At 40.7% G+C, this 57,671-nt stretch carries 50 protein-coding genes, 1 tRNA gene and 5 pseudogenes (1 of these 56 running past the window's edge); 34 read left to right on the top strand and 22 right to left on the bottom strand.

From position 1 onward, the window contains the following. Positions 1-1,015 carry the 3' portion of a D-alanyl-D-alanine carboxypeptidase gene (locus UYK_RS0113940; RefSeq protein ID WP_016871606.1) on the top strand. Its footprint begins 308 nt before the window's first position, so the window shows 1,015 of its 1,323 coding nt (coding positions 309-1,323); the start codon falls outside the window, past its left edge; its stop codon occupies positions 1,013-1,015. A 250-nt stretch (positions 1,016-1,265) separates the two neighbouring features. Here UYK_RS0113940 and lptC read toward each other — a convergent pair whose 3' ends face one another. The 3 genes from lptC to metG all read right to left on the bottom strand — a co-directional run bounded on the left by lptC (position 1,266) and on the right by metG (position 4,893). Next, on the bottom strand, positions 1,266-2,519 hold the full coding sequence (lptC, locus tag UYK_RS0113935; RefSeq protein WP_009457184.1) for an LPS export ABC transporter periplasmic protein LptC: 1,254 nt from the start codon (positions 2,517-2,519) through the stop codon (positions 1,266-1,268). Then, positions 2,516-3,145: a LabA-like NYN domain-containing protein gene (locus UYK_RS0113930; RefSeq protein WP_009457185.1), complete on the bottom strand. Its 630-nt coding sequence runs from the start codon at positions 3,143-3,145 to the stop codon at positions 2,516-2,518. Before UYK_RS0113930 ends, lptC begins: the two co-directional genes overlap by 4 nt. Positions 3,146-3,297: 152 nt before the next feature. After that, entirely contained in the window at positions 3,298-4,893 is a 1,596-nt protein-coding gene (gene metG / locus UYK_RS0113925; protein WP_009457186.1) for a methionine--tRNA ligase, read from the bottom strand. A gap of 635 nt (positions 4,894-5,528) precedes the next feature. On the opposite strand from metG, the gene UYK_RS0113920 reads away from it, so the two are divergent. The 3 genes from UYK_RS0113920 (at position 5,529) to UYK_RS0113910 (ending at position 7,837) form a co-directional block, all read left to right on the top strand. Next, complete coding sequence (locus UYK_RS0113920; RefSeq protein WP_009457187.1) at positions 5,529-6,251, top strand: lysophospholipid acyltransferase family protein; 723 nt, start codon at positions 5,529-5,531, stop codon at positions 6,249-6,251. A gap of 120 nt (positions 6,252-6,371) precedes the next feature. Then, positions 6,372-7,196: an alpha/beta fold hydrolase gene (locus UYK_RS0113915; protein WP_009457188.1), complete on the top strand. Its 825-nt coding sequence runs from the start codon at positions 6,372-6,374 to the stop codon at positions 7,194-7,196. Positions 7,197-7,390: 194 nt separating this feature from the next. Further along, positions 7,391-7,837 (top strand): GNAT family N-acetyltransferase, encoded by a 447-nt coding sequence (locus tag UYK_RS0113910; RefSeq protein WP_016871604.1) that lies wholly within the window; start codon positions 7,391-7,393, stop codon positions 7,835-7,837. A gap of 154 nt (positions 7,838-7,991) precedes the next feature. On the opposite strand, the pseudogene UYK_RS0113905 reads toward UYK_RS0113910, so the two are convergent. The 7 genes and pseudogenes from UYK_RS0113905 to xth form a co-directional block, all read right to left on the bottom strand. Then, positions 7,992-8,300, bottom strand: a pseudogene (locus UYK_RS0113905) (glutathione S-transferase C-terminal domain-containing protein); the annotation flags it as partial. Between the two features lie 100 nt (positions 8,301-8,400). Further along, the gene (locus UYK_RS0113900) at positions 8,401-8,646 is read right to left on the bottom strand and encodes a hypothetical protein (protein WP_009457191.1); all 246 of its coding nucleotides are present in this window, start codon (positions 8,644-8,646) and stop codon (positions 8,401-8,403) included. A 320-nt stretch (positions 8,647-8,966) separates the two neighbouring features. Beyond that, positions 8,967-11,876, bottom strand: a complete 2,910-nt coding sequence (locus tag UYK_RS0113895; protein ID WP_009457192.1) for a cation-translocating P-type ATPase — start codon at positions 11,874-11,876, stop codon at positions 8,967-8,969. Between the two features lie 744 nt (positions 11,877-12,620). Further along, positions 12,621-12,908 (bottom strand): DUF5132 domain-containing protein, encoded by a 288-nt coding sequence (locus tag UYK_RS0113890; RefSeq protein ID WP_016871603.1) that lies wholly within the window; start codon positions 12,906-12,908, stop codon positions 12,621-12,623. A gap of 335 nt (positions 12,909-13,243) precedes the next feature. Beyond that, entirely contained in the window at positions 13,244-14,740 is a 1,497-nt protein-coding gene (locus UYK_RS0113885; protein ID WP_009457195.1) for a beta-barrel domain-containing protein, read from the bottom strand. Between the two features lie 88 nt (positions 14,741-14,828). Next, a complete protein-coding gene (locus UYK_RS0113880) occupies positions 14,829-15,704 on the bottom strand; it encodes an SDR family oxidoreductase (RefSeq protein ID WP_009457196.1) in 876 nt (291 codons plus the stop codon). A 227-nt stretch (positions 15,705-15,931) separates the two neighbouring features. Further along, positions 15,932-16,714, bottom strand: a complete 783-nt coding sequence (gene xth / locus UYK_RS0113875; RefSeq protein WP_009457197.1) for an exodeoxyribonuclease III — start codon at positions 16,712-16,714, stop codon at positions 15,932-15,934. Between the two features lie 567 nt (positions 16,715-17,281). On the opposite strand from xth, the gene UYK_RS0113870 reads away from it, so the two are divergent. The 4 genes from UYK_RS0113870 to UYK_RS0113860 all read left to right on the top strand — a co-directional run bounded on the left by UYK_RS0113870 (position 17,282) and on the right by UYK_RS0113860 (position 19,390). Next, complete coding sequence (locus UYK_RS0113870; protein WP_016871601.1) at positions 17,282-18,349, top strand: glycosyltransferase family 4 protein; 1,068 nt, start codon at positions 17,282-17,284, stop codon at positions 18,347-18,349. Between the two features lie 55 nt (positions 18,350-18,404). Next, positions 18,405-18,578, top strand: coding sequence for a hypothetical protein (locus UYK_RS26785; RefSeq protein WP_009457199.1), 174 nt, complete (start codon positions 18,405-18,407; stop codon positions 18,576-18,578). Between the two features lie 143 nt (positions 18,579-18,721). Further along, positions 18,722-18,943, top strand: coding sequence for a GNAT family N-acetyltransferase (locus UYK_RS0113865; RefSeq protein ID WP_009457200.1), 222 nt, complete (start codon positions 18,722-18,724; stop codon positions 18,941-18,943). A 57-nt stretch (positions 18,944-19,000) separates the two neighbouring features. Next, entirely contained in the window at positions 19,001-19,390 is a 390-nt protein-coding gene (locus UYK_RS0113860) for a GNAT family N-acetyltransferase (protein ID WP_009457201.1), read from the top strand. 319 nt (positions 19,391-19,709) lie between these two features. Here UYK_RS0113860 and UYK_RS0113855 read toward each other — a convergent pair whose 3' ends face one another. From UYK_RS0113855 to UYK_RS0113845, 3 genes are all read right to left on the bottom strand, one after another. Next, on the bottom strand, positions 19,710-20,537 hold the full coding sequence (locus tag UYK_RS0113855; RefSeq protein ID WP_009457202.1) for an Rpn family recombination-promoting nuclease/putative transposase: 828 nt from the start codon (positions 20,535-20,537) through the stop codon (positions 19,710-19,712). Between the two features lie 432 nt (positions 20,538-20,969). Next, positions 20,970-22,457, bottom strand: coding sequence for a glycerol kinase GlpK (gene glpK, locus UYK_RS0113850; protein WP_016871600.1), 1,488 nt, complete (start codon positions 22,455-22,457; stop codon positions 20,970-20,972). Positions 22,458-22,474: 17 nt separating this feature from the next. Next, positions 22,475-23,383: a tetratricopeptide repeat protein gene (locus UYK_RS0113845; protein WP_009457204.1), complete on the bottom strand. Its 909-nt coding sequence runs from the start codon at positions 23,381-23,383 to the stop codon at positions 22,475-22,477. A 279-nt stretch (positions 23,384-23,662) separates the two neighbouring features. Between UYK_RS0113845 and UYK_RS0113840 the strand changes: the two genes are divergently transcribed. Beyond that, positions 23,663-25,708 carry an elongation factor G gene (locus UYK_RS0113840; RefSeq protein WP_009457205.1) on the top strand — a complete coding sequence of 682 codons (2,046 nt, stop codon included), beginning with the start codon at positions 23,663-23,665 and terminating at the stop codon, positions 25,706-25,708. 476 nt (positions 25,709-26,184) lie between these two features. Here the strand turns inward: UYK_RS0113840 and UYK_RS0113835 are convergent, their stop codons facing one another. Further along, positions 26,185-26,472: a hypothetical protein gene (locus tag UYK_RS0113835; protein WP_009457207.1), complete on the bottom strand. Its 288-nt coding sequence runs from the start codon at positions 26,470-26,472 to the stop codon at positions 26,185-26,187. A 71-nt stretch (positions 26,473-26,543) separates the two neighbouring features. After that, entirely contained in the window at positions 26,544-28,352 is a 1,809-nt protein-coding gene (locus UYK_RS0113830) for a S8 family peptidase (RefSeq protein ID WP_016871599.1), read from the bottom strand. Between the two features lie 308 nt (positions 28,353-28,660). On the opposite strand from UYK_RS0113830, the gene UYK_RS27780 reads away from it, so the two are divergent. From UYK_RS27780 to guaA, 5 genes are all read left to right on the top strand, one after another. Continuing rightward, on the top strand, positions 28,661-28,792 hold the full coding sequence (locus UYK_RS27780) for a transposase (RefSeq protein ID WP_373278502.1): 132 nt from the start codon (positions 28,661-28,663) through the stop codon (positions 28,790-28,792). A gap of 242 nt (positions 28,793-29,034) precedes the next feature. After that, on the top strand, positions 29,035-29,250 hold the full coding sequence (locus UYK_RS0113825) for a hypothetical protein (RefSeq protein ID WP_009457209.1): 216 nt from the start codon (positions 29,035-29,037) through the stop codon (positions 29,248-29,250). 51 nt (positions 29,251-29,301) lie between these two features. Further along, the gene (gene ychF, locus UYK_RS0113820) at positions 29,302-30,393 is read left to right on the top strand and encodes a redox-regulated ATPase YchF (RefSeq protein ID WP_009457210.1); all 1,092 of its coding nucleotides are present in this window, start codon (positions 29,302-29,304) and stop codon (positions 30,391-30,393) included. Between the two features lie 316 nt (positions 30,394-30,709). Beyond that, positions 30,710-31,009 (top strand): DUF7734 family protein, encoded by a 300-nt coding sequence (locus tag UYK_RS0113815; protein ID WP_009457211.1) that lies wholly within the window; start codon positions 30,710-30,712, stop codon positions 31,007-31,009. 376 nt (positions 31,010-31,385) lie between these two features. Further along, entirely contained in the window at positions 31,386-33,008 is a 1,623-nt protein-coding gene (gene guaA / locus UYK_RS0113810; protein WP_009457212.1) for a glutamine-hydrolyzing GMP synthase, read from the top strand. Positions 33,009-33,106: 98 nt separating this feature from the next. Here the strand turns inward: guaA and UYK_RS0113805 are convergent, their stop codons facing one another. From UYK_RS0113805 to UYK_RS0113795, 3 genes and pseudogenes are all read right to left on the bottom strand, one after another. Then, complete coding sequence (locus UYK_RS0113805) at positions 33,107-35,116, bottom strand: hybrid sensor histidine kinase/response regulator (RefSeq protein WP_009457213.1); 2,010 nt, start codon at positions 35,114-35,116, stop codon at positions 33,107-33,109. Between the two features lie 2 nt (positions 35,117-35,118). Continuing rightward, positions 35,119-35,382 (bottom strand): annotated as a pseudogene (locus UYK_RS0113800) (response regulator); the annotation flags it as partial. A 257-nt stretch (positions 35,383-35,639) separates the two neighbouring features. Continuing rightward, a complete protein-coding gene (locus UYK_RS0113795) occupies positions 35,640-36,821 on the bottom strand; it encodes an RtcB family protein (protein ID WP_009457215.1) in 1,182 nt (393 codons plus the stop codon). Positions 36,822-37,075: 254 nt separating this feature from the next. On the opposite strand from UYK_RS0113795, the gene UYK_RS0113790 reads away from it, so the two are divergent. From UYK_RS0113790 to UYK_RS0113760, 6 genes are all read left to right on the top strand, one after another. After that, the gene (locus tag UYK_RS0113790) at positions 37,076-37,993 is read left to right on the top strand and encodes a class I SAM-dependent methyltransferase (RefSeq protein WP_009457216.1); all 918 of its coding nucleotides are present in this window, start codon (positions 37,076-37,078) and stop codon (positions 37,991-37,993) included. After that, positions 37,990-38,718 carry an HAD family hydrolase gene (locus UYK_RS0113785; RefSeq protein WP_009457217.1) on the top strand — a complete coding sequence of 243 codons (729 nt, stop codon included), beginning with the start codon at positions 37,990-37,992 and terminating at the stop codon, positions 38,716-38,718. The genes UYK_RS0113790 and UYK_RS0113785 overlap by 4 nt, the downstream gene beginning before the upstream one ends. Before the next feature lie 95 nt (positions 38,719-38,813). Continuing rightward, positions 38,814-38,886: transfer RNA gene (locus tag UYK_RS0113780), tRNA-Ala, on the top strand. Between the two features lie 251 nt (positions 38,887-39,137). Beyond that, a complete protein-coding gene (locus UYK_RS0113770; protein WP_016871597.1) occupies positions 39,138-39,716 on the top strand; it encodes a DUF3991 domain-containing protein in 579 nt (192 codons plus the stop codon). Positions 39,717-40,017: 301 nt separating this feature from the next. Further along, the gene (locus tag UYK_RS25600) at positions 40,018-40,518 is read left to right on the top strand and encodes a DUF1016 N-terminal domain-containing protein (protein WP_016871596.1); all 501 of its coding nucleotides are present in this window, start codon (positions 40,018-40,020) and stop codon (positions 40,516-40,518) included. Continuing rightward, complete coding sequence (locus UYK_RS0113760) at positions 40,485-41,567, top strand: DNA double-strand break repair nuclease NurA (RefSeq protein WP_085948459.1); 1,083 nt, start codon at positions 40,485-40,487, stop codon at positions 41,565-41,567. The genes UYK_RS25600 and UYK_RS0113760 overlap by 34 nt, the downstream gene beginning before the upstream one ends. Positions 41,568-42,047: 480 nt before the next feature. Here the strand turns inward: UYK_RS0113760 and UYK_RS0113755 are convergent, their stop codons facing one another. Next, entirely contained in the window at positions 42,048-42,596 is a 549-nt protein-coding gene (locus UYK_RS0113755; RefSeq protein ID WP_026086467.1) for a PepSY domain-containing protein, read from the bottom strand. A 283-nt stretch (positions 42,597-42,879) separates the two neighbouring features. On the opposite strand from UYK_RS0113755, the gene UYK_RS27300 reads away from it, so the two are divergent. The 4 genes and pseudogenes from UYK_RS27300 to UYK_RS24245 all read left to right on the top strand — a co-directional run bounded on the left by UYK_RS27300 (position 42,880) and on the right by UYK_RS24245 (position 45,032). Beyond that, a complete protein-coding gene (locus UYK_RS27300; protein WP_016871593.1) occupies positions 42,880-43,650 on the top strand; it encodes a DUF4363 family protein in 771 nt (256 codons plus the stop codon). 38 nt (positions 43,651-43,688) lie between these two features. Continuing rightward, a pseudogene (locus tag UYK_RS24255) lies at positions 43,689-43,970 on the top strand (peptidase). A 56-nt stretch (positions 43,971-44,026) separates the two neighbouring features. Continuing rightward, positions 44,027-44,653 carry a COG4705 family protein gene (locus UYK_RS24250; protein WP_016871591.1) on the top strand — a complete coding sequence of 209 codons (627 nt, stop codon included), beginning with the start codon at positions 44,027-44,029 and terminating at the stop codon, positions 44,651-44,653. 67 nt (positions 44,654-44,720) lie between these two features. Further along, positions 44,721-45,032, top strand: a complete 312-nt coding sequence (locus tag UYK_RS24245) for a VIT1/CCC1 transporter family protein (RefSeq protein ID WP_016871590.1) — start codon at positions 44,721-44,723, stop codon at positions 45,030-45,032. A 45-nt stretch (positions 45,033-45,077) separates the two neighbouring features. On the opposite strand, the gene UYK_RS0113725 is transcribed toward UYK_RS24245, so the two are convergent. Together UYK_RS0113725 and UYK_RS0113720 are read right to left on the bottom strand one after the other, a co-directional pair. Further along, positions 45,078-45,806: a PrsW family intramembrane metalloprotease gene (locus tag UYK_RS0113725; RefSeq protein WP_235182332.1), complete on the bottom strand. Its 729-nt coding sequence runs from the start codon at positions 45,804-45,806 to the stop codon at positions 45,078-45,080. Between the two features lie 148 nt (positions 45,807-45,954). After that, complete coding sequence (locus UYK_RS0113720; RefSeq protein ID WP_016871588.1) at positions 45,955-46,722, bottom strand: sulfite exporter TauE/SafE family protein; 768 nt, start codon at positions 46,720-46,722, stop codon at positions 45,955-45,957. A gap of 393 nt (positions 46,723-47,115) precedes the next feature. Between UYK_RS0113720 and lepB the strand changes: the two are divergent. From lepB to UYK_RS0113670, 10 genes and pseudogenes are all read left to right on the top strand, one after another. After that, positions 47,116-47,677: pseudogene (gene lepB, locus UYK_RS24240) on the top strand (signal peptidase I). Between the two features lie 153 nt (positions 47,678-47,830). Further along, the gene (locus UYK_RS0113710; protein WP_016871586.1) at positions 47,831-48,829 is read left to right on the top strand and encodes an RNA polymerase sigma factor, RpoD/SigA family; all 999 of its coding nucleotides are present in this window, start codon (positions 47,831-47,833) and stop codon (positions 48,827-48,829) included. A gap of 95 nt (positions 48,830-48,924) precedes the next feature. After that, the gene (locus UYK_RS0113705; protein WP_016871585.1) at positions 48,925-49,302 is read left to right on the top strand and encodes a sulfite exporter TauE/SafE family protein; all 378 of its coding nucleotides are present in this window, start codon (positions 48,925-48,927) and stop codon (positions 49,300-49,302) included. 121 nt (positions 49,303-49,423) lie between these two features. After that, complete coding sequence (locus tag UYK_RS0113700) at positions 49,424-50,260, top strand: sulfite exporter TauE/SafE family protein (protein WP_026086466.1); 837 nt, start codon at positions 49,424-49,426, stop codon at positions 50,258-50,260. 1 nt (position 50,261) lies between these two features. Beyond that, positions 50,262-50,645, top strand: a complete 384-nt coding sequence (locus UYK_RS0113695; protein WP_016871583.1) for a DUF1634 domain-containing protein — start codon at positions 50,262-50,264, stop codon at positions 50,643-50,645. An 89-nt stretch (positions 50,646-50,734) separates the two neighbouring features. Beyond that, entirely contained in the window at positions 50,735-51,652 is a 918-nt protein-coding gene (locus UYK_RS0113690) for an alpha/beta hydrolase (RefSeq protein ID WP_016871582.1), read from the top strand. A gap of 52 nt (positions 51,653-51,704) precedes the next feature. Next, entirely contained in the window at positions 51,705-53,540 is a 1,836-nt protein-coding gene (locus UYK_RS0113685) for an APC family permease (protein ID WP_026086465.1), read from the top strand. Positions 53,541-53,749: 209 nt separating this feature from the next. After that, a complete protein-coding gene (locus UYK_RS0113680; RefSeq protein ID WP_016871580.1) occupies positions 53,750-54,691 on the top strand; it encodes a lysylphosphatidylglycerol synthase domain-containing protein in 942 nt (313 codons plus the stop codon). An 81-nt stretch (positions 54,692-54,772) separates the two neighbouring features. Next, positions 54,773-56,440, top strand: a complete 1,668-nt coding sequence (locus tag UYK_RS0113675) for a bifunctional lysylphosphatidylglycerol flippase/synthetase MprF (protein ID WP_016871579.1) — start codon at positions 54,773-54,775, stop codon at positions 56,438-56,440. Positions 56,441-56,549: 109 nt separating this feature from the next. After that, positions 56,550-57,248 carry a phosphatase PAP2 family protein gene (locus tag UYK_RS0113670; RefSeq protein WP_016871578.1) on the top strand — a complete coding sequence of 233 codons (699 nt, stop codon included), beginning with the start codon at positions 56,550-56,552 and terminating at the stop codon, positions 57,246-57,248. A 46-nt stretch (positions 57,249-57,294) separates the two neighbouring features. On the opposite strand, the pseudogene UYK_RS24235 reads toward UYK_RS0113670, so the two are convergent. Continuing rightward, a pseudogene (locus UYK_RS24235) lies at positions 57,295-57,671 on the bottom strand (heavy metal translocating P-type ATPase); the annotation flags it as partial.

The raw sequence follows: 57,671 nt of genomic DNA, 5'->3' as shown, positions 1-57,671 counted from the left end.
CTCTCTAGTTGCTTTCAAAACTTGGGGGCCAAACCATCAATTTGAGACTTTAGTCAGCGCCACTGGGCCAATACAAAACGGCGTGTTAAAAGGTGACTTAGTCATTATTGGTAGTGGTGATCCTTTATTTGTTTGGGAAGAAGCGATCGCTGTTGGTAATACCCTCAACAAGATGGGGATCAAGCGAGTCCAAGGTAATTTAGTAATTACTGGTTATTTCGCTATGAATTTTCAACGAGATCCACTGTTAGCAGGTCAGTTACTCAAGCAAGCCTTTGACCACACTACCTGGACTCGAGGAATTGCTTTTCAACACGCACGAATGCCCAAAGGCACACCTAAACCTCAAGTTGCGATCGCTGGTACTGTGAAGGTGGAAGCACAACTAAATCCACAACAAACTCTGCTGGTGCGTCATCGTTCCTTACCTTTGCACCAAATCATTAAGGAGATGAACGTTTTCAGCAACAATGATATGGCTCAGATGCTAGCAGATTTGGTGGGAGGTCATCTTGTTGTGCAGTCAACAGCTGCCCAACTAGCAAGGGTTCCTGCATCCGAAATTCAGCTCATCAATGGCTCTGGACTGGGAGTTGAAAATCGGATTTCTCCTCGAGCTGCTTGTGCAATGTTAATGGCTCTGCAACAGGAAGCACTGGCACACGGCTTAAATTTAGCAGACTTGTTCCCCACCTCTGGCTTTGATAACCGGGGGACATTGCACGCTCGACACATCCCTGCTGGTACTGTGATTAAAACTGGTACTCTCAATGAAGTGAGTGCTTTAGCAGGAGTTATGCCTACACACGATCGCGGTTTGGTTTGGTTCGCGATCATTAACCGTGGCCCCTATGTACCTACATTCCGTGCTGAACAGGATAAATTTCTGCAACGTCTGCTCAAGCAGCTGCAAATCGCTCAAGGCGTTCCTAGTGTCCTCACTCCTCACTCTGGTATTAATTATGTACCGCAACTAGGCGCAGCCAATCGTAATGAGGTTTTATTGAGAAGTTAGTTAATTATTTAGATTGTCGGTAGTTTCTTCAGTTGCGGGTTTATGCTGTATCAACAGCTCGTCTATGCATCTTACCAACAGCCTCTAAATACTAGCTGGTTTTTCCTGATTCAACTTGGTGTCTTAGTGTCTTGGTGGTTAAATAAAATTTCTTTTTTCACCACAAAGACACCAAGGCACGAAGAAAACTTATTTTTTAGGATTACATCACCAAAGAACTACCGCACTAAACTTTTTGTTTAACTATTAACTATTGACTCTTGATTTTTTCCTGCGGAACAATCTCTGTCACTACCCGACCCTGAGAATTACCGCCACTAACAACTATGTTTTCTGTTTGAATATTACCGACGGCTTTTTCACCACTAAATGTCATCGGTGGGTCAATTTGTTTATAAACCACATTACCTTGGGCTTCTATTAATTTATTGTCAAGATACCAAGTTGCTGTATTAGATTTGAGGGACTGGCGTTTTTGTCCTACACCGTTGACGTTACCTGTTAAATAAACTGTTTTTTGAGGAATTTTAAATTCACCTTGATTAGCAGTAACTGTGACATTTTCAGCCCGATGAAATATCTTTACAGGAGCATTTGTCGTAACAATTTCTGTATTCAAGTTCCAGGTCATGGAGTTGCTGGCGATTTGCATTGGTGGTTCCAGCAACTCTATTTGAGCATTCTTTGTGACAGTCGCAATTTTAGTTTTGAGGTTAACTTCGGCTGCATCTCCTTTACCACGATCAGTAATTTGCTTATTTTTATAACGGTCGATTTGTACTGGATGATCAGCGATGAGTTTTTCATCTTTGATTTGCCAAATTAAGTGTTCTGTCCGCATTTGCAATGGTGGATCTTGAGAGTTGGCAACTACTCCCCCAGAAAAATCTATGCGTTGAGTTCGGGTTTTGACTCGTGCTTCTTTTGCTACTGCTTGTAGTTGTTTATGAGTGCCATTAATTTGGTTGCGGACTATTAATAAGTCTTCTTGAGGACGCCATTCCAATTCATTACCGTGTAACACGATTCCATTGCTAGGATCGGTGGCTACTATTTTTCCTTTTAAAAATAATTGCTTACCATTCTGTTCAATATCTGCTTTTTCTGCTTGTACTTGGTAGACAATTTTGCCATCTTGGTATAGCTCACCATATGGATTTTCAACCTGACCAATTTCTTTTTCTTTAGTATATTTGGCTTGTTTAGCAATAACTTTCCAAATTGGTCGTCCAACTTCGTCTGCTTGTTCTAGAGTGACGTCAAAGAAAGTTAATTTGCTATCTGCATCTTGAGGAGATTTGTTCTCAGCAGGTGATTGATTCGATGTGCGATGTTGACCGCCACAAGCAGCTAGTCCAATGACAAGCGAGAAAGTTAAAAATAAGATGCTAGGATGGACGCGCAGAAGAGAAGACAAGGGAGAGGGAAAAGACAAGGAGGAAGGATTGCTCTCATGTCCCCCGTGTCCCCTATGTCCCCTTTGTCCTTTATGTTGCTGCTTCATTCTTGAATTTCCAATTGTCCCTCAGTCTCTCTGGGTTGGTCTAAAAAATCCATACCAGTCAAGGGTCGATAGGGATAACTTTGACGTGGAGTTTTTTGGATATCTTCTTTGATGGCTTCTAGATCAATGTAGCGATCGCTCACGTTGATTAAACTATCGCTGGTCATTGAACGCAAACTGACTACTTCTACCCGTACACCACGGTAACTAACGGAATTGACTGCGTATGCTAGATCCCCATCTCCACTGACTAAAACTGCTGTATCATAGGAATCTACTAAAGCCATCATATCTACCGCAATTTCTACATCTAGATTAGCTTTTTTAGAACCATCTGGTAGCTGCACTAAATCCTTGGCTATGACCCGATAACCATTACGCCGCATCCATAGTAAAAAGCCTTGTTGCTTCTCGTTGGTTCTATCTACTCCAGTATAAAAAAAAGCACGCAGAAGTCGAGAACCACCAGTGAGTCTACATAATAACTTGGTGTAATCAATTTCAATACCCAATTGTAGTGCTGCATAAAATAAATTTGAGCCATCAATAAATATGGCAACACGACCTCGATTTTCCAAAACTTGCTCTGGCGTGAAGATCGAGTCGTTTTCCAGATTATTCAACATTGTTGTCATACCTCATTTTTTATCAAAAAATAATTGATACTTGATTTTTGAGATTTACAAAGAGTTTGAAGAACTTATGATAAGCTTTCAGGGCCAATCGAATTAGCCCCGAGCAAGTAAACAAAATCAGAAATTGAAAGAACTAACTAATGTTATTTAGGTGGTTCTATGCGTTTAAACACTGGAGATGGTTCGCCCAATGTTTGTTTGTCGCTTAATACCCCCCATGTGCCGTGAATGGCAAAAGGAGCAGTGATGGCAGTTTGTGCTTGATTATTAAAATCGATTTCAAAGCCTAGTTGCTGGTAAATACTGTGACTGATGTTTGGGATCACTGGAGATAGGAGGTAAGCAGCCAATCTCACTGATTCCAAGACGGAATACAATACTTTTTCTGTAGCCTGTTGCTGTCCTTGTTTGTATAAAGACCAAGGAGCTTGTTCATCAATATATTTGTTGCTGGCTCGTACCAGTTTCAAGATTGCGTCACAAGCTTGATTGAACGCTAACGCTTCGTAAGCATTTTTTACCTGTTCCCCTAGACGTAAACCTATTGATTTCAATGGACTATCATTAGGTATATCTTCACTTGTAATTGGTGGCACATTGCCAGCACAATATTTTTTCACCATCCCTAAAGTGCGATTGAGCAAATTTCCTAAGTCATTTGCCAAATCTGCATTTAGAACATCAATGAATCTACTTTCATTAAAATCGCCATCTCTACCAAATTCAATTTCCTTAAGGAAGTAATAACGAACAGCATCTGCACTATAGCTTGTAGTTAAAGCTACGGGATCAAGAGTATTACCAAGAGATTTGCCCATTTTCAGACCATCTTTGGTTAAAAAGCCGTGTCCGAAAACCTGTTTTGGTAGAGGTAAATTGGCTGACATGAGCATGGCTGGCCAGTAAACTGCATGAAAGCGTAGGATATCTTTACCAATTAAATGCAAATTTATCGGCCACCATTTTGCTAAAGCGTTCTCTAGTGTTGGTTCTGCATCTGGTTCCAACAATGCTGTTACATAACCTAGTAGTGCATCAAACCAAACATACAGAGTATGCTTCGGATCGGTTGGAACTCTAAAACCTAAGTCTACATTTACCCGTGAAATTGAAAAGTCCTGTAACCCCTGCTTGACGAAGTTGAGAATTTCATTGCGGCGGCTTTCTGGCTGAATAAAATCTGGTCGAGATTGGTAAAGTTCTTCAAGTTGGGTTTGGTATTTAGATAGGCGAAAAAAATAGTTTTGTTCGTCTCGCCACTCTGTTTCTTTGTTCGTATGAATTGGACAACGGTGTCCCTCTAGCAATTCTCGTTCTTCTTTGAACTCTTCGCAAGAGACACAATACCAACCTTTTTGCTGTCCCTGGTAGATATCACCCTTGTTCCATACTCGCTGGAAGAATTCTTTCACTATTGCTTCGTGGCGAGGATCGCTAGTCCGGATAAAGCGATCATATTTAATATTTAGCACTTGCCACAAAGAAACAAACCCACCAGACATTTGATCGCAGAACTTTTGGGGGGATATACCTTTGCTTTCGGCTGTTCGCTGAATTTTCAACCCATGCTCATCTGTTCCAGTTATCAGTAGTACCGGACGCCCTAAAAGTCTCTGGAAACGTGCGACGACATCAGCTGCGATGGTTGTATATGCGCTACCAATGTGAGGCAAGTCGTTGACGTAATATAGCGGTGTTGTCAGTGCAAATGTTTTTTCTGTTTGATCCACTAGATTCATGCACAATAAAAATATAAGTTGTTAAAACTATTTTCTATCTTACTTATAGAGATAAAACCACGCCATTATATAACATAAACCTCATCTTTTCAACTTCTACTAGAATATTAACAAATTTCTTCAGTTTGGAATTAGTTTTTTATAAGTATAAATTCAGTTAATTTTTACCAAAAACAAAGAAATTCGCAGCTATTGATTTGCTGAAACTTCTTGGTTTAATTGCTTTTGTCGATAGAAACACATATATCGCCTTGAAAAGAGCCGCCAGATTCCAGAGACTAGGGACTAGGGGTTGGAGAAAAATATTTTCGTATAATATTCATGAGAATTTTCTCATAGATGACTTCTATAGAAAAGAAACTTTCAGAAAAAGTAAGGCACAGAAATATTTTATCCTTTGTGATCAACAAAGTTCGTCACGGCTATGTTAAATCTGAGGTATAAAACTGCAATAAAAAGAGTTTTCACAATTTTTTGTTGGCGAGATTATAATTAGCGACTTCTGTGTAAACCATTTTCCTAATTTTATTAACTCAAACATTTCTACCTTAAGGCAGTCCCAGGCATAGTGAAGAAATGTAACGATTAAGTGCAGATAAACACCTATGTTTGTGAGATTTTTATATTAAAGAGTTATGAGTGTAAACAGCCCCCTGAATATTTCTCACTGGTTGTTAGCGGCACTCTCAACCAAGATGTTTCGCTACTATGAGGATCGCATTCCCCAAGATGCCAGTGTGTTGGTAGTGAGCAATCACCGTAGCTTTATGGATGCACCAATCTTGATGGCAGCACTTTCGAGTCCAATCAGATTTGCTTGTCATCATTACATGGGACAAGTACCCATTATGCGAGAAATAGTAGCAGGGTTGGGATGCTTTCCCTTAGAGGCAAATCAACAACGTCAACAAAGCTTTTTTAAGCAAGCACAACTTTTGCTGAAGTCAAAGCAATTGGTTGGAGTTTTTCCCGAAGGAACAGAACCGATGGTGAAATTCACTCAGCCGAACAGTGTGGGTGAGTTTCAACGAGGATTTGCTCATCTGGCATTACGAACCAATGTCAAAGATTTGGCAATTTTGCCAGTTGCGATCGCCTCTATTGAAGAAATTAACACATCAGCTGTTCCCCTGAAACTATTGAACTTGTTTGACCCTTCCGAACCACTATTCGATCAACCAGGCTGGCATCCTTTGGTAATATACAATCGTGTTGCGGTGTTAATAGGCCGTCCTTATTGGATTACCTCCCAACACCAACAACTATACCGAGGTAAACAAGCTAAAACTGTTGTCACTGAACTAACAGAACATTGTCAGGGCGAAATTGCTAATCTATTGTGTGAAGGATCTTATTAGAGTTAGTGGTTGGTTGTTGTTTGTTGTTTGTTGGTTACTTCCAATGACCAATGACTAATGATCAATAACCAACGACTAATGACCAATAACCAATGACCAATGACGATTGACCATTAATCAATGACCCCAAAAGTATCACTAAAGCCGTGTTTTTTGACTACCAAACGTCTTCAGCCAGAATATCCCTTGTTTGTATATTTACCTGGGATGGATGGAACTGGTCAACTATTACGAACGCAAACAGCAGGCTTAGAAGTTGGTTTCGATGTTCGTTGTTTGGCAATCCCACGGGAAGATTTGACTAGCTGGGAAGTATTAACTAATAATGTTTTGGACTTGATCCATGCAGAATTAGAAAAAAGTTCCCAGCGACCAGTTTATCTTTGTGGTGAATCTTTTGGGGGTTGTTTAGCTCAAAAAGTAGCTGTAGCAGCACCGCATCTATTTGCAAGAATTATTCTGATTAATCCTGCTTCTAGTTTTCATCTTCGCCCATTATACGAGTGGGCATCTCAGTTTTCTTATTTGGTGCCATCATCCTGTTTTGACATTGGCGCTTTAGCTTTATTACCGTTTCTAGCAACATTATCACGTATTTCCAGAAGCGATCGCCAAGAATTGCTGAAAACAATGCGTTCTATACCTTCACAAACTGTTCTGTGGCGATTATCTCTAATTCGAGAATTCAGTGTTGACGAACAACAGTTACGTCAACTGAATCAACCAGTTTTACTAGTTGCTAGCACTCAGGATAGACTGTTACCTTCTCTTGCAGAAGCACAAAGATTAGCTAATATTTTACCCAACTCCAAAGTTGTAGTATTACCTGAAAGTGGACATGCTTGTTTATTAGAAACAGATATCAACCTTTACGAAATTATGAAGGCAAATGATTTTTTGGAAAGTGGTGCTAAAGCAGCTGAGGCTATGCAAGTTGGAGGATAAATTTAAAACAATATTTAAGCATGGTAATTCAATCTGATTGACAAAAATGAAGTTTGAGTGAAAACCACACCAGACGCAGAGAACACAGAAGAAGAGAGGAAGAGAGGAAAAATTATAGATTTTTTACCCTTTCCCTACTAGGGAAGGGATTGGGGTTAGGTTCCGTCGAACTCACGTTCAATAATGATTCTTTTATGAATTATCAAGTTGTAGAACAACTAAGTGAAACTCAAATTTCAGATTTATTAGATTTATACAAAAATGAATTCTGGAGTCAACGACGTACCCGTGAAGAAATCGAGAAGATGCTAGCAGCATCGGATATTATCATTGGATTGGTTGATGAGTGCGATCGCTTAATTGCTTTTACTCGGGTTCTCACCGATTTTATATATAGAGCCACTGTTTATGATGTCATCGTCAAACCTAGTCATAGAAATATGAGACTTGGCTCTAAACTGATGGAATTAGTGATCAATCATCCTAAATTATACTCTGTTGAAGTGGTGGCTCTTTATTGTTTACTAGAGATGATGTCTTTTTATGAGCATCTGGGTTTTACCGCAGATGTAGGTGAGTTACAGCTGATGTTCCGTGTTAATAAAAATCATGCCGAAAATATCAACACCAGCAATTATTAAATCCTGAATAAATACCATTTAGAAAAACTCTGCGTCCCTCTGCTTTTCAAATTTACCAAAGAATCGGTGGTAAAATTATCGAAATCCTGAGATTGTGTAGATTAGATAGTCAAGCGATCGCTAACAACCATACATCATTCAAATAAACTATTTCCTAAAATTCAAAAGTAGGAATAATTTCTTGCTCTGCTTTACCTGCTTTGATCCATTCTTGCAGTGCTGGTATTGCTAAAATTGCTTCTACATAATTTTGAGCAACATTATCCAACTGCACATCATAGGTCACAAACCGTAAGACTACTGGAGCAAACATAGCATCAGCAATAGTGAATTGACCAAATAACATATCACCATTAACACCAAAATTTTCTCGGCAATCTTTCCAGATAGTAGTGATGCGGTCAATATCTTTTTGTACTCCTAATGCCATCCCTTTACCAGGAAGTTTAGCGCGGCAGTTCATATTGCCAATTACAAGAGTTAAATCTGTCATATAACAACCCTTCCTTCTCTCTCTGTGTCCTCTGTGTCCTCTGCGGTTTATTTACTCCTAAAAACTTGAACTATCTATAAATTTGTTCAATCCACGCACGCATATCAGATTCAGAACCTGACATAAAAGACTTTCCAGTCACAGGGTCATATGCTTGCCAATAAACATTACCGTGACGATCCATTTTTTGCCAAACTTTTAATTCTTGATTACTTGCCAAATAATTAACTATTGTTTGCCAAAATTTACGCAAGCTTTTTTTAAAAAATGAGTGGATCTTATAGCCAAATCCTAATTCTAAGTTTAGCTGACTCAACTTGAGCTTTGGCGTTACAGAGAAAGCAGGAGGTTTTTTTATGAAAACTTAAAAATCTAATCCTTGGCGTTCTTGGCGTCTATGGCGGTTCATTATTCATTCATCCCCATTTTATGCAACGTATGTGTTTGTGTTAAGAAACTATCGGTTGCGATTATTTAATATTATTAATAAACTTTTCAAAAAGAAAGTATTTGGTTTATGCGATCGCTAAAAAGTTTAATTTTATTCAGTTAAAGATTTTAGTAGCGATCGCACAAACTAAAATTACAGAAGAAGCTTACGCTTTGAATTCACCCAAATCAAGTTTTACAGCGATATTACTTGCGTCTGTACCCACTTGCCTTTAAACGCAAATGTAGACGTAAAGAAGAAGTGCGATAACTGGGTTTTGAGGAATTACATAAACGTAAACGTGGAGAGGTAGGAACGCGGTTGCATACTTGCATATCTTTTTCCTCACTAGTTTCTGCTACTAAATGCAGTTTGCTGTCAGAATTGCTACGACGAAGCAGCCATTTTTCCAACTCTACACACCAGAAGACCAAACTACTCACAGCCAAACAAATCACCAAATCCAGTGCTGACAGAGGTAAAGTATTAAATAGTTTCTGGAAGAACGGCACATACAGTACTGCAATTTGCAAACCTAGTGTTAAAGCTACTGAAGCTAAAAGTGCTTTATTAGACAACAAACCAATTGTAAACAGAGAGTCGCGGTTGGAACGCACTGCTAAGGCGTTACCCATTTGGGAGAGAGTCAAGGTAGTAAATATTACAGTTTGCCAAGCAGGACTGCCTATTTTCCAATACAAAAATCCTGTACCCAGAGATATACAACCCATGAGGATGCCAATCCAGATAATATCCCTTCCCATGCCTCGAGCAAAAATATTTTCGTTGGGAGGGTAGGGAGGACGATTCATTGTGTCTCGCTCTGCTGGTTCCACGCCCAGAGCCAGGGCTGGCAAACCATCGGTAGTCAGGTTAATCCAGAGAATTTGCAGTGGTAACAAAGGTAATGGCATTCCCAAAAAAGGAGCCAGCAACATTACCAAAAGTTCACCAACATTACTGCTGAGCAGATATTTAATAAACTTGCGGATATTGTCGTAAATGACTCTTCCTTCTTTGACTGCTGCTACTAGGGTAGCAAAGTTATCATCTAGCAGTACCATATCTGCTGCCTCTTTTGCTACATCTGTACCCCGGATACCCATTGCCACACCAATGTCGGAGCCTTTAAGAGCAGGTGCGTCATTGATACCATCACCAGTCATAGCGACGATGTGTCCCTGTTGTTGCAGAGTCTGGACAATCTCAAATTTATGTTGGGGAGAAACCCGCGCATACACAGATCTATCATTTAGGGTGCATCGTAATTCCTCAACAGATAATTGCGATAACTCTTCACTGGTAATGATTTGATTATCTGTAGCAATGCCTACTTCACGGGCGATAAATCTAGCTGTCAGGGGATGATCCCCTGTAATCATCACTGGGCGAATACCAGCGCGCTTGCAGGTGAGTACAGCGTCTCGCACTTCTGGTCTTGCTGGGTCGTTCATACCGACCATACCAATAAAAATCAAGTCTTGCTCTACGTCCTCCCACTCATTGACAGACTGCAAAGGTCGAAAAGCTGCCCCCATTACCCGTAAACCATTTTCAGCTAGTTGACTGTGGGTGACACAGATATGTCTGTGCCAAATTTCAGTTAATGGTTTGGCCTGTCCGTTAATCCAGATGTGACTGCAAACATCTAATAAGCTATTAACCGTACCTTTGGTGAAGACAATGTAAGATATTCCCCCAATTTTTTCGCTCCAATGCCAAACTGTTTCCAAAGCGCAAGGAATTCTAGATGGAATGCTAGGGAATTTGTGGATGGTGGTCATGCGTTGGCGCCGACAGTCGTAGGGAACTTCTGCGACACGAGGAATAAGATGCTCTAAGTCAGCCTTCCATAATCCTTGTTGAGCAGCTGCCATGACTAAAGCGCCTTCGGTCGGATCGCCTACAGCCCGCAAATAACGCGGCTCATCTCTGTCTGGTTCTAGCAAAGCATTGTTGCAGAGAGTACTACTAGCTAAAAGCAAAGATATAGCTGGTGGTTGACACAGCAGAAATGGTCTGTCTTGGCTTTTTTCTCCAACACAAGCGCGCATCCGGGTAGTTAAATCTATGCGTTGACCTGCAACATCAAGGACAGTAACTGTCATTCGGTTTTCGGTCAGAGTGCCTGTTTTGCCAGAGCAAATTACAGTCACCGATCCCAAGGTTTCTACAGTAGGCAAATTGCGAATCAGCGCCTGCCGTTTCAGCATTTGGCGCGCACCCAAAGCCAAAGCAATGGTGACTACTGCTGGTAATCCTTCTGGTAAAGCTGCGACTACGAGAGTGATGGCAGTCAAGAGCATGATTTTCCAGTCTTCTCCACGCAGCATACCCAAAACGAGAATAACCGCCACTATTCCTAGAGAAGCTATTGCTAATCCCCGTCCCAGTTCATCTAAGCGCTTCTGAAGTGGGGTTGGTTCTGCTTCCACTGCTTGCACCATAGAAGCAACTCGTCCGATCTCGGTTTTCATTCCAGTTTCTGTGACTACTGCTTGACCCTGCCCGTAGGTAACAACTGTACCCATGTAAACCATATTGTGGCGATCGCTCAATGGCAAGCCTGCTTGAGAAAGTGTTTGTGGCTGTTTGTCTGTAGGTTCTGATACTCCTGTCAGGGTTGTTTCTTGGACTCGCAAACCAACGCTTTCTAAAACACGGCAATCAGCTGGTACGATATCTTCTGCATCCAACTGGATAATATCTCCCGGCACTAATTCACGGGCAGAAATTTCTTTCCACCGACCATTACGCAGTACCTTGACGTTAGGTAAAGATAATTTTTTGAGAGTGGCGATCGCTTTTTGTGCTTGGTACTCCTGACTAAATCCCAGAACAGCAATCAGTGCCACAATGGCTATGATCCCTAATGCATCTTTGTAGTCACCCAACACACCGGAGGCGATCGCTGCCACAATCAAAATAATCACTAAAGTTGCATTTACCTGTTCCCAGAGTATTTGCCAAGGACTTCGTAATTCTTGCTCAATTAACTCGTTGTAACCATGCTGTTGTTGGCGGCGACTGACTTCGGCTGTACTCAATCCCAAAGATAAATCGCTACCCAGTTGTTGCAGAACTTCTTGTGCATCTATTTGGTACCAATTGCTCATGTCTCGCCTCCTCTAATGTGACGGGATGTGAGGTGTAATACGATTTTGGATTTTAGATTGTGAAATTTACTGGATAAGCTTTTTAGCTATCTATCTGTCACAATCTTTTTTCCAATTAGTGTGAGAAAAAATAAGACACATACGGGGAGAATTTTTCTTTGTGTCCCCGTGTCTTTTTCTGCATTATCCATATGCTGATAAGCAGCACAAAACAAGACATACTTATCCAGCAGTAGTTGTTTACAAAAAAACTTTTAGTCAGAGCAACTGCCTTGAGAAAAGTATAGTCCGGTCAAACTCGAAATTAGGAATTTTAATTTGGTAATTGGTAATTGGTAATTGGTAATTGATTTTTCCCATTACTCATTACCCATTACCCACAGATACCGAATTATTTCAATATCAAGTTGCATTCAGTTGTTAAGACTAATATCGCGACGCAAACAAACGAAGATACGGTAAATTTTTTTGAGCATTCTCCACATTACCGCATCTTTTTTTGCTTGCATCAAAACTTCTCCTGTAACCGCAACTTGTATAGGTATATTTGATCTGATCAGGAGATCAGTTATTTTGTAATAAACTTTTGATCCTGATGATTTGGATCTGATAACCTTAGCAGAATTGATGATTTTCGGAACAATAACATCATGTTTGATTTATGCAAAGATTTGATTGTTTTGCTTCTTCTATTGCAGCGCGCTCTTTGCTAAACAAATATGACTTTCCTGAAAATCTATTGTCCTACCTAATTCGTCGTAAGTGTCTACTATTCTCGGCAGCAGGAAGTTCTGCTCTTGCTTGTGCGACTATATCTGTGAAGTTCTCACTCACTGCTGCGATCGCTCTTCTACTGTTTTCATAAAGAACAATTCCGCCTTTAATTGCTGTTTTAGTTAAGGATTTACCAGCAACTGCTACCACTGGTATGGCAATAGGCAGAACAATCACTGCTACAATACCAGGAATGCCAAAGTCCTCAACGACACTCCCAAAGACATTTTTTAAGTTGGGTAAAACTTTGGGTAGCATGGTATTTTCACCCCCTTTTATTTTTACAATCATATTATCTTATCATTATTAATCAAATTATAGATAAACAAAAAAGCAATTTATATGTTAATAAATATTGCTTGTTCTTATTAAGATAAGTTAATATTGTTACTGTAATTACTGCGATCGCTTCTGGTGAATTGTCTTTGTCAACACCGACTCAGAGGATGTCTGAAAAGTATTGAAGATGGGGTGTAGACGCTCTGCGCGGCTTCCCGTAGGGTAGGGGTGATGGGGAAAGGAGAGGTGTCAGGGGTGGTAAATAATCAACCACTAACAACCACCAATCAACAAACAACAACCAACAACCAACCTTACCTGACAGAAAATGCTTCGCTGAATCTGCGAGTTACAGGTTCTAAAATGAAAGTCAATACTGACTTTTTACGGGTGACAATTTCACCATTAGCAGCCATACCAGGAGTAAAACCAACTTCTTGACCCCGCACCATCAAAGAGTGTTTTGCTAGCTTAATTCTAGTGGGGAAAACTAAACCTAATTCTTTATCAACAATGGCATTGGGACTGACTTGAAGAACTTCTCCATCAACAACGCCAAATTCCTGAAACGGGAAGGTGGCCATTTTCACTTTTGCTTTCATCCCTTGGCGAATAAAACCGATATCACGGTTGAGGACTTTGACTTCCAGGAGCAATTCTTCCCCATCTGGCAGAATGGAAAGTAATTCTTCACCTGATTGTACAGGCCCTTTAGTAGCTTTGACTCTATAGACTGTTCCTGACACTGGAGCTTCTATGGTTTCTAACTGTCGCTGCTTTTGCGCTTGATCTAACTGACCTTGAACGTTGGTGAGTTCTTCTTTACGTTTGTTAATTTGGGTCAAAATTTCACTTAAACGTTCTGAAGCTAAACGCTGTGCTTGAGTGCTAGCGGCTTGATAAGCTGCTTGGGCTTGGAGAATTTCTTGCTTTTGAGCATCAATATCTTTTTTTAAAGATACGACTTTATCTTGCGCCTCTGTGATTTTATTTTGAGCGTTGGTGACTTCATCATTGGCTCTGGTAATTTCTGCTTTGGCGCGATTGAGTCTATCTTGTGCTTCTAGGTAATCTATTCTAGGTATGGCACCAGAATTATCGAGGGTGCGTAATCCTTGTTCTCTTTGTTGAGCGATCGCCAAATTACTAACAACTTTCTCTCGCAGACTTTTGGCATTGATGAGGTTGGTTTTGGCATTAGCAAGGCTAGTTTGGGCGTTAGCTAAGTTATCTTGCAACCGACTAAGGCGGACTTTGGCTTGTTCAATCAAGGCTTTTTGACGATTTGCTTCTGCTTCTGCTGCTGCTTGACGTGCTTTGTAATCTTGTAGGCGCGAAGTCAGAAGTTGATCTTGCAGTTGTGTACCTGTGGTTGTTGCTCCTGTACGTTCTGCATCCAAACGTCGTAAGTCTGCTTTGATTAAATCAGCAGATTTACTGAGGCGTACAACATCAGATTGTTGTATCTCTGGGTCACGTTCAATTAGAACCTGGCCTTTGTTGACGCGATCGCCTTCTTTAACTTTCACTGCTAAAATCGAGCCATTTCCCAGGGATGTAATCGGTCGTACTTGGCTAGAAGCAATTAACTCTCCGCTTGCTGTCGCCACTTCATCTACTTCGGAAAAATGTGCCCATGCGATCGCTCCAAACACGATTGCACTAATTGTTCCCGCTAATAATCTTGTATACAAAGGCGGTAATTCTTGCACCGCCTTACCCAATTCATAAGACAGTTGTTCGTCTGGTTTAGCAAATCTTTGTTTTGTTTGACGTGCTTGAGCAGCATTTGCGGCTAGGGAGTATCTCATAGAATTTTGTTGGTGGTTAGTGGTTAGTGGTTGTTTGTTGGTTGTTGGTTGTTTCCCAACAACTACTAACAATCAACAACCAACTAAATTAGACTGCTAAATAACGCCGTAAAAAATGTTCTAGTGTTTCCAACTCAAAACCGAAAATCGCTTCTAAGTTGGTAATTTCTTCAGTTGTACAGAAAAATTCGTTTGCCAGCAATGTGCGAAAGGTTCCCAAATTTTTTTGTGCTTGGGGATTAATAAAACCCAACACACCACGCAAACCGTCAATCATAAATAGTGGCGGATTAATTATGATTGGCTCTTTGTTAAAGATGCGACCGAAAATTCTGGGAATATCTTCACGTAATAAAATCTCTGGTCCTCCAACAGGTAAAATTTGATTGCGAGCGCCCGCAACTGTCACAGAATCTACTACCATCCTTGCTAAATCGTCTGTACTCACAATCGAAGTCCGGTTTTTGGGGTCGCCAATTAGCAAGTATACCCCTGTTTCCCGAAATCGCTCTGCCAATGGCAGCAAGTTAGATGCTAATCCAGCTGGACGTAAAATAGTGTAATTTAAGCCACTGCTTTCTAAATATCTTTCTACTGCTCGTTTGGCCTTGAACACCGGAGCATCTTCATATCCTCGGTCAGCTCCTAATACGGAAATTAATACAAAATGTTGCACTCCATTGACTTTTGCTTGGTCAATTAGCTCTATATTGGCGCGGTAGTCTAAAGCTAAGGGATTGCCATCAGAACTGTGAGTGCTGATAATGTACTGGACATCTTGACAAGCTTTGTGAATATCTTTTTGTTGTTCTAAATCACCAATAAAAATTTCAGCACCTCGATGTTCTAACTCTCCATAACGCGAGGTGAGACGAACAAATGCTCGAACTGACATTTCGCGATCGCGCAGAATTCGCACGACACGACGACCTATTCCTCCGGAAGCTCCTGTGACTAGAAACATAGTGATTTTGGGTTGGGTGTAGGGGGCGGGGGAGAGGGTGACGCAAAGACAAGGGAGAGTATTTGATTAACATTCTCCCTTGTCCTCCAACTCGTCCCCCCTATCCTCGATCCCTTGTATTTTAAACTTCCAAAATTAGGAGGTAGTAGCGTTAACCCTCTAGCTAATGCACCATCACAGATGTGAATTTGACGGAATTAGAAAAGTTTGGCGATCGCGTTTCATGTCTACAATTCCAGAATTACAGGAGCATGATCACTAGGTTGAGTTAACTTTCTTGGAAGTATATCTATAGTGCAGCTTTTTGCGAGCTCGTACAAATTGGGTGTGAGATAGTGATGGTCAATTCGCCAACCCAAGTTGCGGCGAAATGATGCGGCGCGGTAATCCCACCAGCTATAGTACCCACCTTCTGATGTGAATTTGCGAAAAGCGTCAGCAAATCCCAGTGTCAAGATATCCCGCAGAGCTTGGCGCTCTGGTTCGGATGCCATAATATGATTTTCTGGATTCACTTTTTCGTGGATATCTTTATCTTCCAAGGCAATATTAAAGTCACCACACATACAAATGTTGGGTGTGGATGCTAGCAGAGTTTGCAAATACTCTCGCAACATTGCCAACCATCGCAATTTATATTCGTACTTTTCGCTGCCTACTGCCGAACCATTGGGTACGTAAAGATTCACTATTCTCATACCATTGATTACACCGGTAATTACTCGCTTTTGCTCGTCAAATTCTGGTGATATTTCTGGCAAGATTGATGTAAAACTGGTGCTGATATTTTGTAGAGGTTGTAGGCTGACAATGGCAACCCCATTGTAAGATTTTTGACCAGATAGATAGATATGGTAGCCTAATTCTTCAAATGGCGATCGCGGAAAATTATCATCAATTACTTTAGTTTCTTGCATACACAATACATCAATTGGATTTTGAATTAACCAATCAACAACGTGCTGCAAGCGGGTGCGAATAGAGTTAACATTCCAAGTAGCTATTTTCATTTGTCATTTGTTATTGGTTATTGGTATTTAGTACTATTTCTCCTCATAGTCCTTTTACTTTTGCCTTTGTCTATTGCTTACCTCACCCCGGCTATGGCATCCCTCTGGTGAACCCACGGAGAGGGGACAGGGGTGAGGTTGTGTATTTGATTTAGTTTGTGTTCCTTAAATTGATCTGTTTGTAGAATTTAGTATTTTTCACTACAAAACTCTTGATTGTCTATGATCCCCAAGATAGATGCAAGCAAAGTATTACTACTTTTAAATTGATCAGTATAGTTACCTGATTGCTTGTGCTGATGCTCTACAATGGCTAGTACATTGTGGCAAAGCAAAGATAATCAAAATATTAAGAATATATTAAAAGCTGATTTTCTAAGCTTTTTATGTTCTGTTATCTATCTTTTGCCCTAGCAGGCGATCGCAAAGTTCGGTTAATTGATCTTGCACTACCAAGAGTGACTCAGGTTAATGTTAAAGTCAGATAGTTAGGTAAAAATGCTCTACCTAATTGCATGTAAGTCCTACTAACTAAGGACGATATCACCTGCTGAACCAAAACAACTTATGAAAATCGCTCAAGTTGCCCCCTTGTGGGAACGAGTTCCACCTCCAACGTATGGAGGAATTGAACTAGTAGTGAGTCGCTTGACCGATGAACTAGTTCGTCGCGGTCATGAGGTCACTCTGTTCGCTTCTGGAGATTCACAGACTTTGGCTAAGCTAGAAGCAGTTTATCCCCGTGCGCTGCGCTTAGACCCCAACGTCAAAGAGTACACAGCATATGAAATGCTTGAACTCAGCCAAGTTTACCAGAAAGCAGCGGAATTCGACTTAATTCATTCCCATGTAGGGATTTCGGCTTTAGCTTTAGCGAGTTTAGTACAAACGCCTACAGTGCATACTCTGCACGGTAGCTTCACCGAAGACAATCGCAAAGTTTACAGACATCACCAAAAGCAATCATACATCAGTATTAGCAATGCCCAGAGACAAATAGACCTGAATTACATTAGTACAGTTTACAATGGAATTGATACAAACGATTACCCTTTTGTAGACAAACCAGATGATCCACCATATCTAGCATTTTTAGGTCGTTTTTCGCCAGAAAAAGGCCCACAGCACGCGATCGCTATTGCCAAAAAAACAGGTTGGCGGTTGAAAATGGCTGGAAAAGTAGATGCAGTGGATTTAGATTTTTTTGAAAAAGAAATTGCTCCCCAAATTGATGGTCAGCAAATTCAGTTTCTTGGAGAAATAAATCACGCCGAGAAAGCAGAACTTTTTGGTAATGCTGCAATCACTCTGTTCCCCATAACTTGGCAAGAACCTTTTGGTTTGGTAATGATTGAATCAATGGCAACTGGTACACCAGTCATTGCAATGAATTGGGGTTCTGTACCAGAAGTTATTGCTCACGGTGTGACAGGTTTTGTTTGTCAAAGTTTTGAAGAAATGGCGACAATGATTCCTAAAGCACTGGAATTAAATCGTCGTACTTGCCGAGAATATGTAGAAAACAAATTTAGCGTCACCCAAATGGTAAATGGGTACGAAGCGGTTTATGAACAAATTATCGCTAGCCGCGCTAATTTAAATGGACGAATTCATTCTGCAAAAATCCTGTTTTAAACAAGTTTTTCTAACCACATTTTGAAATCAACAATTTTTTAAGGAGGACATTAATATGAACATGAGAAGCAACACATGTCCATGTTGCGGAGATTCTCTGTTGCGTCATGTCCGTCATGGTGAACTCTACTGGTTTTGTCAAACATGTCGACAAGAAGTGCCACTGTTAAGTGCTAATATCAATCGTCTCTCAAGTGTGGTGGAAAAGAGAGTGGTTGCTAAAGATTAAGGGATGAGGAATCGGGGGTGATTAGAAGGTGTGAGGAATGTGAGGAGTGTATAGACGCACCTTCTTAGGCTTCCCCTAAGGGTGGAGGAGTAACCATCAAGTAAGGATAATTTGAGGTGTAGTTGATATGTATAATTACCCTGATGATTATCCTTACACAAACTGATCGCCTGATTATTCGTACTTGGGTTCCAGAACAAGACGCTGAGCAAGCATTTCAAATTTACGGTGATCATGAAGTCACACGCTTTTTGATCACCAAAGTTGATAGTGTTGAGAGTTCCAGAAATCTACTGCAACGGTGGGTGACAAACTTTGCCGGCGTTGCATATTTGCGGGATGATTTTATTTTCTCTTTTAATTGAAAAACTCAATTCTTGGCATTCTTGGCATCTTGGCGGTTCATTATTCATCCCCATTTTATGCAACGCCACTTTGCCCAACTCAATAATGGTACTGGCTTATGGGCGATCGCTCTTAAAGATAGTAGAGAAATTGTTGGAACTATTATTTTGATCCAACTGCGAGATGAGAAAGAAAACTTAACCCAAGATTACGAGATTGGCTGGCATTTGAAGAAATCGGCTTGGGGTAAAGGATATGCGACTGAAGCAGCAAAAGCAATTTTGGATTATGGATTTAACACTTTAAAACTACCTGTAATTTATGCGATCGCGCGTTCAGAGAATGTCAGATCACTGCGCGTTATTCAAAGATTAGGCATGATTCCCATTGGACGCACAAATCGTTACTATAAAATGGAACTGGAAATGTTCAAGTTAGAAGCGCCTAAAGAGCAGACACATGAATAGGCGCTTCTTCTTGTTTTCAGCTTCAATGATGAAGTTTTAAACTCGGCTATTTTCATTACAAGTGAAAAGTTTCTCGTTTTAACCTAGAAGTTTCTCATCTGAAGTGAGAAATTTCTCGTTTCAAGTAAGAAACTTTTCATTTCAAGTAAGAATTTTCTCGTTTCAAGTGAGAAATTTCATGTTCCAAACTCGAATGCTGAACCTCAAAGCTTGAAAAGTAAACTTCTGAGGTTGGATGATGGTGTAGCAGAGGCGATCACACCTACTTTATCTATGCTTATTTTCAATTTTCAAAATAGACCCCTTTCCCTTTTCGCCTTTAACCTATAGACTGTTGCTGTGCTATTTGCCTAACTGCTTCAATCTCAACTTCTAACTGTTGAGCTATTTCTTCTACACTCACTCCTGCTTTTAGCAACAGGGGAACAGCAGCTAACTTACCTTCTTTGACTCCTTCTTGTCGTCCTTCTTGTCGTCCTTCTTGTCGTCCTTCTTCCAATGCTTCTTGGTAAACTCTAGTTTGTTTTAGTTCGCTCAATTTCAGCATCTCTTCCACCTCTTGGCGGCTTAATTGTGGAAATTTGTAGACTATGATTGTTTCGATTAAATCTATTATCGCTCTTGCAGATAAACGATCTCCTCCCTCTTGCCTTGCTTGTGCAATGAGTTGTTTCGCATAGTTAGCAGCATTTTCTTCTGGTTCTACTACTAACTTAACAACACCAATACCCAAAGACCTGTTTGCTGAGGTTTCTAGTTCATCAAGATAAACACGCTGCACTTTTGAACTTTCTAGTAAAACCTGATGCAGCCTGTTTTTATCTGGTTCCAGGCTCCGTTTAGGGTAAATAACAACAGTGTACCAGTCGTAGGTAGATGGATTTTGGTCTAAATACAGAAATAGTTCTGCAAATACCCGGTGATAGAGAAATTGATCTTTTTGAAACTGGACTTCACAGAAATATACTGTTTTGTCTGGACTGTCTTCTGGTGGTAGAAATACGCCATCAATACGAAAAGCGGTTTGTTTAATTTCTACCGAGCGAAACTGATAATCTTGACTATTACTGGGGGAGCGTCCAATCAACTCAAAGAAAATACTGGGAAATTCTGCAAATAATTGGTAAAAAATACTGTCTGTTTTCACTTTTGCCGTTGCTGCAAAAATTACATTTTTGCATAGCCTGCTCTCAATCTACAATGCGATCGCACTACTCAAACTCAACACGTAATGCGATCGCATCTCCCTATTTACTTGCTTGTTTTCTTGAGAGCCAACAACATTTCCATATGAGTGGTAGATTTGTCAGGACTGGTAGTAGTCAGACCAACACCATTATTAGGATTTTTGTTCTAGACATGGTTATTGTTCATTTTTCTTAAATTGTCATCAATTTTGATACAAGCGTCATTGTGGGGTTTTCGTAAATTACATCATATTGACCAAATCTTCCTAGTACTCTGTCACACAAACTTTGCCGAGTAAACCAATTTCTAGTTTTATCCTCTCCTCTTCTTCCTCTGCGTCCTCTGCGCCTGGTGCGGTTTTTTATTTAACTCCAGACTACTAACAGCTTGTCTATTCTGCCCAATACTTAGCCCGTTCTACTGCCTTTTGCCAAGTAATAAAATTGACCATTGCATACTCACTTCTATCACTAGGCGAGAAGTAACGATCAATTTGCCTTTGCTGTACTAGTTCCGCATAACTCTTCCAAAATCCCCCTGCTAAACCAGCCGCAAAAGCAATACCTTGAACTGTGGTATCCCGGTTCACTGGACGTTCCACCGCAATACCTAACAAATCTGCCTGAAATTGCATGAGAAAATTGTTCTCACACGCACCACCATCTACTGTTAATTTTTGTAGTGGTGTGTTGCAAGTTACACTGATTGCTGCCACTACTTCTTTAACTTGGTAGGCGATCGCTTCCAACACAGCCCTAACTAAATGCTGCGGTTGGACGGCGGCGGTAATACCAAAAAAAGCTCCCCTGGCACTCATATCCCAGTGGGGTGCGCCCAGTCCGCTAAAGGCAGGTACAAAATATACACCACCGTTATCTGTAACTTGATTGGCGATCGCTTCTGTCTCCGCAGCAGTTTTGATTAATTGGATGCCATCCCGCAGCCATTGGATACATGCTCCACTGGTAAACATGCTACCTTCGAGGGCGTAGCCCACATCTAAGCTACCGTTGCGAATTTGCGTCCATGCGACTGTGGAAATCAGTTGATTTTGAGAACGGACGATGTCGCAGCCAGTGTGAGCAACTAAAAAGCTACCAGTACCGTAAGTACATTTCATTAAACCAGGGTGATCGCATCCATGACCAAATAAAGCTGCCTGTTGATCGCCCAAAACGGCAGTGATGGGAATTTCTGCACCTAGTAAACTGGAATCAGTAACACCAAATTTCCCTAAACTAGGTAGTATTTCCGGCAAAATATGAGCGGGAATTTGAAATAATTCCAGTAAAGTTTCATCCCATTCACAACTTGTCAAGTTCATCAGCATTGTGCGGCTAGCGTTGCTGTGATCAGTCGCGTGAACTTTGCCGCCTGTGAGTTTCCACAGAATCCAAGTATCAATTGTTCCAGCTAAAACATTTTTGAGATCAACATCTGTAACATGATCTAGCAACCACCTCAGCTTTGTAGCCGAAAAATAAGCATCAATCACTAAACCAGTGCGATCGTAAATCTCTTGGGCGTAACCTTGTACCTGTAATTGATTACACAAAGGAGCAGTGCGGCGATCTTGCCAAACTATCGCGCGATGCAGGGGTTTTCCAGTAGTTTTATCCCAAATTAGACAGGTTTCCCGCTGTACCGTTAACCCCATTGCCACAATTTCACTGGGAATAATTTTGGCATTAGCGATCGCAGTTTGCACTACCCTGTAAGTATCTTGCCAGATTTCCTCAGCATCGTGTTCTAACCATCCCGGCTGAGGATAATACTGTGTTAATTCCTGATATGCTTGTCCGACAATTTTACCAACAACATCAAACACAAAAGCGCGGTTACCAGTCGTACCTAAATCTAATGCCAGAATGTAGCTCATGTTGAGGTTCCCGATACCTAATTCATTCTTTGTGCTTGTTGCAACAGTTGCTCGGCTTTGTTTGCCCATTCGGGATTATTCTGAGCTTTGTACAAATCTCTGGCAAATTGTAATACTTGTACTGCATCTGCATATTGCTGCAATTGGATAAAAGCTAATCCCGCACCGTAATAAGCATTGGGATAATTAGAGTTAGCTTCAGCAGATTTTCTAAAGGCTTCTAGGGCATCTTTTGCTTTGCCTTGACCATATAAAACTGAACCAAGACTATAATAAGCTTCTGGATATTTGGGATTTATTTGTATTGCTTTGCGGAAGGCATCTTTGGCTTTATCGAGTTTGTTTTGTTGCAGATAACATATGCCTAGATGATAAGCTGGTTCTGGTGCATTTTTGCTGTATTCCATTGCTTTTTTAAAGGATGCGATCGCTTTATCCCAATTTTGCTGCTGTTCTCTTACTAATCCTAAATTGTAATGAGCCACACCCAATTTGGGATCAAGTTCTATTGCTCTTTGTAAATAATCATTTGCCTGCTGTAAATTATTGCCTTCTAATAACGCACCGCCCAAATTCGCATAAGCTAAAGCAAACTTGGGATCAACTTGGGTGGCTCGATAAAATGCATCCGCAGCAGATTGTAATTGTCCAGCTTGCCGCAGTGCTAAACCCAAATTGTAATGTGCTGGCGCGAGGCTGGGATCTAATTGGGCAGCTTGGCGAAAATAGGCGATCGCATCTTGTATTCTCCCTGTCTGCACAGCTTGTAATCCTTGATTTAAATAGTCTGTGGCGTTGCTAGGAGTATTCTGTGCCAACAAAGATGGAGGAAGAGGGAGACTAGGGGAAGGTAAGAGAATGATTCCACTTATAAATATGAAACTTGCCCATGTCTGGCGGCGATATTGATAGAGTTTAACTGGCATATACTTTAACTATCTCGTAACTGCATTTAGTTACGTTTTATTAACAAACATTTGGTTGATTTTGCAATCTTTTTACTAAACTTTAATTTTATATAGATAAATTCGTAGATTTTAATTTTTAGTGACCGAAATCTTACAACAAAATACGATTGTTTGCCGGTTGGTTAAAGGCGAGTTAATGTCAATTTAAAGGCGGGATAATTTCCTAAATAACGGTTTTGAACTCTTCATAACTCAACTATAAGGCGGTTATGGACATAAGACCGCAAAGGAGTTTTTATGAACGAAAAAGTGAAATCGGGTTCGCGAAATGTAGCAATTGTCGGCCCTTATTTGAGTGGGAAAACAACCTTGCTAGAAAGCTTGTTATTTGTAACAGGTGCTATTTCTCGCAAAGGCAGCGTTAAGGATGGTAACACAGTCGGCGATAGCTCTCAAGAAGCACGCGATCGCCAAATGAGTGTAGAAGTCAGCACAGCCAGTACTGAATACAATGACATTCGCTTCACCTTTATTGACTGCCCCGGCAGTGTAGAATTTGCTCAAGAAACTTACAACGCCTTAATTGGAGTTGATGCGGCAATTGTAGTTTGCGAACCCATCAATGATCGCGTCCTCACCCTTGCTCCTCTATTTAAATTCCTGGATGATTGGGAAATTCCCCATCTAGTCTTTGTCAACAAAATGGATCGGGCGAATATCCACGTTTTGGAAACACTGCACGCCCTCAAAGCTGTTTCTAGTCGTCCCCTCGTCGCGCACCAATACCCAATTATGGGAGGGGAACAGCTAATTGGTTTTATTGACTTGGTTACTGAACAAGCGTACCATTACCATTCCGGCGCACCTGCTGATCCAGTCCCATTTCCCGAAGAACTAAAAGAAGAAGAACACATTGCACGAGCAGAAATGCTCGAAGCTTTAGCAAATTTTGACGACCACTTACTAGAAGAACTTTTAGAAGACATTGAACCGCCCCAAGAAGAAATTCTCAAAGATTTAAAAATGGAATTAGGGGCGGATTTAGTAGTACCAGTATTCTTTGGTGTTGCTGAACAAGATTACGGAGTTAGACCCCTACTAGAAGCCTTAGTAAGAGAAGCACCTGAACCAGAAACCACAGCTGAACGCCGCTTAAGTAACCAAAAAGACGGCACCACGATCGCCCAGGTGTTAAAGACCTATTACACTCCTCAAGGTGGAAAACTTTCCTTGGTGCGGGTTTGGCAAGGTAAATTAACTGATGGTATAGTCCTCAACGGTGTCCGGGCTGGTGGTATTTATCGTCTTATGGGACAACAGCTACAACAAGTTAATCAAGCTGGGGCTGGAGAAATTGTCGCTTTAAGCCGGATGGAGGGTATCAAGACAGGAGATACACTTTCTAACAATACTGCTAAGGAATTGCCCAAAACTGGACAACTAGAACCAGTTTATGCCCTGGCGATTATTCCCGAAAAACGCAACGATGAAGTGAAGCTAAGTGGTGCGATCGCCAAGTTGTTAGAAGAAGACCCTTCTCTTGCTTGGGAACAACACGGTGACACCCATGAAGTTATCCTCTGGGGTCAAGGCGAAATTCATTTGCAAGTGGCACTAGATCGCCTGCGCCGCAAGTATAATTTGCCGATGACAACCCACTTGCCACAAATACCTTACAAAGAAACTATCCGCAAACCAGCTTCATCAGTTCACGGGCGCTACAAGCACCAAAGTGGTGGTCACGGTCAGTTTGGTGATGTTTATCTCGACATCCAACCCTTAGGACGAGGTGAAGGTTTTAGCTTCAAGGAAACCATTGTTGGTGGTGTGGTTCCCAAGCAGTATATTCCTGGTGTGGAAATGGGTGTGCGGGAATTTTTAGCACATGGGCCATTGGGTTTCCCGGTTGTAGATGTGGCGGTAACCTTAACCAACGGTTCTTATCACACTGTCGATAGTTCCGAACAAGCATTTAAGCAAGCTGCCCGTGTAGCAATGCAAACCGGAATGACTCAGTGTCAACCCACCCTCCTAGAACCAATTCTGCGAGTACAAGTCACAACCCCCAGCGAGTTCACCTCGAAAGTTATGCAGTTGGTGACTGGTAGACGGGGGCAGATTTTAGGTTACGAAGCCATTCACGATTGGCAAGGTTGGGATAGCATTACAGCTTATTTGCCCCAAGCTGAAATGCACAATTTTATCGTAGAGTTGCGATCGCAAACTCTCGGCGTTGGTTCTTTCCACTGGGAATTCGACCATCTGCAAGAAGTACCTGATAAGCTAGCTGAAAGAATTCTGACTACTAACAGTGGTAATGGAGGTAATGGGAACAGTAAATAGTTTGGGTTTTTTAGACTGATTGATTTTGGGACACCTATTATGGGTGTCCTTGATTTTGTTTTTCATTCCAGCGATCGCATCCTTGCAAATCAAATCTATACTATGTATCGGGACTCAAAGGTAGCCCCCCAAACCATTTTGCAAAAGTTAGTTTTTTTAAAACGAACACCGATGCACACGGATGAACACAGATAACTTCTTTTTTTTGACTAATACGAAAAGCGCTATATCAGGAAAACTCTGCGTTTAGCCATCAGCAGTGATCGCGAATCACATTAAGATTCTAAAATTTTTGTTAAATTAATTGTCCCAAGCCCCAAAGTTAAAAGGATGAGCTTATGACCCACCCTTTTGTAAAGAAGAAATATAAAAATTTATGTTGCAGCAGATAAGGAACCATGAATTTACAATAAACGTCATAACAACGAGTGCTTTCAGTTTTAATGCTCTTCTACACAAAGCTAGCCGAACTGAAACTAGGTTGTTGCATGTAAACGTCTGGGCGTACCTAAAGAAATAACACGTGGGTCTGCTTCTAATCTATGTAAATCTGTTTCTGTGACTGTTGCCGTAAACAGCTTAGGTGATATTTGAGCGCGGAGGTTGACAAAATTTGGTATATAACCATCCTCAGCCACCTTTACCGTGACTGCAATTGGCTCGTCGGGACTTTCATTTTGTCGCGCCCAGTCCACTATGTTCGGTTCTATTTTTTTTAGTTTGTCGCCTGAACATTTAATCAAGCGTAGGTGCTTATTACTCATTTGCTTACAACCAAATTATCCATTATAACATTACAGGAAAATTTAGTTCAGATATGCCTGGAATCATAATATCATAACCGATTAAACTTGTCTTGTACAGCTAACACAACTGCATTGAGGTCGATCGCTCCATAACCGTAGCGCTCCGGCTGGCTGTGTGTGGGAAAATTCTTTTGGGTACTAGCCGCTAAAAGCTCACGAATCTCCTCAATGGTGAGTGACTGGTTATGGGCAAGGGCTTCAGCAAATATTAAGGCGATCGCCCCAGTCACAACAGGAGCAGCCATACTAGTACCAGACATACGTACAACTTGAGTTCCTGTCCGTGAGGCAGCAGCCCAGATGTGATGACCAGGAGCAATCAAATCAGGTTTTTGCCGTCCATCGCGTGTGGGGCCGGAACTAGAAAAGAATGATAGGGGCTTATTGGTTTTAGTATTATCGTAGGAACCAACCACGATGCTTTTATATCCACAGGCGATGGTGTTGAGGGTATGGGTATTATCGTGGGGAGGAACAAAACAAGTTTGGCTGTGATCTTCACGCTCAATCCAAGCATGAAATTTCCCATTGATGACATGAATACCGTGGAGGCGTAGCGTCCAAATCCCACCTGGTAAATCAGGTTCCATAAACACGCAAATAACGTTATCTCCGTTATTGGGGTCAGAGTGGCGGTTAGTGAAAAATATGATGGTGTTGTCTTCAGTGTCTACCACTTCTCCGTTTTCTCCCAAATCTACCCGACCTAGACTACTACCATCGGGAGCAATAATTTCTAATTGGAAGCGATCGCCCCCGTCGTACCATATTTCTATTTCTTTTTGTCTGGGATTTCTGTGGGGGATTTGCCACTGGAGATCAAAATGCTGATTGGGCAACACAATTCCAGATGCATGGATACCTGTATCGTAGCTATTACCAGCAGCAATTACTATAGCTCGGTTTGGTTTTTCGGAAACTAAAGCGTCAATACCCTGTTCAACTAAAGTTGTACCGTCATGAGGCCCACCATACAACCCCAAACTAATGTTAATTACACAAGGGCGATCGCCAGCAATATCAAAGATATATCTCATTGCTTCCAACAGCGCCACCGTATCGCCAAAACAACTTTCTACGGCTTGTTCACCATTTTCAATCAGGGGAGTATATTCATTTTGAGATAGTTGAACAAACACGATATCTGCGCCAGGGGCGACACCCGACAAACCACTCCCTTGTCCGTTACCAACGGCAATATCCATGACATGAGTCCCGTGGGACCTTTCTTCTAGTTCGTATCCCAAAGCAGCATAAGGATCACTTGCGCTAAGGGCTTGATTGATTTCATCCCGCTTGTACTCTTGACCATATCCATAGGGACTTTTAGGATTAGAATGACCATCCTGGTTCCAAAAAGCTAACAATCTTGTAGAACCATCAGGATTACGAAAATTTTTGTGAGCAAAGTCGCAACCGACATCAATAATACCAACTACAACACCACTTCCCTGTTCTTCTAGAGAATTTTGAGAACAAAGGTCTTGTATAGCAACAGTCGCTGGAGAATTAATATTTATAGCTGGTTTTAGTGCTTGTGCTGGTTTCAAGCTGACCACGCAGTCGGACTGCTTTATATGCTCAATTCGGGAAACCGGAATTCTACCTGTGACAATTCGCTCACCATTGGGCGTACTACCCAAGTCAGCACCCGGATAGACTTCGTTCATAGATAGCCATTCCTTCAGGTTGTTTACCTTAGCAATAACTGCAACTTCTTCTTTTTCAGTGGATGTAGTAGCAGCTATAGTTATTCCTCGGCTTTTGCGTTCAAGTAGTCTTTGTAGCCGAGGGTCGATGTCAGCAAATATATCTGTTGATTCAAATTGCAATTGCATGGAAGAAGATTTTTAGCTGAAAACAATATTTTGGGTCTGTAATTACATTTACAGGCTCTGTCCAATGTTTTTCAGAAAAAATCAAATCAAATTAAATATTATCGGCTTGCATTAAAGAGGATAATATCTTCTTCTTGGCAGAGTTTATGGCTGGTATTTTAGAGGGTGTTTGAAAAGTCGGGTAGTTTGTAAAAAAGCTCTCTGAGTATAGGCTGTAAATAGTTTAGTAAACAGCACCGAGAGAGCAGCATGAGTAAAGCTTATCCCAGCAACCTGACACAAACACAATACGAGAATTAATAAAAGACTTGATTCCACCGCCCAAACTAGGGGGACGTAATCGTGAAGTCGATATGTGGCAAGTCTTAAACGCTATTTTCTATATCTTGGTTGAAGGGGTAAGATGGCGATCGCTACGCTCGACTAGTGGAAATAACTAGAAAAATGGCAAGCGCTACCGACACCAGCATACTTCCGGCGATGATTTGTGTTCTTAGTGTGTCCGCAGTTATACAGTATGAATTAAAATAGACAGTATTTGAAGATTTAATTCACTTCGTCAATTAGCTCTATAATTCCCAAATTTTACGCACTTTCAACAGGCGTATAGATATTTAGGAAGATGTCAGTAGGGTTGATTTTTATTTAGGTTGGAAAAGTTGAATCTTGCGAAAAGAATTAGATGATTTATCTTATTTCTGAACCTCAACCCAATGAAACACCAATTCCTAACCCAGAACCAAATCCTGTACCCCCAACTGAACCTACACCAGGGCCAACAGTTCCCCAACCCATACCAGATCCAGTTCCTGAAACCGTACCAGCACCCATACCACAAACCGTACCTGGTCCCATTCCTCAAACAGTTCCAGGAACAATACCGCAAACAATCCCCTAACCTGTTTAAAATTAATTTCGTCTAGTTTTAATTTCAAATCCAAAATCTAACATGCTGAGAGCCGGGATTGTCGGACTTCCCAACGTTGGAAAATCTACGTTATTTAACGCTTTAGTTGCTAATGCCAAGGCAGAAGCTGCTAACTTCCCATTTTGTACAATAGAACCGAATGTCGGCGTTGTGGCAGTGCCAGACGAACGGTTAAATGTTTTAGGTAAGATTTCCAAGTCGGTACAAATTATCCCGGCCCGTGTTGAGTTCGTGGATATTGCCGGTTTAGTCAAAGGTGCAAGTCAGGGTGAGGGACTCGGGAATCAATTTTTGTCTCATATCCGCGAAGTAGATGCCATTGTCCATGTAGTGCGTTGTTTTGAAAATGATGACATTATTCACGTTGCTGGTTCCGTAGACCCCGCGCGGGATATTGAGACAATTAATTTGGAACTAGGTTTAGCTGACTTAGCCCAAATCGAACGCCGCATTGAACGTACTAAAAAACAAGCCCGTACCAGCAAAGAAGCACAATTTGAACTAACAGTATTGGAAAAATTAGCTGCGGCATTAAATGAAGGCAAATCAGTACGGCAAGTTAGTTTAACAGAAGAAGAAGCAGCAGTTATTAAACTATTAGGTTTACTGACATCAAAACCAATAATTTATGCTGCCAACGTATCTGAAGATGAATTGGCAACAGGAAATGAGTTTGTCGAAAAAGTCAGACAAATTGCCGCAACAGAAAATGCTCAAGTTGTCGTCGTTTCCGCCCAAGTAGAAGCAGAATTAATCGAATTATCAGAGGAAGAAAGAGCAGATTTTCTTGCTTCTTTGGGTGTAGAAGAAGGTGGTTTGAAATCATTAATTCGTGCCACTTACACACTCTTAGGATTGCGTACTTATTTCACCTCTGGGGAAAAAGAAACCCGTGCTTGGACAATTAAAGCTGGAATGTTAGCACCCCAAGCAGCAGGTGTAATTCACAGCGATTTTGAACGTGGATTTATTCGTGCGGAAACTGTTGCTTACGATGATTTAGTAGCAGCTGGTTCTATGGCTGCTGCCAAAGAAAAAGGCTTAGTTCGCAGTGAAGGAAAAGATTACGTTGTCAAGGAAGGTGACGTGATGCTGTTCAGATTTAATGTGTAATTAAGTAGAACGGCGTAAAAAATCATTCAAAGTTCGTGGTGAAGACTTTTGTCCTCAAAAAAAGGTTAGAGTCGCTTACTACGAACTTATTTCAATAATTTTTTCTGGCTTTCAAGGATAGGTTTTTCATGCAAGAGGTCTATTAGCACGAAGCCATAAGCATTTTTCCTTGTCTGGCTTGTCCTGCCTGGTCGCCAAATCTATCACATTTATACTGAATACAGTATGGGGGGTGCTGAAAAGAAACCTCGCAGCTTTCCAAGAGAGTGGTCTATATATATTGTTTTTGTCGCAGCTTTCACTCACATTCGACATAATGGAAAATTATACAGGTAAAAGACTGGAACAATACACTATTAAACGTCCCCAAGAAGTCCTATTAGTAACAGTAGAAATTGCCGGAGAGGAAGACCAAATTGCTATATTTAAAGGCTTTTCAAGTTCTCTAATGCGTCCTACCGCCTTTGATCCCGATGTGCCTGTTTTGCCAGAAGAAGCAAATATTCTCAGAATTGACATAGTTGCGAGTCCTTATAACCCAGAAGCACCCCGCTATATTCAACAAGGACTGACCTGGAAAGATATGGAATCTCTGTTGTCCCAACTTCGGATATGAGTATTGGTTGGTTGATTGTTGGTAGTTAGTAGTTAGTAGTTAGTGTCTTAATACTTCTCACACCACCCCATCACCCCATCTCCCCATCTCCATACTCATAAAAAGCGAAACAGTTTGTTCACGAATCGCAAAATTATGTTAATTTATTATGAATAATCATAACAATCCCCAATAAATATATTTTTCACTAACCACTCTAGGGTAACTTTTTCTTCTTAATACCATTAACAAATACGTGGGCAAGACAAACGCGGTTTAGTAGCGTTTGTATGGGATTAGTTTAACCCTAAAAGCTTGGGAAAGCTGACGAATACATAGTGTTAGCAAAACCGTAGAGCGACAATTTTTCTATTTACATTACACACCTCTCCTGATCATGACTACAGCGGTGACCCTACCAACAGAACAAGCGTCTCAAATAGTAGAAGATTTGGGACAAATCAATCGCCAAATGATTGTTATTCTCGATTTTGGTTCTCAGTATTCTGAACTGATAGCCCGTCGAATTCGAGAAACTCAAGTTTATTCTGAAGTTCTTTCTTATCGCACCACTATTGAACAACTGCGAAAGCTGAATCCTAAGGGAATTATCCTCTCTGGTGGTCCTAGTTCAGTTTATGACCAAGGCGCTCCTAAATGCGACCCAGAGATTTGGCATTTAGGAATTCCCATCCTGGGTGTTTGCTACGGTATGCAATTGATGGTGCAGCAGTTGGGTGGGGAAGTAGCCAGAGCTGACCGAGCTGAGTATGGTAAAGCATCATTATATATAGATGATCCCACAGACTTACTGACCAACGTCGAAGATGGCACAACTATGTGGATGAGTCATGGTGACTCAGTTACATCAATGCCATCGGGATTTGAATTATTAGCACATACAGAAAATACTCCTTGTGCTGCGATCGCTGATCACAATCGCAAACTCTATGGTGTCCAGTTCCACCCAGAGGTAGTACATTCTATTGGTGGCTTGGCATTAATTCGTAATTTTGTTTACCATATTTGCGAGTGTGAACCGACTTGGACCACCGCCGCTTTTGTCGAAGAATCAATTCGCGAAATTCGCGCTAAAGTCGGCAATAAGCGAGTGCTGTTAGCCCTGTCTGGTGGTGTTGATTCCTCTACCCTCGCCTTTTTGTTGCATAAAGCGATCGGTGAGCAATTAACTTGTGTTTTTATTGACCAAGGATTCATGCGGAAGTATGAACCAGAGCGGTTGTTGAAGCTATTTCAAGAGCAGTTCCATATCCCTGTAGAGTACGTTAATGCTCGCGATCGCTTCTTAAAAGCCCTCAGTGGCGTTACTGATCCAGAAGAAAAACGTCGTATTATTGGACACGAATTTATTAAAGTCTTTGAAGAGGAATCAAGACGCCTTGGGCCCTTTGATTATTTGGCGCAAGGTACGCTATATCCAGACGTAATTGAATCTGCTGACACCAATGTTGATCCACAAACAGGCGAACGAGTCGCAGTGAAAATCAAGAGCCATCACAATGTGGGTGGTTTACCCAAAGATCTACGATTTAAACTAGTAGAACCACTGCGGAAACTATTCAAAGATGAAGTCCGTAAAGTCGGTCGTTCTATTGGGTTACCAGAAGAAATCGTCCAGCGTCACCCCTTCCCTGGTCCAGGTTTAGCGATTCGGATTTTGGGCGAAATCACTGCCGAACGCTTAAAGATTTTGCGGGATGCCGATTTGATTGTACGACAAGAGATTAATCAAAGAGGCTTGTACCATGACTACTGGCAAGCTTTTGCCGTGTTGTTGCCAATCAAGAGCGTGGGCGTAATGGGTGATCAACGTACCTACGCCTATCCCATTGTCTTACGCATCGTCACCAGTGAAGATGGTATGACAGCAGATTGGGCACGTGTGCCATACGAAGTACTAGAGGTGATTTCCAACCGGATTGTCAACGAAGTTAAAGGAGTTAACCGGGTAGTTTACGATATTACCTCCAAACCACCTGGAACTATTGAGTGGGAGTAAAGTTAGTGATTAGTGGTTAGTGGAAAATAGTTAGTGATAAAAAATTTAGCAACTAACTACCAACTACTAACTACTAACTACTAACTACCAACTACCAACTAACCCCTAAATGGCAACAAGATGGTGAAAGTCGCACCTTTACCTTCGCCTTCGCTTTTTGCTTCGATAGTTCCGCCATGCAATTCTACTAAATGGCGAGCGATCGCTAAACCCAATCCTAAACCACCTTCTTTGTAGGATTCTACCTGACGGTAACGTTCAAAAATATGAGGTAAAAAATTGGGATTGATACCGATACCTGTGTCAGTAACCGTGATTTGAACATAGAAGTTAGATGTAGAGAATCTATTGCTCATACTCTTATTATCCACATTTCCCCGTGTCTCCCCTATTCCCTGATCCCCATCTCTTATATTTGTATCGTTTGCTACTCGCTCTAACCGTACTTCCACTCGTCCCCCTTCCGGAGTGAACTTAATCGCATTAGAAAGCACATTTCCTAAAATTTGCTGCAAGCGATGCGGATCACCAACAATTGGTGGAACTGCATCGTCAAGCTTAGACTCTAGACAAATACTTTTGTCATCAGCGCTGGGGTAGACAGTTTCTAATGCTGTCTGGATAATAGTGACGAGATTGACTTGGCATAGCTGCAAATCTAGCTGACCCCGGAGTATGCGGGACATATTCAACAAGTCATCTATGAGTTTTGCTTGAGACAAAGCATTGCGTTCGATAGTTTGCAAAGCACGGATGATAGTTGCTTCATCCTGTTTACGACTTTGTAGCAGCTTCGCCCAACCCAGAATAGCATTGAGAGGAGAACGCAGATCATGAGATATCATAGCTACAAACTCATCTTTAGCACGATTTGCTGCTTCTGCTTCCGCACGAGCAGCTTGCTCAAGTTGATAAAGACGGGTACGTTCTGCTTCTAATTGTTTACGATCATTTATATCTGTACTTGTCCCAAACCACTTTACAATCCGTCCTTGCCCATCTTTTTTGGGCAAAGCTCTAGCTAAAAACCAATGATAGGTTTGGTCATGACAACGGTAGCGCAATTCTACTTCGTACAGTTTTCCTGTATTTAAAGACTGTGTAAATGCTTGCATAACTCGTTGCGTATCCTCGGGATGCACAACTTCCAACCAACCAGAGCCAATCCCTTGCTCAACAGCTTGTCCGGTAAATTCATACCATCGTTGATTAAGATATTCACATTCGCCATTCGCATCACAAATCCATACTATTTGTGGTATTGCTTCAGATAAAAACCGATAACGCTCTTCGCTTTCTCGCAATGCTTGTTCTATCTGCTTTTTTTTGGTGACATCCCGCCAAGATGCTACAAAGCCATCTCCCAACTTAGCCACACGGATATCAAAGGCTCTGGTGAATTGTTGTTTACCGAATATATCTGTGTATATCAGTGATTCTTTCACAAACGGTTTGCCTGTATTTACCACCTGACAATACTCTTCAAATAAGCCATATTTTCTCTGTCCAGGAAAAAGTTCGCACAAACTTTTACCTAGTTGTTCTTCCTTGATCATCAGGTTAGATTCACAAGCTGCCGCGTTCAAATAGTCTATTCTAAAGTCTAGGATTTCTCCTGCTTGATTCCGAATCGCTGAGTAAACACCAAAACAGTCCAGCATATTTTCAACGGAGGTACGGAAACGTTCTTCACTACGTTGCAACTGCTGGCGTAGCTGGACATTTTCAATCGCAGACTGGATAGTAAAGCGTAAACTCTCTGCTGTGATATCTCCTTTCACCAAGTAGTCTTGCACACCACTTTTCATTGCCTGCACAGCAACATTTTCATTGCCATGTCCTGTTAACATAATTACAGCTGGCATACTGCCGTTACTCTGCTGTTTTAATTCTGTGAGAAATTCCAGCCCATCCATATCTGGCAATAAAAAATCCAATAGTATACTGTCAGGTTGGAGTTGTTGACACAGTTTTAGAGCGCTTTCCCCTGTTTCCTCTTCCAGAATTACATAGTGGTGTTGTGAATCTTGCAAAAGATAACGGCGATAGACTGCACGGTCTTCCGAACAATCATCAATAATTAAAATGATCAACTGTTGTTGCACCATGACTACCTGCCGATATTATCGGGAAGAACCACAATATCCAAACAATAAGCAAGAAAGTTTTGTAGCGTTTGTTTTAATTTATTAATGTCAATTGGTTTGAGAATATAACTAGCTACATTATTGCGATAATATATTTCGATATCTCTGGGATTGGCAGAGGTAGTAAATACTATAACAGGAATATCTTTGAGGTTTTGATCCTGCTTAATTTGTTCTAATAATTCTCGCCCATCTGTTCCTGGTAAGTTCAGGTCAAGTAAAAGAAGTACTTGGTGATTAGCGATCGTCTGATAGCGTTCGTCTGTTTCCTTACTCAAGCTTGCAAACCCACATTTTGTTTATTCTGTCAATACTTAAATTCTACCTACTAGTCTGTGTCGTCTGTACCTGTGTGGTTAAATAAATTACTTTTAAACCCAGAGGAAGCAGAGATCTGATGAGTCACCTGGAAATTATAATTATAAATAAAAAAACCTGGTTTCTGGAATAAACCAGGTTTCTAAATAGACGCACACTAATCGATTTAACCTTTTACGCAAATAACTTGTTTGAGTGTAGCTACAACTTCCACTAAATCAGATTGATTTGCCATTACTTGATCTATAGGTTTATAAGCGCCGGGAATTTCATCCAAAACTCCTGTGTCTTTGCGACATTCTACCCCTTTTGTTTGTTCAATTAAATCATCAAGAGTATAGACATTTTTTGCCTTATTTCTTGATAGTAAACGACCAGCACCATGACTACAAGAACAAAAGCTACTAGCACAACCTTTACCTTTGACAATGAAGGATTTTGCCCCCATCGAACCAGGTATAATCCCATAATCTTCTGTTTGAGCACGCACCGCACCTTTACGAGTTACGTACACTTCCTCACCAAAATGTACTTCTTTTTCAGCGTAATTATGATGGCAATTTACTTGTAGTAAAGGTTTCGTCGCTTTCCCACCTGCTAAATGCTTTTCGATAATTTGTTTAAAACGTGCCATCATTACATCGCGGTTGAAACGTGCATATGCTTGCGCCCACTGTAAATCATGCCAATATGCCTGGAATTCTGGCGTACCAGCGATAAAATAGGCTAAATCCGGATCGGCTAATTTATTACCTGCCATCTTTGCCAATTCCTTAGCTGTGCTAATGTGGCACTGAGCAAGCATATTACCGATGTTGCGAGAACCAGAATGCAACATCAGCCAAACTCGGTTTTCTGTATCGAGACAAACTTCAATAAAATGATTACCTCCGCCTAGAGAACCCATTTGTCGCATCGCTTTTTCTTGCAAGTTTTGCACCCCTGGATGCAAGTCTTTAAAATCTCGCCATCTTTGCCAGTTAGTTACAGATTTTTCTACTTCTTTATTTTCGTTAAAACCTGTAGGAATTGCAGATTCTATATCTAAGCGAATTTTCTTGAGTTTACTTTCTAATTGCTCACTTTTAAATGGTGTTTTGATCGCAGCCATTCCACAACCAATATCTACACCCACAGCCGCAGGGATAATTGCTTCCTTAGTGGCAATGACAGAACCAACTAAAGCACCTTTTCCTAAGTGAACATCTGGCATTAATGCCACGTGTTTAAACACAAATGGCAGGGATGCTACATTTTTTGCCATCTTAATTTCTTCTGAGCCTAAAGGGTGATTTGCCCAAGATAAAACTGGAGATGGTGTAGAAATTTCTAACTGTTCGTAAGGCATATTTTAGATTTTAGCGATCGACTACTAATAAAAACACAATTAAAAATTTAAATTGCTTCCTTATTTTTGAGTAGATGAATAGCTACTTTTGAGAAGCTGTAATTCATGTATGACATATGTAATATATTTATAATACAAAAATAACAAATGTCAATCCTATCCCTAAAGGAGGAAAGTATCTTTTGCACAGATATATTAAAATCTGTAAAGAGAATGACTGGAGTTGAAACAGTCACCAATTCTGAAAAAATCCTATGGCAGTTCGTCAAGATACAATTTGGGAGCGTTTTTTGTCTCCTGTAGTACGTTATTTCATCGATGAAGAAGGGTTGCGGCGCTACGCCGAGAGCGTGGATTGGGAGAAACAAAGCGATCGCTTCCGACGTGCCGACGTTACAATTCCTGCCTACTACAGCACTCAAAACTTTCACGGCATTCAGGGCGGATATCTAAAGTCTGGTGCGGCGGTTACCTATGACGCTGTTACTCAGTATGTGCTACCACCAAATGAAGCTTGGGTACGCCAAGCTTTAATTGATGCTGTCAAAGTACAGCCACGGCGGATTTTGGATTTGGGGTGCGGTACTGGCTCGACAACATTAATGCTCAAGCAAACTTTCCCAGAAGCAGAAGTTATTGGTTTAGATTTGTCGCCCTATATGCTAGTAAGAGCTAGCCATAAAGCCGAAAGTGCAGCTTTGAATATTCACTGGCGACATGGTAATGCCGAAAAGACAGGTTTTGCTAGCGATTCTTTTGACTTAGTGACGGCTGCTTTGTTATTTCATGAAACACCGTCAAGAGTATCACAGGCAATTCTGCAAGAAAGCTTCCGATTGCTGAGGGTAGGTGGACAAGTACTGATTCTCGATGGTAATCAAAAGGCCCTGAGTCAGTTAGAATGGCTCAATAATGTGTTTGAGGAGCCATATATCCGTGAGTATGCAGCTGGCAATATGGATGCATGGATGGGTGCAGCAGGATTTGAAACAGTGCGAACCCAGGATGTATGGTGGATACATCAAGTGTCTAGCGGCATAAAACCGATACCAACAGCAGAAGAAATTGCTGAAGTGAATATGCAGCACTACACTGCTACACCAACCAACAAAACATTAGACAACAACGATTTGCAGGGCTTTCCCTCTCCAGCTTTCAATACAACGGCATGACTTTAAAGGCAGTTCTGTTTGATTTTAATGGCATCATCATTAATGATGAATCGATCCACGAACAACTGATTAAGCAAATTCTCATCGAAGAAAATCTTGCTCTTAAGCCAGGTGAGTACAAAGAAATTTGCCTCGGACGCAGCGATCGCACCTGTGTGCGGGATATACTCAAAAATCGCGGTCGGGTGGTGAGTGAAGACTATTTAACTCGGTTGTTGCAAAAGAAGGCACAACTGTACGTACAGGAATTAGAAAAACTGGAAAAACTGCCTTTATATCCTGGTTTAGAGGATTTGATATTTCAAGTGCGATCGCGCAACTTAAAGTTAGCTTTAGTGAGTGGCGCCATCCGTAAAGAAATAGAAGTTGTGCTGGAACGCGCTAAATTAGCTCAACACTTTTGTGTAATTGTGGCTGGAGATGATATTATTGCTACCAAACCAGAGCCAGAGGGTTATTTATTAGCTGTGGAACAGCTTAATCAAGCATATCCCGAACTAAATCTTCAACCAAATGAATGTTTGGTAATAGAAGATACTCCCGCTGGCATCAAAGCAGCAAAACAGGCTGGGATGCAAGTAGTGGGTGTAGCCAATACTTACCCTTTTCATATGCTTCAGCGTCAGGCAAACTGGACTGTAGATTATTTAACTGACTTGGAACTAGAACGGGTACAAGAAGTTTACTCACAGCGTCAGTGCCAACCTACAGCAGGTGAATGCTAACATAGGAAAGGAAGTTGTTGGTAGTTGATAGTTGGTTGTTGGGTATTTTTTCATTATTTCCAAACAACAATCAACAAACAACAAACAAGCAATCTGGGGAATTAGCTCAGCTGGTAGAGCGCTGCGATCGCACCGCAGAGGTCAGGGGTTCGAGTCTCCTATTCTCCATCTCATATCTTGCACCTGAAAATCTGAATGTCAAAACCACAACTAAGTGCAAGATGAGCAAGGCGTTCAATATCAAGTAAAAGAAGATACACAACTATATGTGGAAAAATAGATTCAAGAGCAGTTTGTGCAACTTCCAATCAGGTGGTGATGTTGGCTGAATATGCAGATGAGTCCAATGAGCAAATAGTTTTGCGCTGTTTATTGGTTTTTTACGAGTATCTACGTCTGGTGCAAGATCTGAGCATTTCTTGACTCAAAAGCGCGGTATCTCCAATTTCCTTGTACACCCATTACAGGAGCAGGGGTTGGGTTACATAGACCACCAGCGAAATGTTGTGTTTATCAAGCGGGATTTAAACGGTAAAAAATCAGGCGCACTGCTTTGGGATACCACACGCCAAGACAATCGCTGTTCACGGTACCCCGACAACACTCAATCAGATAAAGGTTGGTTTCACATTAACTTGGGTGGAGAACCAGACGATAAAGTTGAGAGAGTATTTTTATGTGACTCCCCCATTGATGCACTGTCAATAGCAGATATGGATAGGGATGCACACAAGGGGATGCCACCAGTGAGAACAATGTACATGGTGGTGGATGACCCGCATAACTTACCGCTAGAAGTCCTCAAAAATATCAGCAGAATTGGGCTGGCATTTGGTAAGGATAAGCAAGGTAAAGAAACAGCTAGTGCTGTACTAGAATTGCTGCCCCAAACTAAGAGACTTCCGCCTGATAATCAGACTTGGAATCAGGATTTGCTAGAACGGCTGTACTATGAGCAAGAAAAACGCAGACAGCAGCAAAGAGGTTTTAGTCGGTAATTCGTGTAGCCCCGACGAACTCGTCGCCGCTTCGCTCGATGAGGCGGTGGCTCTTACGGGCATGAAGATAGTAGTTGGGCTAACTAGACCAAAAAGCCCGCAAGAGCCCCTCCGCTATCGCCGCCTCATCGCAACGAGTTCTGAAATCCTTGAAACTAAGCCTTGTTGATATCATGTCGTAGCTCTTCAAGGACGTGCCTCCTGTTCACTGGTAAAAAATAAGCAGATGTCCTTACGCTGTGTCTCTCTCATCTCGCTCCTCAACGGGTAAGAGAGTGGCGACTTGTGCCTCATTAGTGCCATGATTACTGCTGGGTATATTTTCATTGTTACAGATACTTGTATGCAGCATTTACAACCCGCATCTCTTCCTGTACCCCACACCAATGTCACCAAAGAGTGGCTTAAAATTCTTACTCAAGCTTCATCATTCTCAGGCATCTCTGGGAAAAAATCTCCGTGGGGAATAATGGCAGACCTTGCATATAAGGTAGTGAGTCGATGGAAAAATCACCCTAATTACAACCTTTCTGGTCTTGCTGCTGCCTCTGGTATCTCCGTTGACCGCCTTCGACTCCTTGCCCGTACTGCTGCTTTTTTTCTTCCTAAAGACCGAGTAATGCAGCTCAGTATTGGACACCACATTGAGGTGATGCGCGGTGATCCTGACAGGGCATTGTACTGGCTACACCAAGCACGGGAGAAGGGGTGGAGCAGCAAAGATATTCGACTTGCAATTGATGGAGACGGAGACCCAAGAAAGTACTCTTGGTTACGTTGTGGCACGATGTCTCTGATTTAGATACCTTTGTGAATGGTCTTGAAACCCTAAGCTCCCCTGAAACTGCACAACTTATTGCACGCGCACGTTACCGGATGGAAGACGAAGGAATAATCCAACGAATTACTGATCAAGGGGAGAGCCTTGGCAGGATGGTAGCGGTTGACGGAGGTAACAATGTTCTGAGTATTGGCTCTGGTTCTCAGTGCTTTATTCTTGCGGTCGCCTACTCCCTTAAGCCTGGCGACCAGCCTATTTTTAGGATGCAGCGAATTCACTTCGAGAGCAGTGAACCGAGCGGAATGATGTACGGGGTACGCAATGCAATGGAGCTTGCCCTCGTTAATGAGACCCACGAAGCTCACTCATTTTGTATTGTCGATAACTCCTGGGTTTCCGTCCTACAAACCATTAACCGTACTATTGACCACTACAAAGACGCGTCTGAGCATGATCGGGATATCTTATTCCCGTACCTGGAAGCCATGCTTTCTGAGCGGGGGACATTCATCAGCGCGTTACAAAACCCGCGTAATATTGCGATGTCAAAGTCAGGGGTATCCCAGTACTATGCAAAGGAATACACTGATCGCAAATTACCTCTTCCAGATAAGTCTTTTCTCCTCGGCATTCTTCAGCCAGGGGAGTACACAAAACCAGATGCAATCAAGTTACAAGTGGAGGGATCACTGAATGTCCATCCAGACTCTATTTTTAAAACAAAAGATGAGGTGAAAGCGATCTACAATTCGACGCTTGCCGCCACAGGGGAGCATGGACTATGCCTCACTTACTTTCGTCCTCACCTTTGGTCTCCGGTAAAACGGATCGAATTTCACAAGAAACTACTCCAAGGAGATGGACACCTTTTTCAGTCCATGCTGCACACCGTTGCCCAAAGCATGAGCATTCCCACCATCATGGAACCCCTTGAACAGTTCCTCGTTGATGAAGTGGTGAAGCGTCATACTGGGAAACTCCCCGGTGTGTACCAAACCGCAGGGATTGCGAATCTCAAAGATTTTTCAGGGCAGTTTGCCATGCAACTTACCCGAAGAATGCGTACCTGATGAAACTAACCATCCTCATAGTTACCACACGCGGTACTCCATAAAAGTCATTTAGCGATCGCTTCTGTTAGGGCGTAGCCCATCGCAAAGCAATCATGCTCTTATGCAAGTAACTAACCACCAAAGCCCAAAATGTTGATGAAAGCTATAGTTATAGCTAGATTAATTGAAATATTCATGTGCAAATTTATCTGAAATATAGGTTTGTGATTATAAGCAGCAAAGGTCAAGAACTTGGAAATATTCAGATGAATGACTTAATTTTTTTATGACTTTATAGCTAAAGCGAACGCGGCATAATTTTTTTAATTTATGAGCGATCGCAAGAGAAAATATGATGCAACTGATACACCTGCTCAATCAAACATGACTGTAATCATTTGCGTACAAATAAAGGAGGTTGTTGAATCAGCTATTTTCAACAACCTCGTATTTAGCTATTTACAGCTACGCATCATTTATGACTAGTAATAAATAACCCTACTTACTACCTTCATTTGTTTCCCGTTCGTTATTATTCTCCGTAACTTGAATGCTACTCTTAGGACGAGAGGCTTCATTTTCATCGCTTTCCTGGTTAGCATTCTCAGTGTAGAGAACTTTACCATTACCAGCGTCAACTTTCACCTCTTTTTGACCAATTTCTACAGCATAAACTAAGTTTCCATCTTCATTTTCGAGTTTTACACTACTAGCTTTAGCACCGACAGAAGTTTCAGCAGCTTGTTTAGCTTGTTCTGCTGTAATTTTAGATAAAGCTTGTAGTTTTTTGTCCTCTTGCTGTTCTTCTTGGTCATCATTAGTTTCACCATCACCATCACTTGCTTGAGCTATTTTAGTGTGATGAACACCATTCTTCATGATTTCAGGAGCTTCTGTAGCGTCATTAGCTTCGCCATCTCCATCACTAGCCTGAGCTACTTGTACACTGTTTTGAGAAGGAGAAGCACTTACGGTTTTGACCACTGCACCAACACCTAAAATACTCATGAAAGCAGCTGCTAAAGCGATTTTTGTTGAAGTTTTCATGTGTGTTAATCCTGGAAGTTTTTGTTTTTTGAGCAATCCAAAATAATTATCATTACTTGTGTTGTTCACACCTATTTTTGATTTGCTACAACTTCACTTTAAAAATAAAAAGTCAAGAAGTCGGAAAGATTGGTTGAAATTATAAAAAATTAGTTTGCTAACTGCATCTAAGTTGTAGCCGAAGGATTTAAAAACTTTTTTACACTCCATCAAATCTTTCCAACTTCTTAACAAATGCAATCTATAGTAAAACTACAGACACGGATTGAGACATATAGGATTTATGAATAACTCAACAAAAATCATTATTATCGGCTCCTTGCTTAGTACCTTGGGTATCGCTGGTTTGGCAAAAGCTATCTCTACAAATCAACCCCAGTTACCTATTGCAATCATACCGCAGCATCACAGTAGCATTCAAGTGATTATTAGTAAGGATAAAGATGTGAAAATCGATGAAAACAGAGAACAGCCAGACGCAGCTAACGATGCTGATACTGAGGTAAATGATGATAAAGTACCAACTTCTCTGAGCCAAGTGGGTGAATATGGTGAAAGCATCTACGATATGGCTAAAGCTAATGATTGGACGAAAGCCACAGCTAATCTTACCTCTCTTGAAAATGCACCAAAAAGTCTACGCACCGAAATCAAAGGTGAGAATAAAACAGAATTAGTACAGTTGGATGCCAAAATAGTAGCACTCAAGGGTGCTGTCACAGCTAAAAATCGCATATCTGCAATGCGCGATGCTAACCAAGTAACGACTGGTGCTACACAAGGCGGTTTTGATGCTTTGATCAGTGTAGTTTCAAATACAAAAACTGCGGTGGAATCAGGCAATTTTGACAAAGCTCAACAGGAGTTTGACAAGTTTGAAAACGCTTGGGTCAAGGTTGAAGATGGTGTTAAAACTAAATCTTCCAAAACCTATAATGCAATCGAAGATGCTGCAACTCAGGTAAAGGGTGCGCTGAAAGCAAAAGATAAAGCAAAAGCTCTTGAGGGGTTACAGACACTTAACTCAAATATCGCCACTGTTTCCAAGGGGTGAGAAATCACTAAGATAATTTCCACTGGAGATTTTTGATCATGCGTTCATTTCGCAAGTACCACCGCACTCTGGCGATTATTCTGGCTTTACCACTTTTTGTAACATTGCTAACTGGTATCGCAGCTACGCTTGTAGGTGAGTGGTCAGCTAATATTGGAGTTCCGCGTAGTCTTTTGCTTTAGATTCATCGCGGTGAAATCTTTGGTTTACAAGGAATTTACCCAATTTTGAACGGACTGGGACTGTTGGGATTGTTGGTGACTGGATTAAGTATGACTAGTTTGTTTGGTAGGAAAAAGTCAAAACCCAAGCAGGATTAGAAAAGGTACAGATTCACTCAAGAGCGATCGCAATAGTAAGCGTTACATCCTATATTATGAGTGGTGTATTACTCATTGCGCTTTGGAATCAGTTTAGGCAGAAAAGGTATGTCCCAGTAAGTTATTGGATTGTAGTCGTTTTTATGAGTATCACTGGCACACTGATTACTGATAGATTGGTAGACGAGCTTGGAGTTAGTTTGATGACAACTACTATAGTTTTTAGTGTTGTCTTGCTAGTAGTTTTTGCGCTTTGGTATTCAAAAGAAAAGACATTAGCTATGCACTCCATCAACACAGCTAAAAGAGAGCTTTTCTACTGGATAGCTATTTTATTTACGTTTGCCTTGGGTACGGCAACAGGAGACTTACTAGCAGAGGCTTTGAAGCTAGGTTATGCCCAATCAGCACTAATATTTGGTGTTTTAATTGCGATAGTAGCTGGTGGTTATTATTACTTTAGAATAAATGCAGTCTTGGCATTTTGGATAGCATATATCTTGACTCGTCCGCTTGGAGCATCTATAGGTGATTTACTATCTCAACCTGCTAAAAATGGTGGTTTTGGTTTAGGTACAGTCGAAACTAGTATGCTTTTTCTTTCTATAATTGTAAGTCTGGTTATTTACTTAAGCCTTAAGCAGAAGCAACCAGCACCATTGCCGATTGATCGACAAGATTGATTAATGATAGCGACGATTTGCCATGTTGCTCAACAGTAGAATGAGGGTTTGATTATCTTAGGTTGACATGACTACTGTGCGATGGGCTACGCTCTGTCGGAGGCGATCACATAATTTTCACAGGCAGGTCAGCAACTTTACCATTGCAACTTCCTACATTGCTGGCGGATTAATCCCGCTTTCACCCTACATATTCATCAGTGACCTTACAATAGCACTCAAGGTATCAACGATAACAACACTAGTTGCATTATTTGCTTTTGGTTTTGTAAAAGGACACTTTACTGGAGTAAATTCATTGCGTAGCGGACAGCAAACAGTTTTAGTGGGAGGGCTAGCAGCAGCAGTTGCTTTTGGTATTGCTCGGATGATTGGATAATATTGAATATACATCTATTAAAGATAAGTTAGAAATAATATCTAGTTAGATGAGGGGAGACTTGGCCTCACTTATCCGCCTGTTGAGTAATGTCAAGCTGGTGTAAGCAACAAGCATACTCAGCAACTCTAAATTAATAGATGCAATAAATGTAGCGCCTCTGAAACTGTTAAATATATCCCACAAAGCATGGAGTAAAACAGATGTTAAAAAAGCTCCTAATACCTGCCAATTTAATACCGCACGACCTGCTTTCTCTCGTTCCCTCCATAGTACAGCGCAGACCAGCCCAGTCCAAGCTGCGTGTCCAGCAGGAGATAACAGTCCGCGAGCAAATAAGACCCCATCAAGGACAAGTAGATTCCCCTGCGATCGCAAAAGTGTAACGAAGGCATAACCCATCGTTTCCAGTGCAGCAAAACCCATTGCAGAAGCAGTTCCTAAAAGTATTCCTGTTGCCTCAGAACGCAGGCGACCTTTAAGATAAAATCCTAAAGGGAAAATTAACTTAGCACTTTCCTCAATTAATCCCACGCCAAGCATTGGCAAAAAGCCCAGCGTTTCCAGAACATTATACTCAAGGGTTCCCGCGACAATAGTACCTACCGCTCCGCCCCAAAGAAAACAGATAGCCATTGCAGGAAAAGACACTTCCCAATTTGGTAGAGTTTCGTAGAGGTAAGTTACAAAGGTAATAGGTATTAAAAAAGACCCAAGTAAAATGACGCTAGGGACAAAGTTGAGGTTATTGGTTGCTATAAGCGTTTTTTCCATTGCGTATAGGAGAACAAGCCCGCCAATGAATATTTGAAACCACTTGCGTTTGATAAAACCCATATTGAAACGATCAATATTTTGACAACTTAAACAATACTAATTAAATCAGATATAGTGATAGATAAGTATATCAACATAATTTTATTTACTTAATTACACTAGCAATCTCCGTATAACCAAAGTAAAGTGCTAGGACAATTAAAAAAGCGCTGTACAAGCGACTTAACATCAGACCTGGCAAACGCAGGGCAAGTTTACTTCCCAAATAGGTAGATGGAAAAACTCCCACGGCTAGCCAACCGGTCAACTCCCAGTCAATATGTCCCAAGAAAGCATGAATGATTGTTGAAGGGATTGCCATGAGTGTAACAGTTGCAAGGGAGGTTGCCAAGGCTGCTCGTAACCCCAACCCAATACCCAATTGATAAAGAGGGACTAACAAAAGTCCGCCACCATTGGCAAGCAAGCCATTGATTAATCCCAACAAAGGCGACCAATAGGGAATAATTGCCTCATGCAGTTGTACTTTCGTTTCAGGTAAGCTGCGATTTCGGAGTCCACTTAAACCGTAAACTCCCACGGACAGGATAAACCCTGCCGTTAAAAGCATCAGGATTGTCCCTGGAAGAAATTCAGTAATCCAGGCTCCGAGTAAGACACCAGGGAAGCCCCAAAGACTAGTTAATAAGGCAATACGCCAGTAAATGAGATGTTCCTTTCGATAGGCGATCGCGCCTCCGATTGCACTCGGTAATGTAAGTGGAAGCGGACTAGCCAGAGCAATTAAAGGTGGTAGTCCTAACAGCCGTAGAATGGGCGTACCAATTGAACTCCCGCCTAAACCAAACAGCCCAGAACAGAAACCCATGCCGACTCCAACCAATATTTCTAAAAACCAAGGTAAGGAAGTCATGTTAAATAGAACCTGATATTTTTCATAAAGACTGAGTATGCTTACTGAATGCGTGATTGTAGTTATTTAATTTGGATAGACATCACTTTTTCAACTTTTTGACAAAATCCTGTAACATCAAGCTCTTAACTTAAATAAATATCAGTTTTTGCTGAATTAAGCACATCTGCTCTCTATCAGAGAAATCTTTTCGAGTTCTTGACTTTTACCTCTTAATATGAAGTTACAAACCGAGATTACAGGAATTAAAAGTTATGAATAATTTAGACTACGATTCTCAAAATTTTACCACCAAAGATTTAATTTATGACTGAAGCCAACATCAATACATTTGCTCACTAATAACTTTCAAGACTTATCTCTGTCTAATGCTTGTTATTTATTATCAACACTATGTCTAACATTCATCACCAACAATCATCCCCATCAAAAAATGAAAATATTTTGCTAGAAACAGTTAAAACAATTGGTTTAAGCCTAGTTCTTGCTTTCGGTGTTCGCACATTTGTTGCTGAAGCTCGTTATATACCCTCTGGCTCAATGGAACCAACACTCCAGATTAATGATCGCTTAATTATTGATAAGGTTAGCTATGATTTTATCTCACCTCAACGAGGTGATATTGTTGTTTTTAATCCGACCAAAACACTGCTTTCTGAAAACTACCACGAAGCTTTCATTAAACGTGTAATTGGCTTACCAAAAGAAACAGTTAAGGTTAAGAATGGACTAGTTTATATTAATGGCTCGCCTTTAAAAGAGAATTACCTTGAAGCTAAACCAGACTATCAATGGGGGGCCTGTAATTGTACCAAATAATTCTTATCTAGTTCTGGGAGACAATCGCAACAATAGCTATGATAGCCACTATTGGGGTTTTGTCCCCCACAATAAAATCATAGGTCGAGCCATTGTTCTATTTTATCCTCTCAACCGAATTGGATTTTTCAATTAACCTGTTTACATTCTCTAGTCAAAAAAAGTCAGCATTTTAATCAATAAAATTCATTATTTCATTCTAATTTCATTTCTTGATGTCATACTAACTACACAGAGTCAAAAATCATTTACTCCAAGTCAATCAGTATTTACGAAGGTTCAAAAAACTATGAAAAATATATCTCATCCATCTATAGAAGTAAGCGATAAAAATGAAAAATCTTTATCCAATGCTGATATTGTGCGTACCTATCTGCACGAAATCGGACGTATTCCTTTGTTAACTCATGAACAAGAAATTGATTTTGGTAAGCAAGTTCAACAAATGATGATTTTACTTGCTACCAAAGAAAAATTAGCTATTCAATTAAAGCGTCAACCTACACAAAAAGAATGGGCTGAAAATATAAATATCAGTGAAGAATTACTAGTGCAGCAACTACGCCAGGGATATCAAGCCAAGCAAAAAATGATTAAGGCTAATCTACGCCTTGTAGTGTCTATTGCTAAGAAATACCAAAGACGTAACCTAGATTTTCTTGACTTAATTCAAGAAGGAAGTTTAGGTTTAGAGCGAGGAGTTGAAAAATTTGACCCTAGCAGAGGATACAAATTTTCAACTTATGCTTATTGGTGGGTTCGTCAGGCAATTACACGAGCGATCGCCGAACAAGGGCGTACTATTCGCTTGCCTATTCATATTACAGAAAAACTCAATAAAATCAAGCGAACCCAACGTGAACTAACTCAAAAATTAGGTCATACTCCTAGCGCAGTTGATATTGCTGAAGAACTATCTTTAGACCCCAAACAAATTCGAGATTATTTACTCTTAGCACGTCAACCTGTCTCTCTGGAATTACGAGTTGGCGCAGAAAGAGAGACGGAATTACAAGATATGTTGGAGGATGAAGGAGTTTCTCCTGAATTTTACACTGAGCAAAAGTTTCTCCAACAAAATATTCAAAATTTATTGTCAAAACTAACTCCCCAGCAACGAGAAATATTAAATTTACGTTTCGGTTTAGTAGATGGAAATGAACTGTCCTTAGCGGAAATTGGTCAGCGCATGGGTGTTAGTAGAGAACGAGTAAGACAGATAGAGCTACAAGCTTTGAGTACTCTACGCAGGTATAAAGAACAAGTGCGTAGTTATCTGGCTAGTTGATGCTGAGAGCATAATACGAATAGCAACATCAATTTCAGCTAATAAAAAACTCTGTGATACTGGCAAAAGTACATTAATGAGGAATAAGTTTAATTATGACTAATATTTGGCTTTGCATAATTTTGGGATTGGTAGCAGGAATTGTTAGTGGCATGACAGGTATTGGTGGTGGAATAATTATCTTACCTGCTTTGATTTTTTTCTTAGGATTCTCTCAGCACCAAGCACAAGGAACTACATTGGCTTTGTTAGTTCCACCAATAGATTTATTAGCAGCATGGACTTATTACAAGCAAGGATATGTAGATATAAAAGTAGCTGCACTTCTCTGTCTAGGATTTATTTTAGGTGGGTGGTTCGGTGCCAAAATAGGAACAAGTTTACCGAATGGGGTTTTAACTAAAATATTCGCCTTGCTACTAATTATGAGTGCTGTTAGAGTTTTATTTGCAACCCCTAATGATTCCGTGTAATTAATTATTTCTTAACTTGTTTACCATATAATGCAGGCGTTGCTATTGAGTTTTTCAATAAGCAACGTTTAATTTAGAAGCGAAGGTGCGTTGGCGTGACGCGCCCACCGGAGGTGTTCGCTTGAATGTTTTAGAATTTACCCTATTAGTCTGGATTAGTTCTGCTACCGCAGGCTTTTTGGGAGCGTTGACAGGCTTAGGTGGTGGAGTGGTGCTTGTCCCTCTATTAACTTTGGTTTTTGGTGTTGACATTCGTTACGCAATTGGTGCTTCGCTAGTATCCGTAATTGCAACTTCTTCCGGCGCTGCTTCTGCTTATGTCAAAGAAGGCTACACTAATTTACGCTTGGGAATGTTCTTAGAAGTAGCAACGACGTTTGGAGCGATCGCAGGTGCAACCATAGCAGCTTTTGTTTCCACTAGAATACTCGCTGTGGTCTTTGGATTTGTTTTACTTTACAGCGCCTATCTCTCGCGTCAATCCCGTCCTGAACACTCAGCTGATACTCCACCTGATCGTTTAGCAACTCGTTTAAAGCTAAATAGCACTTACCCAACACAGTCAGGTGAACAACCTTACAATGTCTATGCTGTTCCCGTAGGATTTAGTCTGATGTTTGTCGCCGGAGTGCTTTCCGGGTTACTTGGTATTGGTTCTGGCGCACTCAAGGTACTAGCAATGGATCAATTCATGCGGATTCCGTTTAAGGTTTCTACTACTACCAGTAACTTTATGATTGGGGTGACAGCAGCAGCTAGCGCGGGTGTGTATCTGAAACGAGGTTACATTGACCCTGGACTAGCAATGCCTGTCATGTTAGGTGTACTTTTAGGCGCATTATTGGGAGCTAGGGTATTGGTAAAAGCAAGAGTAGGCGTTTTAAGAAATATTTTTAGTTTAGTTATTGTGCTATTGGCAATTCAAATGATTTATAACGGCTTTACTGGGAGAATTTAAAATGTCCCAAAATCGACGCAACTTGAGTGAAAGAAAAGTCGAACTTTTGGTTGGAAATTTGTTAAGATACGGCGTACTTTTAGCTTCATCTGTAGTCTTGTTTGGCGGAGTTTTATACCTAATTTATCACGGCAAAGAAACTCCTAATTATCAAATCTTTCGCGGTGAACCTCCAGTTTTTCGCTCTCCTGAAGGAATTGCAACCTCAGCATTATCAGGTCGTCGTCGTGGCATTATTCAACTTGGATTGTTGTTATTAATTGCGACTCCTGTTGCTAGAGTTGCTTTTTCTCTATTAGCTTTTATGCGTCAGCGAGATATCACCTATATTATTTTGACTTTGATTGTTTTGACTGGGCTGATTGTTAGTTTTATAGGTGGTTAATAAATAATGAACTACTATTGGCATTGTAAGAAATTATAGAAAAGTTTAACTTTAATATTATTCTAAGATAATAACCAAGGAACTTATAAATGAAGTTACGATGGTCAAATATTTTACTAGCAGGTATGGCCATAGTTGCTACCTTGTTGGCAACTGGCTATTGGTATGTGTTTATTGCTGGTGTACCGCAACTTGATCCTCCGCAGGTAGAGAAAAATACAGGATTGTCCTTTGAGCTAAAAACTTTCAACAGCAAGGCAATGGGAGAAGTGCGACAATATGGCTTAATTCTTCCTCCCGACTATGCCAAGAACCCAAACAAACGCTATCCAGTCATCTTCCTACTCCACGGGGGACATGGCGATGCTCGTGCTTATCAGGATAAAGCGGCTGTCACCTCCGTACTACATGACCTTTACAAAAGTGACAAATTACCTTATTCAATAGTGATTACCCCAGATGGCAACGACAAGCGCGGTACAAGTCCGTTTTGGGATTCAGATTACTATGATGGCCCCAATGGTAAAGTTGGCACTTTGATTGGTTCAGAGTTAGTCAAAATTGTGAAATCTCGTTATCGGACGTTGAATGAACCGCAGTTTTGGTCAATGGGAGGACAATCAAGCGGTGGTTGGGGAGCTTTTAATATTGGTTTACGCCACCTGAATAACTTTAATATTTTCTTTAGTTCTAGCGGCTACTTTACCGATAGCAGTGGTACGGCAAATAGTCCCCAAGATTTTATTGAAAAAATACCAGTGGCAGAACGTAAACGCATTAGAGCATATTTGGATGCTGGAGAGCAAGATAAAGAATTTCTGACCTCAACTCAGCAGTTTCATCAAACTCTAGATAAGTTAGGAATTGCAAACGAATTCCATGCTTTTCCTGGCGGTCATGGTATTGTTGGCGCAGATGTTGGCTGGAACTACTGGCACAAACATCTAGCAGACCAACTTACCTATGTGGGAAAGCAATTTAAGCAAGCCTCAGCGCAGAAGAATTAATCAATCTGCTTTCTATATTGGGATTATTCTACCGTTTTCAAATGTTTTTTGTATGTCTTTGTACTCTAAAATTAAGCATCAGCTGATTGGTTCATCCTTACCAACTAGCTCCTATTCTACAGAAAGATTAAGCAATGCGGCTGGATTAGCTGTTCTCTCGTCTGATGCGCTTTCCTCTGTTGCCTATGCGACTGAGGAAATTTTAACTGTGCTAGTTTTGACAGGTAGTAGTACGTTAGGCTTATCTCTTCCTATTGCTCTAGCCATTAGTCTGCTGTTAGCAATCGTCACGCTTTCCTATCGGCAAACTATTCGTGCCTATCCTACTGGTGGCGGAGCTTACACGGTGGCAAGTGAAAACTTGGGTCTTTTCCCTGGTTTAGTTGCTGCTGCTTCTTTACTAATAGATTATGTCCTGACGGTAACGGTAAGTGTTGCAGCTGGGATTGCTGCTCTGACCTCTGCTTTTCCTCTTTTGCAAGACTTCACTGTTGAGCTTTGCGTGATTTCTATTTTTTTATTAATGTTAGCTAACTTACGAGGCTTGCGAGAATCTGGCAATTTATTTATGGCTCCCACTTATGCTTTTATTATTTGCATATTTATCCTACTAATTTTAGGTATTTATCATCAATTTACAACATTAATTCCTCAAACTTATCCAGCAATTCCAGCAAAAGAACCTCTAAGTTTATTTCTGATTTTACGAGCATTTGCAGCAGGTTGTACAGCAATGACAGGGGTGGAAGCTATCTCTAATGGAGTCATGGCTTTTAAACAACCAGAGTGGAAAAATGCTCGTATGACAATGTTATACATGAGTATGATTTTAGGGACAATGTTTTTAGGTATTACTTACCTTGCCCATGCTTATCATGTTGTTCCAGAATCTAATCAAACTGTAGTTTCTTTGCTAGGTCGTCAAATCTTTGGTAGTGGAATACTATATTATTTTTTGCAGTTTACGACATTATTGATTTTACTACTAGCTGCAAATACAAGTTATGCGGATTTTCCGCGACTTGCCTCAATGTTAGCCAGAGATAGTTTTCTACCTCGGCAGCTGTTACTGTTGGGCGATCGCCTGGTTTACTCCAACGGTATTATTTTACTGAGTATTTTAGCTGCTATTCTAATCATTATTTTCCAAGGCGAAGTCAACGCAATTATCCCTCTGTATGCTGTTGGGGTGTTTACCTCCTTTACCCTCTCGCAAGCCGGAATGGTACGTCATTGGTTTAAGGAACAAACATCAGGTTGGGGTACTAGCGCAATCATTAATGGTATGGGGGCGATCGCTACTTTTATCGTTGCTATTGTGATTATTGTGACAAAATTCCAAGCAGGAGCTTGGGTTGTAGTTCTAGCTATTCCCCTCGTTGTCAGTTTATTTCTCTTAATTCGCCGTCACTATCAATATGTAGCTAATCGTCTCAGTATTGAAGGAATTCAAATTATAAATTATCCAACCAGATTAAAAGCAGAAACTATTACCCATCCTGCTGTCGTCCTTGTTGGGCAACTGCACAAAGGTACTGTAAAAGCTCTTGATTATGCCCGCAGCATAGCTGATGAAATTGTGGCAGTTCATGTTGATATTGGTTTTACAGATCGAGAACAAATTCAGCAGCAGTGGCAGCAATTAGAGTTAGATATTCCTTTAGTAATTTTAGACTCTCCTTACCGCTCAATAGTCACTCCCCTGGCTGAATTTGTAAGTGAATATGAAACACAACACCCAAATGTATTTACTACCGTCATCATACCCGTTTTTGTTACACGTCATTGGTGGGAAGATTTGCTGCACAACCAAACATCTTTGTTTTTACGCAGGGCTTTACGCAATAAACACAGCAGTGTAGTTACCAGTGTTAGGTATTATTTGTAATATATGAAAAAGTTTGAAAACAATCCGAAAAGTATAATAATTAGTCTGACTTGATAATATGATTGCTATCAATTGCTGCAACATCCTTCCTTCTCGTGGTAGATGGGTTAAGCATAGAAGGCTTTTACTATAAATTATGTATCAAGTATGTATAAGCCAAAACCGAATAAATTGTTAATGACAGTAAATAACTGTTCTTGACTTTAAAGATGAATCAAAAACGCTTTTCTCAAATTAGTTTATCTGTTTTTGGCTTGTTGTTGTTTGCTTTCTCTCTTTGGACAATCAACAACGAACTGCGGCAGTATAAACCAAGTGATATTCTCCGTAGTTTGATAGAAATTCCCTCAAATCGCTTGTTTATAGCCATTGGATGCTCCATCGCAGGCTATCTAACACTAACTAGTTATGATTTTCTAGCCTTCCGCCATATCCGTCGTTCGCTTCCTGGTAGTGCAATTATTTTTACAGCTTTTATCAGCCATGCTATCAGTAATTCTGTTGGCTTTGCTCTTTTAACAGGTGGTGCTATTCGCTACCGTCTTTATTCAAATTGGGGGGTATCAGTAGGAGCGATCGCTCAAGTAATTGCCTTCGAGAACCTGAGTTTTTGGTTAGGACTGTTCGCCGTAAGTGGGATAATATTTCTTCTTGAACCACTTACTATTCCTACCCTACTAAATTTACCCTTTGTGTCTGTTCATCCAATCGGAGTTATTTTTCTAATCCTTGTAGGAGCATATTTGCTGGGAAGTTATTTTTATCATCAACCCTTAAGGATTCGTGGACAGACATTTTCTTTCCCTTCCTTTCGACTTTCCTTGAAGCAAATAGGAATTTCTTTAGTGGATTGGGGATTGGCGATCGCTGTTCTTTATCTTCTGTTACCCCCAAGTATTCCTTCGTCCTATTTCGGCTTTGCTGGTATCTACTTACTAGCAATGATTGCAGGTATTGTTAGCAACGTTCCTGGAGGCTTAGGAGTGTTTGAAACCGTAATACTTTTGCTACTGCCATCAGAAGTAACAGCCCCAGCAGCTTTGGGTTCGCTAATAGCTTACCGAGGAGTTTACTATATCCTGCCCTTGATAGTTGCAGTGGTGTTGCTGGGTTTGTATGAAATGAATCAACGGCTAAAAGTGCGTTCCTAGCTTAATTTATGTTTAACCCAACTTGAAATTAAACTTGCTCCACGACACAATCAAATAGTTAAGCAAAGTGAGGAAAAGCAATTGCTAAATAAACGTCAACGGATTGGATTGTGGACAGCCTCTATTTTAACCGCTATGGTAGGGGTTGTGAATTTGATATCTGCGGTTACTCCCAATTCACCTAGACGCACAGAATTAATAGAGCAATTTGTCCCTTTTGATATCCGCGCAGGTGGACATTTTTTTGCAGCAATCACTGGATTCATATTGTTAACTCTGGCAGCTAATTTATTACGACGTAAGCGAGTAGCTTGGTTACTAACAGTTGGATTACTAATTGTCACTATTATCAGCCATTTAATCAAAGGATTAGACTATGAAGAAAGTCTGCTGGCTGGAGTCTTGCTAGGTCAACTTATTTTAATGCGTCACATTTTCACTGCCAAATCAGACCGTCCTTCCATTGCTCAAGGAATTCGAGTTTTGATCGGTGCATTGCTGTTTACATTAGCTTATGGCACTGTAGGTTTCTTTCTACTAGATAGGCAATACACAGTTAATTTTGACCTACCAGAAGCATTGCTGCAAACTTTGGCAATGTTTTTCACGGCTGATAATGCAGGGTTAGAACCAACAACGAGATTTGGACAATTTTTTGCTGATTCAATATATTTCGTAGGTGCTTCCACATTAGCTTATGCTTTATTCATGCTCTTGCGTCCGGTATTATTAAGAAATCCTGCTTTAGAAGTAGAAAGAAAACGTGCAAAAGAAATTGTAGAACAATATGGAAAATCTTCGTTAGCAAGATTTACTCTCTTTGATGATAAAACTTATTACTTCAGTCCCTCTGGGAAAAGTTTCATCGCTTATGTAGCAAAAGGCAGAGGTGCAATAGCTTTAGGTGATCCAATTGGCCCACTCGAAGAAAGACAAGAGGTAATTATTGGGTTTCAACTATTTTGTGAGAAAAATGATTGGTATCCTGCATACTACCAAACTTTACCAGATGATTTAGATATATATAAATCTTTAGGCTACCGTACTGTTCAAATTGGTGAGGAGGCAATTGTTGACTTACATAGCTTCACCCTTCAAGGCAAAGCTAACCAAAACTTAAGAAATGCCCTTAATCGGCTGACTAAATCGGGTCATAAAGTTAAATTTTATCAACCACCGATTGCCAATGAATTATTAACAGAATTGAGGTCAGTAAGTGATGAATGGCTTAAGATGATGCAGGGAGCCGAGAAAAAATTTTCTGTTGGTTGGTTTGATTATGACTACTTGCGTGAATGCGAAATTGTGGTTGTATATACTCCAGAAGGAACAATTAGTGCCTTCGCAAATGTGGTATCAGAGTATCAGAAAAATGAAATTACTATTGACTTGATGCGACGACGTACAGACATTGAAAAAGGGACAATGGAATTTTTATTTGTCTCAATGTTTCAGCACTTCCAGCAACTCAACTATGACGGTTTCAATTTAGGATTATCAGCACTTTCTGGAGTTGGAAAAACACAAGATTCTCCAACTTTGGAGAAAGCATTAAAATATCTCTACGAACACTTAAAAAAGTTTTATAACTTTAAGGGTTTGCATACATTTAAGGATAAGTTTAGTCCTCGTTGGGAACCTCGTTACTTAGTGTATCCGAATTTAGCTGCACTACCCGATATAGTGGTAGCTCTGGTAAGAGCAGATTCAGGGGATAGATTACTAGATTACTTTAAACCAGGTGCTTAAAAGCTTAATTTAAATAAAGTAACTGAATTTTTGATTTAAAATTATCTTTTCAGTTTCTTGACTATTATTCTATAAGCTATAAATCAATAACAGATTTAGACATAACTCAATGATACGAGAAATTCCTACCTTTTGGTTACGCCATGTATATCCTCGTTTAGCTCCTTTAATTGCCACGATTGGTATAGTTGGAATTACTGTTTGTCTGCTGATTTTGTTTGTTGTCGCCAAGCTTGCTGAAGAAGTTCTGGAAAAAGAAGCTTTTGCCTTTGATACATCTTTTTTATTATGGCTACATCAATTTGCCAATCCGAGTCTTGATAATTTGATGCTATTTATTACGAATCTTGGTAATCCAAAGACAGTAGTAGTAGTCGCAGGAGTTACTTTAGGAATACTTTGGTGGCGACGTTACCGGATAGAAACATATATTTTTGTGCTTACTTGTATAGGAGGGTTAATTCTAAATACAGGTTTAAAGTTATTTTTTTCAAAACCCCGCCCGCAACTTTGGACACTTTTGATTTCTGAAAAATCTTTCAGTTTTCCTAGCGGTCATGCACTAGGCTCTATGGTATTGTATGGTTTTATTGCCTATATACTAGCTACTCATTATCCTCAATTTTCACGGTTAATCTATGTTTTAACAGTTATTTTAATAGCGGCAATTGGCATCAGTCGCCTATATTTAGGAGTACATTGGCCGACAGATGTAATTGCTGGATATGGTGTTGGATTTTTGTGGTTAATGATATGTATTACGATGCTGAAACTACAGAAATTCAGGCAAGGACAATTACTAGAGTAAAACCTTTAATAACGTTACTAATCTCTGTAGAATATGCGTTATTTGTTTAATTTTTCAAAGTTTTGGTTTTAAATAGCCGCATTCCATTTGCAGTAACTAACAGAGAAGTTCCTGTATCAGCTAAGACAGCGATCGCTAAACCAACAAACCCAAACGTCCCCAACAGCAAAAATAAAGCCTTAGTTACCAGAGAAAAAACTACATTCTGTTGAATCACTGACACAGTACGTCGGCTTAAATCTACTGCATAAGCAAGCTGTCTCAAGTCACTACCGACCAGCACCACATCTGCTGTCTCTAAAGCGATATCAATTCCACCCACAGCAAAACTAATATCTGCCGTAGCTAAAGCAGGTGCATCGTTAATGCAATCTCCAACCATACCTACTACTCCGTGACGACGCAATTGTTGAATTGCTTGGA

The sequence above is a fragment of the Fischerella thermalis PCC 7521 genome, assembly GCF_000317225.1.
Taxonomy (GTDB): Bacteria; Cyanobacteriota; Cyanobacteriia; order Cyanobacteriales; family Nostocaceae; genus Fischerella; species Fischerella thermalis.
This window is presented reverse-complemented; position numbering and strand designations above follow the sequence as displayed.

Coding starts and splice junctions, on each gene's coding strand:
- UYK_RS0113895 (WP_009457192.1), bottom strand. CDS start 11,876: ATGAGCAATTGGTACCAAATAGATGCACAAGAAGTTCTGCAACAACTG.
- guaA (WP_009457212.1), top strand. CDS start 31,386: ATGACTACAGCGGTGACCCTACCAACAGAACAAGCGTCTCAAATAGTA.
- UYK_RS0113695 (WP_016871583.1), top strand. CDS start 50,262: ATGTCCCAAAATCGACGCAACTTGAGTGAAAGAAAAGTCGAACTTTTG.
- UYK_RS0113865 (WP_009457200.1), top strand. CDS start 18,722: ATGATTATCCTTACACAAACTGATCGCCTGATTATTCGTACTTGGGTT.
- UYK_RS0113930 (WP_009457185.1), bottom strand. CDS start 3,145: ATGTTGAATAATCTGGAAAACGACTCGATCTTCACGCCAGAGCAAGTT.
- UYK_RS0113880 (WP_009457196.1), bottom strand. CDS start 15,704: ATGTTTCTAGTCACAGGAGCTTCCGGAGGAATAGGTCGTCGTGTCGTG.
- UYK_RS0113845 (WP_009457204.1), bottom strand. CDS start 23,383: ATGCCAGTTAAACTCTATCAATATCGCCGCCAGACATGGGCAAGTTTC.
- UYK_RS0113860 (WP_009457201.1), top strand. CDS start 19,001: ATGCAACGCCACTTTGCCCAACTCAATAATGGTACTGGCTTATGGGCG.
- UYK_RS0113805 (WP_009457213.1), bottom strand. CDS start 35,116: ATGGTGCAACAACAGTTGATCATTTTAATTATTGATGATTGTTCGGAA.
- UYK_RS0113915 (WP_009457188.1), top strand. CDS start 6,372: ATGACCCCAAAAGTATCACTAAAGCCGTGTTTTTTGACTACCAAACGT.
- UYK_RS26785 (WP_009457199.1), top strand. CDS start 18,405: ATGAACATGAGAAGCAACACATGTCCATGTTGCGGAGATTCTCTGTTG.
- UYK_RS0113705 (WP_016871585.1), top strand. CDS start 48,925: ATGACTAATATTTGGCTTTGCATAATTTTGGGATTGGTAGCAGGAATT.
- UYK_RS0113670 (WP_016871578.1), top strand. CDS start 56,550: ATGATACGAGAAATTCCTACCTTTTGGTTACGCCATGTATATCCTCGT.
- UYK_RS0113835 (WP_009457207.1), bottom strand. CDS start 26,472: ATGAGTAATAAGCACCTACGCTTGATTAAATGTTCAGGCGACAAACTA.
- UYK_RS0113885 (WP_009457195.1), bottom strand. CDS start 14,740: ATGAGATACTCCCTAGCCGCAAATGCTGCTCAAGCACGTCAAACAAAA.
- UYK_RS0113785 (WP_009457217.1), top strand. CDS start 37,990: ATGACTTTAAAGGCAGTTCTGTTTGATTTTAATGGCATCATCATTAAT.
- UYK_RS27300 (WP_016871593.1), top strand. CDS start 42,880: ATGAATAACTCAACAAAAATCATTATTATCGGCTCCTTGCTTAGTACC.
- UYK_RS0113725 (WP_235182332.1), bottom strand. CDS start 45,806: ATGGAAAAAACGCTTATAGCAACCAATAACCTCAACTTTGTCCCTAGC.
- xth (WP_009457197.1), bottom strand. CDS start 16,714: ATGAAAATAGCTACTTGGAATGTTAACTCTATTCGCACCCGCTTGCAG.
- UYK_RS0113910 (WP_016871604.1), top strand. CDS start 7,391: ATGAATTATCAAGTTGTAGAACAACTAAGTGAAACTCAAATTTCAGAT.
- metG (WP_009457186.1), bottom strand. CDS start 4,893: ATGAATCTAGTGGATCAAACAGAAAAAACATTTGCACTGACAACACCG.
- UYK_RS0113790 (WP_009457216.1), top strand. CDS start 37,076: ATGGCAGTTCGTCAAGATACAATTTGGGAGCGTTTTTTGTCTCCTGTA.
- UYK_RS0113795 (WP_009457215.1), bottom strand. CDS start 36,821: ATGCCTTACGAACAGTTAGAAATTTCTACACCATCTCCAGTTTTATCT.
- glpK (WP_016871600.1), bottom strand. CDS start 22,457: ATGAGCTACATTCTGGCATTAGATTTAGGTACGACTGGTAACCGCGCT.
- lptC (WP_009457184.1), bottom strand. CDS start 2,519: ATGAAGCAGCAACATAAAGGACAAAGGGGACATAGGGGACACGGGGGA.
- UYK_RS25600 (WP_016871596.1), top strand. CDS start 40,018: ATGATTACTGCTGGGTATATTTTCATTGTTACAGATACTTGTATGCAG.
- UYK_RS0113920 (WP_009457187.1), top strand. CDS start 5,529: ATGAGTGTAAACAGCCCCCTGAATATTTCTCACTGGTTGTTAGCGGCA.
- UYK_RS0113690 (WP_016871582.1), top strand. CDS start 50,735: ATGAAGTTACGATGGTCAAATATTTTACTAGCAGGTATGGCCATAGTT.
- UYK_RS24245 (WP_016871590.1), top strand. CDS start 44,721: ATGACTACTGTGCGATGGGCTACGCTCTGTCGGAGGCGATCACATAAT.
- UYK_RS0113680 (WP_016871580.1), top strand. CDS start 53,750: ATGAATCAAAAACGCTTTTCTCAAATTAGTTTATCTGTTTTTGGCTTG.
- UYK_RS0113815 (WP_009457211.1), top strand. CDS start 30,710: ATGGAAAATTATACAGGTAAAAGACTGGAACAATACACTATTAAACGT.
- UYK_RS0113840 (WP_009457205.1), top strand. CDS start 23,663: ATGAACGAAAAAGTGAAATCGGGTTCGCGAAATGTAGCAATTGTCGGC.
- UYK_RS0113890 (WP_016871603.1), bottom strand. CDS start 12,908: ATGCTACCCAAAGTTTTACCCAACTTAAAAAATGTCTTTGGGAGTGTC.
- UYK_RS0113825 (WP_009457209.1), top strand. CDS start 29,035: ATGATTTATCTTATTTCTGAACCTCAACCCAATGAAACACCAATTCCT.
- ychF (WP_009457210.1), top strand. CDS start 29,302: ATGCTGAGAGCCGGGATTGTCGGACTTCCCAACGTTGGAAAATCTACG.
- UYK_RS0113720 (WP_016871588.1), bottom strand. CDS start 46,722: ATGACTTCCTTACCTTGGTTTTTAGAAATATTGGTTGGAGTCGGCATG.
- UYK_RS0113830 (WP_016871599.1), bottom strand. CDS start 28,352: ATGCAATTGCAATTTGAATCAACAGATATATTTGCTGACATCGACCCT.
- UYK_RS0113710 (WP_016871586.1), top strand. CDS start 47,831: ATGAAAAATATATCTCATCCATCTATAGAAGTAAGCGATAAAAATGAA.
- UYK_RS24250 (WP_016871591.1), top strand. CDS start 44,027: ATGAGTGGTGTATTACTCATTGCGCTTTGGAATCAGTTTAGGCAGAAA.
- UYK_RS0113870 (WP_016871601.1), top strand. CDS start 17,282: ATGAAAATCGCTCAAGTTGCCCCCTTGTGGGAACGAGTTCCACCTCCA.
- UYK_RS0113685 (WP_026086465.1), top strand. CDS start 51,705: ATGTCTTTGTACTCTAAAATTAAGCATCAGCTGATTGGTTCATCCTTA.
- UYK_RS0113755 (WP_026086467.1), bottom strand. CDS start 42,596: ATGAAAACTTCAACAAAAATCGCTTTAGCAGCTGCTTTCATGAGTATT.